Origin of the sequence: Microbacterium sp. APC 3901, from assembly GCF_030407765.1 — a bacterium.
Lineage (GTDB): Bacteria > Actinomycetota > Actinomycetes > Actinomycetales > Microbacteriaceae > Microbacterium.
The window spans coordinates 87833-143506 of sequence record NZ_JASDCU010000007.1; the positions used below are offsets into that span (position 1 = coordinate 87833).

The following is a 55674-nucleotide window of genomic DNA, read 5'->3' on the forward strand; positions in this document are numbered from 1 at the left end:
GATCTGTGCCGGCCGCCAACGGCGCTCCGACGCGCTGCGCGATCCGGCGCGCGGTCATCTTGTCGCCGAGCGCGTCGATGCTGTCGGGCGAGGGTCCGATCCAGACGAGACCGGCGCCCTCGACGGCTCGCGCGAACTCCGCGCTCTCCGACAGGAATCCGTAGCCGGGGTGCACGGCATCCGCGCCGCTCTTCCGCGCCGCGTCGAGCAGCGCATCGATGGAGAGATAGGTGGTGGCAGCCGTGTCTCCGCGCAGGCCCAGCGCCTCGTCGGCGAGTCGCACGTGCAGGGCGTCGGCATCCTGGTCGGCGTAGACCGCGATCGACGTGTATCCGGCTTCGGCGCAGGCGCGGATGACGCGCACGGCGATCTCTCCGCGGTTCGCGATCAACACCTTGGTCATGAGGTCTCCTTGACGATGAAACGAACTCGCGCGCCGGGCGGCAGCTGGCCGGCGAGGTCGAGGCTGCGATCGGTGAGCGCACCGATGATCGGGTATCCGCCGGTGAGAGGGTGATCGGGCAGGAACAGCACGGGCTGACCGTCCGGTGGCACCTGGATGGCGCCGGTCACGGCCCCTTCGCTCGGCAGCTCTCCGCCGATCGACCGCTCCAGGGGCTCGGGCCCCTCGAGTCGGATGCCCACCCGATCGGAGCGCGGCGTGACCGTCCACTCCTGGCGGGTGAGGGTCGCGAGGGCTGCGGCCGTGAACCAGTCGTCACGCGGACCGAGAGTGACCTCGAGCTCGACGAGGTCGCCGGCAGCAGGGAGCGACCTCGGCACGGTGTCGGGCTCGACGGGGTGCGGTGCCGAGTCGCCCACACGGAGCACGTCGCCCGCGGCCAGCGGCGCAGGTCCGAGCCCGGCGAGGGTGTCGCTCGCGCGGCTGTCCAGCGCCGCGTCCACGGCCACACCGCCGCGGACGGCGATGACGGAGCGCAGCCCGCTGGTGGGGTGTCCGAGGGTGAGCTCGTCGCCGTCCACGGTGGCGAAGGGCGCGCCGTGGGCGATCCGACGGGCCACACCCGCCGCATCGATCAGTTCGAGAGAGCCGACAGCACCCGCGACAGCGGCGACCCCCGCACCGCGGAAGCGCAGCACCGCACCCCCGACGCTCTCGAGCACGGCAGCCCCGGGGGCATTGCCCACCGCACGGTTCGCGTCGCGCATCGCACGACGATCGGCCGCTCCTGACGCCGAGACGCCGAGCGCCGCGAAGCCGGGGCGACCGGCATCCTGCACGAGCATCTGCAGCGACGGGCGCACGATCTCGATCGCGCCGGACCTCGGAAGCCCCGGATCCGGCGCGCCTTCAGCCGCGTGTCGATCGGTGACACGCCGCGCGTCGACGCGATCGTCTGCGTTCTCCGACGTCACGACCTGCTCACGCACCTGCTCGAACCGCACGGTCGTACCCGGCGACAGCAGAGCCGGCGGGTCGCGATCGATGTCCCACATCAGCGCATCCGTGCGTCCGATGAGCTGCCACCCGCCCGGACTCTCGCGCGGGTAGACCCCGGTGAACTGTCCGGCGAGCGCCACCGATCCCGCAGGCACTCGGGTGCGGGGCGACGAGCGGCGCGGCACGTCGAACAGGGGATCGCTGCTCACCACGTAGCCGAAACCGGGAGCGAAGCCCGAGAAGGCGACCTTCCAGTCTGCGGCGAGGTGTCGGTTCACGAGCTCTGCCGCCGACACTCCCAGCAACGACGCCGCCTCGCCGAGGTCCTCGCCGTCGTACCGCACCGGCACCGTGACCTCTCCGGTGGCGGGCAGATGGGCGGTGTCGATCTCGGTCGCCGCGAGCACGTCGGCCAGGTCGGCGGCAGAGATGACGAGCGGATCGAAGCGGACGAGCACGGTGCGAGCGCCGGGGATGCGCTCGACGACGCCACGCACGCCGTCCCAGGCGAGGTTCAGACGCATGGCCTCATCGAGGTCGGCCGCCTCGACGAGAAGCGCGTGATCGGATGCCGTGAGGATGCGCATCAGACGAGGTACTCCGCATCCGGCACGTCGGTGATGAACATGTAACCCGGCGCGTGCGTGATCGCGAACGGCGGCTTCGAGGCCATGATCGCGGCCTGCGGGGTGACGCCGCAGGCCCAGAACACCGGCACTTCGCCGTCGCGCATCTCAGGGGCGTCTCCGAAGTCGGGCCGGGCCAGGTCGAGGATTCCGAGCGATGCGGGGTCGCCGATGTGCACCGGAGCACCGTGCACGGCGGGCGTTCGGCCCGAGATCTGCACGGCATCCGCCACTCGATCCGCGGCGATCGGACGCATCGACACGACCATCTCGCCGCTCAGGCGACCCGCCGGCGCACAGGGCACCGCAGTGCGGTACATCGGCACGTTGCGCCCGAGCTCCTGATGACGGATCGGGATGCCCGCCTGCACGAGTCCGGATTCGAATGTGAAGCTGCATCCGATGAGGAACGACACGAGGTCCGGATGATCCGCCCAGGCTGCCGTCGCGTCGGTGACCTCTTCGGCCAGTTCGCCGTCGCGCCAGATGCGGTACCGACCGATGTCCGTGCGGATGTCGCTGCCCGGCGCGAGCCGTGACTCGACCACGCCCTGCTCGATGACCTCGAGCACCGGGCACGGCTTCGGGTTGCGCTGTGCGAAGAGCAGGGTCTCGAAGGCCCAGTCCGCGGGCACGGAGATGAGGTTCGCCTGTGTCAGTCCGACCGCGACCCCGCTGGTCGGCTCGGAGCGCCCGGACCGGATGGCGACGCGAGCCGCACGCGCATCGGCGAGCTGGTCGGCGGTCGGAAGAACTGTCATGTCAGACGCCCGCGAACGGCGCGATCGTGATGCCCGCCTCCTGCAGCATCCGCTTGGTCTCGGCCGCCATCGCCACCGAACCAGGGCTGTCTCCGTGCACGCAGATCGACTGCGCACTGACCGGGACGTCTGTGCCGTCGACCGCGCGGATCACTCCCTCGCCGGCGAGGCGCACCATGCGCTCGGCGACGACGGCGGGGTCGTGCAGCACAGACCCGGGCTCGGTGCGCGAGACGAGCTGTCCGTCGGGCTGATAGGCCCGATCGGCGAACGCCTCTGCCGCTGTCCGGAGACCCGCCCGTTCGGCGACCTCGAGCACGACGCCACCGGCCAGCCCCAGCAGCACGAGGCTCGGATCGATCGCGCGGACGGCCGCCACCACGTCCTTCGACTGCCGCTCGTCACGCGCGATCGTGTTGTACAGCGCTCCGTGCGGCTTGACGTAGGCGACCTCTCCGCCGACCGCAGCGGCGAGACCGATCAGCGCTCCGAGCTGGTACTCGACGTGGGCCTGCAGCGTGGCCGAGTCGATATCGACCTTCGTGCGACCGAAGTTCTCGTAGTCGCGGTATCCGGGGTGCGCGCCGATGACGACGCCTCCGGCCACCGCGCTCGCGAGGGTCTCACGGATGCCCTCGGGGCTTCCCGCATGGAACCCGCACGCCACATTCGCGCTCGTCACGAGGCGGAGCATGCTCTCATCGTCGCTGACGATGCGATCGGGGACGTTCTCGCCGAGGTCGGAGTTCAGGTCGATGGATGCCAAGGGGTCACGCTCCTGTTCCGAGGAAGGCGAAGATGGGGCCGACTGAGACGATGCCCATGTACCAGGTGAGCAGCGTGACGACCGTGCCGGCGATGAGCAGCCACAGCGGGTACTTCTTCGAGCCGAGCAGATCACGACGGAACCAGCCGATGTACATGAACACCGTGAGGCCGATGGGCAGGATGAGTCCGTTGAAACCGCCGACGAAGACGAGGATCGCCGCAGGCGCCGTGCCGATCGACAGGTAGACGATCAGTGACACGACGATGAAGGCGACAGTGGCCAGCTGCAGAGGCCAGCCGCCCCTGAGCTTCTTCGTGAAGGTCGAGAGGAAGGTCGCCGACGTGTACGCCGCGCCGATGACCGAGCTGATCGCCGCGGCCCAGAAGATCGCACCGAAGATGCGCAGTCCCGCGTCGCCGAGCACGGCGCCGAAGGCCTGCCCTGCGGGGTTCGCGGCCTGGCTCGACAGGTCGAGCGAGACGCCCGAGGCGACCACACCGAGGATCGCGAGGAACAGCACGTAGCGCATGATGCCGGTGACGAGGATGCCGTTCGCTGCCGCGCGCATCACGGGCCCGGCGTGCTCCGGGCCGGTGTGACCGGAGTCGAGGTAGCGGTGGGCGCCCGAGTAGGTGATGTATCCGCCCACGGTTCCGCCGACGATCGTCGTGATGGTGGCGAAGTTGAGCTCGTCGGGCACGAACGTCTGCCGCAGGGCCTCGCCGATCGGCGGCTGGGCGATCACGGCGACGATCACGGTCATCACGATCATGCCGACGCCGAGGACCACGAGCACGATGTCCATCACCGGGCCCGCCTTCTTGATGAGGAAGATGATGATCGCGAGTGCCGCGGTGAGTGCGCCGCCGAGCTTGGGATCGATGCCGAGCAGGGCGTTCAGGCCCAGTCCGCCGCCCGCGATGTTGCCGATGTTGAAGGCCAGACCGCCGATGACGACGAGCACGGCGATCAGGTGGCCCGAGAAGGGGATGGCGCTGTTCGCGAGCTCTCCGGCGCGCTTGCCCGAAGAGGTGATCATGCGCCACACGTTCAACTGCACCGCGATGTCGACGAGGATCGAGACGAGGATCGCGAACGCGAAGGCGGCCCCCATCGTCGCGGTGAACGTGGCCGTCTGGGTGATGAATCCGGGGCCGATGGCGCTGGTGGCCATCAGGAAGATCGCGCCGATCACGGCGCTGCGCCCTGCGCGTCTCTTGGCTCCGGCGAGGCGGACTTCGTCTTCTGCGGACAGCGGGGGTGCGGTGTTCTCTGACATTGCGGGGGATTTCCCATCGTCGTTGGTGGGTGTCGAGTGACACCCAGTGTAGAACGGAACGGAGATTATTGTTCAACAACTTTGTTTCGGTCGCGCTACGAGCGGGTTGCATTCGCATGTTGCCATGGCTTCCTCCTCGAACAATCCGCCGGGCGGGCCGCCTACGATGAAGGCATGAACCAGCAGGGCATGCTCGCCGATGCGCTCCGTCAGCAGATCATCGACGGAGCGTTCGCCCCGGGTTCACGGCTGTCGGAGTCCGCCATCGCCGAGCACTTCGGCGTCGCGCGGAACACGCTGCGCGAGGCGTTCCGCGCCCTCTCCGAGCAGGGGCTGCTCGAGCACGTGCCGCACCGCGGGGTCTCCGTGGCGTCGCCCTCGATAGCCGACGTCATCGACATCTACCGCGCCCGTCGGGTCATCGAATGCACCGCGCTCCTGCACTCCGAGCCCGAGCACCCCTCGGTGCAGCGGATGCAGCAGGCGGTGCTCGCCGCAGAGGCGGCCGCCCGGGACGCGCTCCTCGACGACAGCGAGACCTGGCATGCGGTGGGCAGCGCGAACATGGCGTTCCACGTCGCCCTGGTCGATCTCGCCGACAGCCCGCGACTCGCCCGCACCTATCGCGACCTCGCCGCCGAGCTGAGACTGGCGTTCCTGAAGATCGACGATCCCCGAGCGCTCCACGAGCCGTTCGTGCGCAAGAACCGCGCCGTGCTCGACACCTTCCTCGCGCGCGGTGCGCAGGAAGGTGCGGCCGAGCTGGAGCGCTACCTCGTGCAGTCGGAGCGCGTCGTGCTCGGAGCGTTCGCTCGGATGCAGCTGGGGTGACACGACCGGCGGTCGACGGCCGACCGCGGCGCGATCATTCCTCGTCGCGCAGGGCCCCGGAAGCTCTCGTCCTCGCGTCAGGATCGCGCGGGGCGAGTGTCAGCGGAAGCGGTGCCTCAGGCTCGGGCAGGCCGTAGAGGCGGCGCACCCAGCGTCGCGCGTCTTCGAGCGGATAGGTGTCGCCATAGACGGCGTACTTCATGAAGACGCCCTCGAGGGTGGTGCGCAGCATGATCTCCTCGAGCGGAGGATCCGCAGCCCCCCTCTCGCCGAAGATCGCGCGCACGGCGTTCTCCGACGCGATCGCCTGCTCGATGAACCGTGTCTCCGCCTCGGCGAACATGCGGTGCGTGCCGGGTTGCTGCTGCATCGCGAAGACCGCTCGCTGCAGCGGCAGTGCGAAGCCGGCGGCCGCGAGCGCACCGTCGATGATCCCCGCGAGACGGAGATCAGCAGGACCCTCGACCTGAGGGATAGCGAAGAGCGCCTCGTACCAACGATCGATCACCGCCGCGACGAGCTGCTCCTTGCCGCCGAAGTGATAACTGACGAGCCCCTGGGCGACCCCGGCATGCCGCGTGATCTCGGCGATGCTCGCCCCCGGGACCCCGCGCTCGGCGAACAGCTCGATCGCTGCCCGCAGGATGGCTTCGCGGGATCGTTCTCGCGCGGCCCGGTTGTGTTCGAGTGAACGTGCCATTCGTGTCCCGCTCCCCAGCATCGGACGACTTCGATTTCTCCCCCCGGACCCTATATATTAGCGATTGAATAGTTGTTCAAGCTATGAGTGCCCCCAGCCCTCACCCTCAGGAGTGTGATGAGCACCACAGGACGGTTCGCGCGGCCCCAGAGGCTTGCGGCCTCCGAGCTCTTCTCCACCACCGACACCGAGGCGACGGAGATCGCGCTGGGCCTCCTGCAGATCACCAGCCTGCCGTCGGGCCCGTGGAACGATCCGACGGCCCCCGGCCTCGGAGACGACGAGAAGGCGCTGCTCGCCGAGCAGTGGGGCATCCACGATCGCGGGGACTGGCTCGGCACGATCGACCACCTCACCACGGTGCGACGACGACGGCATGTCTGGATGCTCCATCTCTCCGTCCGCAACGACCTGCACATGGCCCTCGGGCGGGTGCCGACGGCGAACGAATGGCTCGACACGATCGCGGCCGAGGGTGGAGACGAGCGCGACGCGCGGCCGTTCGCCCGCGGCATCGAGCACATCGAGCAGGAGGTGCGCAAGCGAGTCGGCAAGGAGGTCGTGACGCCCGACCTGTTCGTCCGCACCCTCGACGCGTACGCACTCGGCCAGGCCGTGGCGATGACGACCTGGGGTGTGGCGCTCGGGTACGCCGACGTCGCCGAGGCGCGTCGGATCATCCACCGGATCAGCGTCGAGACGAGGCCGTCGTTCGTGTCGTGGACCGACTTCGGCCTGAGCTACATCGCGGGATGCGTCATGCGCTGGAGCGACGGCACCCTCGACGAGGACTCGTTCGAGAAGTACGGCGACGTCTGCGGCGAGTTCGCGGCAGCAGCGAGCGCCAAGCGTCACGGCCCGTGGGCGACACTGCCGTGGCCTGCACCCATCGATCAGCGATCCCTGCGCCAGCACCAGTATCGGATCGGCTGAGGGCCCGAAGACCCACGGATGCGGACCGACCTGGAGGGGCGTATGGTCCGCATCCGTGTTCGACCGTCGCGACCGCCGAGCCGTCGCTCAGGCGTCTACGACGAGGCGCGCACCACCAGCTCGGTCGGCAGGATCGTCGTGTGCGCGGGGTCGCGACCGGCGAGACGCGAGAGCAGCACTCCGGCCATCGCCTCGCCCTGCGCGTACATGGGCTGCCGCATCGTGGTGAGCGGCGGGTCGGTGCTCAGAGCGACGGACGAGTCGTCGAACCCGACGAGCGCGACGTCTTCGGGAACACGGATCCCGGCTGAGCGGAGCGCGGTGAGCGCACCGCGGGCCATGAGGTCACTGGCGACGAAGATGGCGTCGGGGCGCCCCTCGGCCAGGATGCGGCGTGCGGCATCCGCTCCACTGACCTCGCTGTAGTCACCTGCCTCTTCGGCGAACGGCGAGAGACCCGCGTCAGCCAGCGCGCTGCGGAAGCCCTGCACGCGGTCGACGGACGAGACCATCGTCATGGGCCCCGAGATCGTCGCGATGCGCGTGCGGCCGGTCTCGATCAGATGCCGGGTGGCCGCGCGGGCTCCGGAGACGTTGTCTACGTCGACCACGTAGTCGCCCTCACGGATCCGCACCGGTCGTCCACCCCAGACCACCGGCACGGCGTCGGCGACGCGGTCGATGAACGCATCGCTGGTGTGATGCGACACGATGAGTGCGCCGTCGACACCGCCGTTGCGCACGAAGCTCGTCATCTTGTCGCCGGGGTCGTCGCTGGCGATGAGCAGGTTGAGCAGGTAGTCGGATCCTCGGAGCGCACCCGTGATGCCCGCGACGATCGCCGCGAAGAACGGGTCGCCGAAGAAGCGCGTGGTGTCTTCGGGCACGATCAGGGCTATCGCATGAGTCTGCCTCGACGCGAGCGACCGCGCCGCTCGGTTGGGCACGTAGCTCAGCCGCTCGATGGCGCGCTTCACCGACTCGAGGGCTTCAGGACTGACCGCCGTCGAGCCGTTGACGACGCGCGACACCGTCGACCGTGAGACTCCTGCGGCCGATGCCACCTCTTCGATGGTCGCTCGTGATGACACGACTCTCCCTCCGTCCGGCGGCGAAGCCGGATGCTCCCTGTTGCCGCCGCCCGGCGTCAGAGAGCGCGAGCGGCGATGATGCGAGCGTACTCCCGACCGGAGTCCTTCAGACTCCGCTCCTGGGTGTCGTAGTCGACGCGCACGATGCCGAAGCGCTTGTCGTAGCCCCACGCCCATTCGAAGTTGTCGAGCATCGACCAGTAGAAGAAGCCGCGGACATCGACTCCGGCATCCGCCGCGTCGAGCACGGCAGCGAGATGCAGACGCAGGAATTCGGTGCGGTCGGCATCGTGAACGCGCGTCTCGCCGTCTTCGACGACCGCGACGTCGTCGTATGCGGCGCCGTTCTCGGTCATGTAGAGCACGGTTCCCGCGGGCTGGGCGTACTCGGTCCAGACGCGCTGCAGCAGGCGGGTCAGCCCCTCGGGCTGCACCTCCCAGTTCTGGGCGGAGCGCGGCAGGCCGCGCTCGACAGCGTAGATGTCGTGGCTCGACGGGTAGGGACTGCGGGCGGCCCGCCCGGTCGCGGGCCCTCCGCTGACGGGCATCTCCGCCGGCGCCGTGCCGGACACGAAGTCGCCGTGATAGTAGTTGACGCCCTGCGTGTCGATGCGTTGCGAGATCGTCTCGAGGTCGCCGTCGTGCACGGCGTCGACGAAACGCGCCACAGCGTCAGCATCCACTGCCCTGATGTCCCTGATGATGTCGTCCGGGTACACCCCGCGGTAGATCGGGTCGAGGAACCAGCGGTTGAACTGGCCGTCGACTCGGCGAGCAGCGTCGACGTCTGCCGGGTTCGTCGGGTCTGCGGGGTCTGCGACCGTGTGGTTCAGGGTGATGCCGAGGTTCAGGCTCGCATCCCGGCCACGCAGCTCACGCACCGTCTCTCCGTGGGCGAGCAGCAGGTGGTGCGCCGAGAGCAGCCCCTCGGCGACGCTCGTGTGACCCGGGGCGTGCTCGCCGCCGGTGTAAGAGAGGAACGACGAGCACCACGGCTCGTTCAGAGTGGTCCACACGTTCACGCGGTCGCCCAGCGCGTCATGCATCGTGCCCGCGTACTCGAGGAAGCGACCGACCGTGTCGCGGTTGGTCCAGCCGCCGGTCTCCTGCAGCGCCTGCGGCATGTCCCAGTGATACAGGGTCAGCCACGGCAGGATGTCGTTCGCGAGCAGCTCGTCGACCAGGCGCTCGTAGAAGTCGACGCCCTTCGCGTTGACCGCACCGCCGTCGGGACGCACCCGCGACCACGAGGTCGAGAAGCGGTATGTCTGCAGACCGAGCTCCTTCATGAGCGCGACGTCCTGCGGGTAGCGGTGATAGTGGTCGCATGCCACGTCGCCGTTGTCGCCGCCGATCACTGCACCGGGCTCGCGGCTGAAGGCGTCCCAGATCGACGCGGTGCGCCCGTCTTCGAAAGCGGCCCCCTCGATCTGGTACGCCGCTGTCGCGGCGCCGAACAGGAAGTTCTCGGGGAAGGCACGGGTCATAGGGGTCATCCTTTCACCGCGCCCGCCATGATGCCACTGACCAGCTGACGTCCTGCGACGACGAAGAGGATGAGCAGGGGGAGGGTCGCGAGCACCGCGCCGGCGAGCACGATGGAGTAGTCGATGTAGTAACCGGACTGCAGCTGGCTGAGCGCCGTCTGCAGAGTCGGGTTCTGCGGGGAGAGCACGATCAGCGGCCACAGGTAGTCGGTCCACGCCGTCATGAAGGTGAACAGGCCGAGGATCGCCATGGCGGGCCGCGCCGCCGGGAGGCCGACGGTGAGGAACGTGCGGAACTGGTTCGCACCGTCCATGCGCGCGGCCTCGATCAGTTCATCGGGGATCACGTCGACCAGATACTGGCGCATGAAGAAGACGCCGAAGGCGGTGACCAGGGTCGGCACGATGACCGCACCGATCGAGCCCGTCCAGCCGAGCTCGCGCATGAGCATGAAGAGGGGGATGATGCCGAGCTGCGTCGGGATCGCCATGGTCGCGATCACGAAGATCATCAGCCCGTCGCGGCCCTTGAAGCGCAGCTTGGCGAACGCGTACCCGGCGAGGGTCGAGAACGTCACGACCGAGATCGTGATGATGCCCGAGATGAGGAACGAGTTCCCCAGCGCCAGCCAGAACGGGATCGCATCGAACACCTTGGCGGCGTTGGTGAAGAAGTTGCCACCGGGGATCAGCGGCAGTGTCTCGCCGCGCGTCGAGTTCGTGCCGCTCGCCACGACGACCGACCACCACAGCGGGTAGACGCTGCCGATGATGAATGCGGCGAGCAGGCCGTAGGTGAGGAAGCCGGGACGGCTGCCGATTCCGGCATTCCCTCCGACGGCGCCACGGCGCCTGCGGATCTTCTCGGGGACGCTCAGCGCCTGGGTGGCGGTCATCGCGCGTTCTCCTCAGTCGTGGTGGCGATCGTCGTGCCGGCGGCTGCGGCCGACGCGGCGGCGGTCGCGGCGGTGCGTTCGCGCCGGCGCGCAGCGCGGTTCTTGGGGGCATCCCCTGTCGAGATCCGCCTCGAGATCAGGAAGTTGATCACACCGATGCCCACGATGAGCAGGAACAGCAGGATCGCCACAGCGGATGCTTCGCCGAGGTCTCGCCGGAAGAAGGCGAGCTCCCAGAGGAACAGCACGGTCGTCTGGAACTGCCGGTCGCTTCCGCCGATGCCGCCGGCGGTCGAGACGTCGAACAGACGGGGCTCGGCGAAGATCTGCAGACCGCCGATCGTGGCCGTGATGATCACGAAGATCAGCGTCGGGCGGATGGTGGGGATCGTGATCGAGAAGAAGCGACGGGCCGCTCCAGCGCCGTCGAGCGCGGCGGACTCGTAGAGGTCTCGCGGCACCGCCTGCATGGCGGCGAGCAGGATGAGGGCGTTGTAGCCGGTCCAGCGGAAGTTCACCATCACCGCGATCGCCAGGTGCGACAGCGCGGTGTCGTGCTTCCACTCCTGATCGGCGATGCCGATCAGGTTCAACAGGTTGTTGGCGAGACCGTCGGCCTCGTTGAAGATGCTCGAGAAGATGATGGCGACCGCGACCGGTGTGACGACGAACGGGATGAGGATGCTCATCCGCCAGAAGGTCGGGGCTCGGAGGCCGCGGTCGAGCAGGTAGGCGATCACCAGGGCCACCGCGAGCTGCGGGATGGCGGACAGCAGGAAGATGCTCAGGGTGTTGACGATCGAGTTCCAGAACATCGCGTCGCCGAGGATCTCGACGAAGTTCCCGGCGCCGATGAACTCGCCCTGCCCCTTGAGCAGGTCCCACTCGTGCACGGCCACCCACACCGTGTAGAGCAGCGGGAAGAACCCGACCAACCCGAACAGCAGGAAGAACGGCGAGATGTAGAAGTACGGGGAGGCGTTCTGGTCGAACCGCGAGAGGCGGTGCCGCCAGGGACGCCGGCCGCCGGCATTCGTCTTCGGGGTCTTCGCGTTCTTCGACGACGCGGTCGTCGTCTCTGAGCGCTCATGCGTGAGGGTCATGGCTCTTCCTTGGTCCTGGTCCGGGCGTCCGAGGTGCTCCGGTCGCAGCCCGTGCCGCCCCCGTGAGGGCTGCGCGGCACGAACTGCGACCGGAGCGGATGCGGTGGAAGGGTCAGTCGACCAGCTCGTTCAGGAGCTTGACCGCGGCATCCCAGGCGCCCTGCGTGTCGGTGTCGCCGCGGTCGAGGCCGCTGAGGGCCGGACCGAAGACGTTCTCCTGGATCACCGAGTCATCGGCGCCCTTGAACTGCGCCACGACGCCCTTCGCACGCTCGGCGAGGATGGCGCCGGTAGGCGCGTCGTTGAAGAACGCGTTCGGCGTCGCCTCTGCAGAGAGCGTCTCCTGCGCCTCGACGGTGGAGGGGAAGTTGCCCGCGGCGGCGGACTGCTTGACCTGCTGCTCGGGCTGCGTCAGCCAGTCGGCCAGGTCGGCCGCGGCTTCCTTGTGCTGCGAGCTCTCGGGGATCGACAGGAAGGCGCCACCCCAGTTGGCTGCTCCTCCGGGGAACACGTCGGCGAAGTCCCAGCCGGTCGCAGCATCGCCGCCGCCGGCCTCGACCTGTCCCTGCACGACTCCGAGCATCCATCCGGGGCAGACGAACGTGGCGAAGGTGCCGTCGACGAACGACTTGCCGCCGTTCCAGTCCCACGCGGTCTGGGCGGCGGACTGGCCGCCCTCGGTCGCGGCGCCGAGCAGTTCGAAGCGCTCCTTGAGCTCGGCGTTGTCCTCGACGTTCAGCTCGCCGTCGGAGGTGTAGTACCCCTCGTCGAGCTGGTTCACCATGGCGTTCCAGACGAAGCCGGAGTGGTCGTACCAGGCCTTGCCGGTCTTCGCCGTGTACTCGGCGCCCACCGCGAAGTAGTTCTCCCAGTCACCGTTGAGCAGCTCTGCGACCGACTCGCGATCGCTGGGCAGACCCGCAGCCTCGAAGGCGGCGCCGTTGTAGCAGATGCCGCTCGGACCGATGTCGGTGCCGTAGCCGATCACGCGGCCCTCGGCATCCGTCGCCTGTCCGTACTTCCAGTCGACCCAGTCGGCCTTGCGGTCTTCGATGCCGTAGTCGCGCAGGTCGACGAAGGTGTCGGAGACGTCCATGATGGCGCCGAGCCAGCCCTCTTCGATCGCGACGACGTCGCTGAGACCCGAGCCTGCGGCGATCTTCGTGAACGCGTCGGTGCGGGCGTTTCCGCCGGTGTCGATGTTGGTCGCCTCGATCGTGACGTTCGGGTTCGCCTTCTCGTACTCGTCGTAGAGGTCGTCGTATCCGAAGGTGCCGAACGTGGTGACGGTCAGCGTGACCTTCTCGTCGCCGGTGGCGCTGTCTCCGGAGTCGGAAGAGGCGCAGCCGGCGAGCGCCAGGGCGGAGACGGATGCGACGGCTGCTGTCGTCAGGATCCGCTTGCGGGCACGTGTGTTCACAGTTCACTCCTTTGTGGTGGGTGGTGCTGGTGGTGTTCGGGGCGATGCACGGGGCTCTCGTGGGAGCGCTCCCATGCATTGATGAGAGACTCTATGGGAGCGCTCCCATGAAGTCAAGCCCCCGGCGTTGACGTACCCTTGACCGGTGCCAGACACCGAACTCTCCCCCGCCCTCGTCCGCGCCGAATCGCTGATCCGCAGCATCCCGGACTACCCGGAAGAGGGGATCATCTTCCGGGACATCACCCCGCTGCTCGCCGACGCCGAGGCCCTCCAGGCCACGACCGACGCGATCATCGCGCCGTTCGCGGGGCAGTTCGACGTGGTCGCGGGCATCGAGGCGCGAGGGTTCATCCTCGCCGGGGCCGCCGCGATCGCCGCAGGCGTGGGCCTCATCCCGATCCGCAAGGCCGGCAAGCTGCCCCGCCCCGCGGCATCCGTCGATTACGCCCTCGAATACGGCACCGCGACGATCGAGATGCACGACGACCTGCCCGCAGGGTCGCGCGTGCTGCTGATCGATGACGTGCTCGCCACGGGTGGCACGCTCGCCGCCGGGCGCGAGCTCGTGGAGCGCCTCGGCAGCCACGTCATCGGCATCTCGGTGCTGTTCGAGATCGACGGGCTGGGCGGCCGCGAGGCCATCGGCGACCTGCACACCGTCTTCCACGCCTGAGCCTCGTCACCACGCGAATCGAGCGAGTCTCGAGCCGGTAGACTGGTGGCGCCCGTCCGCCCGCGACTTCCGGAGCCGTTCATGCCCACCATCGTCGTCGACGTCATGCCCAAGCCCGAACTGCTCGACCCGCAGGGGAAGGCCGTCTCCGGCGCATTCTCCCGTCTGGGCGTCGAGGGCTTCACCGATGTCCGCATCGGCAAGCGCTTCGAGCTCACCGTCGAGGGCGAGGTCACCGACGAGATCCTCGCCGAGGCCCGTCGCCTCGCCGACGAGGTGCTCTCCAACTCCGTGATCGAAGACGTCGTGGGCATCGAGGTCGCCGAGTGACCACGCGTATCGGGGTCATCACCTTCCCCGGCTCGCTCGACGACCGCGACGCGCAGCGCGCCGTCCGCATCGCCGGCGCCGAGCCCGTCGCCCTCTGGCACGGCTCGCACGACCTCGAAGGCGTCGATGCTCTCGTGCTGCCGGGTGGCTTCAGCTATGGCGACTATCTGCGCGCCGGAGCGATCGCCGCGCTGTCGCCGATCATGAGCGAAGTCAAGGACGCGGCCGCCAAGGGCATGCCGATCCTCGGCATCTGCAACGGCTTCCAGATGCTCGTCGAAGCACATCTGCTGCCCGGCGGTCTGATCCGTAACGACCACCAGCACTTCGTGCGTCGTGATCAGAAGCTCATCGTCGAGAACTCCGACACCGCGTGGACCAACCGCTTCCGCACGGGCCAGGAGATCACGATCCCGCTGAAGAACGCCGACGGCGGCTACATCGCCGACGAAGAGACGCTCGACCGCCTCGAGGGCGAGGGTCTCGTGGCGTTCCGCTATGCAGGCGTCAACCCCAACGGCTCGCTGCGCGACATCGCCGGACTCACCAACGAGGCGGGCAACGTCGTGGGGCTCATGCCGCACCCCGAGCACGCCACCGAGGCCGGCTTCGGTCCCGACACCTCGGCCGCCATGCGCTCAGGCCTCGACGGACTCGACTTCTTCACGAGCGCGGTCGCCGCGGTCGCCCGCGTCGCCGCATAAGCACCGCGCCCGGCGCACCCCGCACGCAGCCGGGGTCACTTCCGCACGCCCGCACGCAGCCGGGGTCAGTTTCGCACCCGAATCGCCCGAATCGGATGCGTTATTGACCCCGCATCGAGCCGAGGACGCGTTTCGGCCACGCAACCGAGCCGACGGAAGTCCGTGCCTGCGGTCAGTCGACGGGAAGGCTGAAGGGGTTGTTCCCGGCGGCCGCGAGCAGGTACCACGCCGTCGCGCCGGTGTGCAGGCTGGCGTAGTAGAGATCGCCGAAGCCCGAGTCGAGACCGTCGGTCGACGTCGCGACGATCCCCTTGCCATCGCCGTTCGGGGCATCGCGCTGGGCAAGACGGATGCTGCTCAGCAGCGACTCCACCCGGTCGGCGTCGCCGACGGCGTCGCGCAGCGTGAGCGCGAGCGCCAGGTGGCCCGACCCCTCGAACCACACCTTCGACACATCGGCATCGCTGATCGATGCCCCCTGGTACTGCCCGTCGGTGGCGATCAGATTGGCGAGCGTCCAGTCCAGCGAGACGTCGTACCGCGGGTCACCGGTGGCGATCGAGCTCCAGGTCTGCGCGTCGAGCGGGATCGGGCGGGTGTTGACCGTCGAACCGTCCAGCAGCGTGCCCGTGTCGACACGACCGTCAGCGCTCTGCATCGCCGTCACGAAGGTCGCGGCGATGGCGGCCCGGTCGGCCCACACCGAGTCACCCGTGAGCTGGGAGAGCTGGGTGAAGAAGCCCGCGATGTCGGTGTTGTGCTCGGTCGACTTCCATTCCAGCGACGAGCCGTTCTCGAGCTGGCCACCGGTGTAGCCGTATGGCGCACGCTCCATGTCGGCGGTGTTCGTCTGGATCCATTCGGCGATCCGGAGCGCTCCGTCGAGATACTTCTGCTCGCCGGTGGCGTGGAACAACCGGGCGAGGGCCATGCCCGTCCATGCCTGATTGCCGGTGAAGGTGCCGGGCCCGGTGATCTCGATGCGCCCCTGACGGATGCCGTGCGGCTCGTACGACGTGCGAACCCGACCGTCGCCGATCGGATCACCGGCCTGCACGAAGAGCAGCGTGTCGCCGACGGCCTGCGCACGGCGGATGTCGTCAGGAAGCCCGCGCGCGGTGTACGCGATCACGACGAGAGCATCGTCGTACACGAAGGACGGGGTGAAGTCCCACGTCGGGAGGTCGGTGAAGAAGCCGCCCTGGTAGCTGCGAGGAAGGCAGTGCCCGGCGCCGTCGCAGAACTCGTCGACGCGCGCGTCGAGGAACTCGTAGGCGAGGGAGACCGAGAGGCTGGGGTCCGGCGCGGCCGTGGGGTCTTCGGCGGGGCCATCACCGGAGGCTGCGGTCGTCGCGCCCGCGACCAGCGCCGCGGCGACGAGCGCGGCGGCGACCACCCATGGCGCGGAACGGCGCGGCGAACCCGACATCACGACCCCCTCGGTCAGAACCGCGGCCCGAGAGATCGGTCCGCCGGCGACCAGAAGGTCACAACCAAAATGCTGGCATACCAGCAAGTCCACCCGGAAGGCCCGAAGGTCTAGTCTTTCGCCCTGGCCGGCGTGTCGGCCCGGGATGCGCGCGGGGCACCCGCGACGCCATCCGACGCCCCGGCACGCCCGCCGAGAACCTCCGAGACCCGCGACGAGCTAGCCGAGCGCCGGCGGCCAGACGCCGATGATCAGCGCCATGACCACGATCGTGACGAGCTCGTGGGCGATGTTCATGACGGTCAGTGAGTTCGGACGCCCCTCGAACGCATCGTGGGTGATGAACCGGGCGGCCGTGAATCCGGCCCACAGCAGCACACCGGTGACGACAGCGGCCCAGAAGAACGAGCCGTCGTAGAAATGCCAGGCGATGGCGGATGCTCCGGCCAGCACCCAGGCCGTCGCGAAGCTCACGAACACGGTGGTGATGATCGCCATCGTCGCACTCGAGCCCGGCCGGTCCATGTCGACGTTCGCGAGCTTCGACCAGCGCGTTCCGAACACCTTCGGGGAGTACCAGATCGTGCCGACGATCATGCTCGACGCGGTCGCGAGCAGGACGGCCCAGTAGTTGATCTCGGGAACCATGACAGCCTCCAGTCGTCAGTTGCCCGAAGCATACTCTTGGGCTGCAAGTCGCCGTGGACCGCCGCGGAATACTGCTCTCTCGAATCGATTCGATCGCAATGGTGGCAGACCTGCAAGCGTTTGCACTAATCTGATGCCATGGCACAGCTTGAGCAGATCGCAGCCCCCGGTTCCGAGTGGTGGCGCACCGCCGTCATCTACCAGATCTACCCCCGTTCGTTCGCCGACGCCTCTGGCGACGGCATCGGCGACCTGCCCGGCATCACCAGCCGGCTCGACTCCCTGAAGGAGCTCGGCGTCGACGCGATCTGGCTGAGCCCGTTCATGACGAGCCCGCAGCGCGACGCAGGGTATGACGTGGCCGACTACCGAGACGTCGACCCGCTCTTCGGCACGCTCGATGACTTCGACACCATGCTCGACGCGGCGCACACGCGCGGCATCCGCGTGGTCGTCGACCTCGTCCCGAACCACTCGTCCGCGCAGCACGCCTGGTTCCAGGAGGCGCTGAAGGCAGCCCCCGGCAGCCCCGAACGCGCGCGCTACATCTTCCGCGACGGCAAGGGCGAGAACGGCGAACTCCCCCCGAACAACTGGGAGTCCGTCTTCGGCGGCGGCATGTGGGAGCGCGTCACGGAGGCCGACGGCACGCCGGGCCAGTGGTACCTGCACATCTTCGACCCGACGCAGCCCGACTTCGACTGGAACAACGAAGAGGTGCGCGAGGAGTTCCGCTCGATCCTGCGCTTCTGGCTCGACCGTGGCGTCGACGGGTTCCGCGTCGACGTGGCTCACGGCATGATCAAGGCCGAGGGGCTCCCCGACTACACCCCGCCGGCCGACGCCGACTCGATGGGCGGCGGCGAGGCGAACGTGCCGTACTGGGGCCAGGACGGCGTGCACGACATCTACCGCGACTGGCACAAGGTGCTCGCCGAATACGACGGCGACCGCGCACTGTGCGGCGAGGCATGGATGCCGACGCTGAAGCAGACCGCGCTGTGGGTGCGCCCCGACGAGATGCACCAGACGTTCAACTTCCCGTACCTGATGACCGAGTGGGACGCGAAGGCTCTGGGAGATGTCATCCGCGAGTCGCTCGACGCGTTCGGCGCAGTGGGTGCCCCGAGCACCTGGGTGCTGTCGAACCACGATGTCGTGCGCCACGCCTCGCGCCTCGCGCTCACCGCCGAGAACCCGCAGGGTGAGGGCATCGGCCCGAACACCCCGCACAAGCCCGACACCGCCATCGGGCTCGCCCGCGCCCGCGCGGCGACGACCGTGATGCTCGCGCTGCCCGGGTCGGCGTACCTGTACCAGGGTGAGGAACTCGGCCTGCCGGAGGCGATGGAGATCCCCGACGCCTTCCGCCAGGACCCGACCTGGTTCCGCACGAACGGCGAGCGCTACGGACGGGACGGATGCCGCGTGCCGCTGCCCTGGGAGGCGGATGCCCCGGCCTTCGGCTTCAACGACACCGGCGCGTCGTGGCTGCCGCAGCCGGCTGACTGGGCCTCGTACTCGCGTGACGTCGAAGAGGTCGACCCCGCCTCGACGCTCGCGCTCTACAAGCGACTGCTCGCCGGACGCCGCGAGTACGGCTTCGGCAGCGGCTCACTCGTGTGGGAGGACGCAGGAGCCGATGCGGTGGCATTCCGCCGCGGCGATGTGCACGTGCTCGCGAACCTGGGCACCGAGCCGATCCCGCTGCCGGCCGGCGCTTTCGTGATCCTGCAGAGCCAGCTGTTCGACGGCGGCGCAGTTCCGGTCGACACGGCGGTCTGGTACACCACGACCGCAGCGTGACTTCGCATCACGTTCCGGTCGCAGTTCGCGCCGCCCACGGCACCAGCCGGCGGCACGAACTGCGACCGGAACGGCTCAGAGAGGAACTCCATGGCGAGCATCGATGAAGTCGCCCGGCTCGCCGGCGTCTCGACCGCGACGGTCTCGCGCGCTCTGAGCGGCCGTGGCCACGTGTCGGAGTCGGCCCGCCAGCGCGTGCAGGAGGCGGCGTCGGCACTCGGCTACGTGGTGTCGTCCCGCGCCTCGAGCCTGGCGTCGGGTCGCACCCGCAACATCGGCGTGGTGGTGCCGTTTCTCGACCGCTGGTTCTTCAGCACGGTGCTGTCGGGGGTGTCGTCCGCCCTGATGCGCGAGGGCTACGACATCACTCTCTACAACATCACCGCCGACAAGGATGTGCGCCGCCACGTGTTCGACACGTTCCTGCGGCGGCAGCGGGTCGACGCCGTGATCGCGGTGTCGATCGAGCTCGACGCCGACGAGACGCAGCAACTGCTCGACCTCGGCCTGCCGGTGATCGCGATCGGCGGCCCGAACCCCAAGCTCGACACGCTCACCGTCGATGACGTCGCCGTCGCGCAGCTCGCCACGGAGCATCTGATCGGCCTGGGGCACCACGACATCGCCCACATCGGGGCGAACCCCGAGTTCGACATCGACTTCCACATCCCGACGAACCGTCGCCTGGGGTTCGAGAAGGCACTGGCGAAGGCCGGCATCCCCTTGAATCCCGCGTTCCTCGAACCCGCTGACTTCACCGTGGAGGGCGGATACCGCGCGGCCAAGCAGCTGCTCGGGCGCCCGGGGCCCCGGCCCACCGCCGTCTTCGCGGCATCGGATGAGATGGCGATCGGCGCGATCCTCGCCGCCCGCGACCTCGGCTTCGCCGTGCCGGACGACCTCTCCATCGTCGGCATCGACGGCCATGAGCTCGGAGAGTTCTTCCGACTCAGCACCGTCGACCAGTTCCCTCTCGGCCAGGGTGAGCGCGCGGCGGATGCCGTGCTCGCCAGACTCGCCGACGGAGAGGCGACCGGAATACCCGCAGAGCTCCCCTACGAGCTGAACGTCCGCGGAACGACCGCGCGACTCGTCTAGAACCGAAATACCACGGCGCCCTCCGGCATCCCGCCATACTGTTCCAATGGACGCGCTCAACGACTTCGTGCTCTCCGCCGGCGACGGACTCTGGACGTGGGTGGTGCTGCCGATCCTCGTGGTCCTCGGCCTCTACTTCACGGCGCGGTCGGGTGTCGTGCAGTTCCGGATGATCCCCGAGATGTTTCGCACTCTCACCGATCGCACCCCGCGCAAGGAGAACGGCGAGCCGCAGTCCGTCTCGGCGTTCCAGGCGTTCACCATCTCGGCGGCGTCTCGCGTCGGCGTCGGCAACATCGCAGGCGTCGGCACCGCGATCGCCATCGGCGGCCCGGGCGCGATCTTCTGGATGTGGACCATGGCGTTCATCGGCGGGGCCTCGAGCTTCATCGAGTCCACGCTCGGCCAGGCATTCAAGGTGCGCGACAAGGACGGCTTCCGCGGCGGTCCCGCGTACTACATGCAGCACGGCCTCAAGGCCCGGTGGATGGGCATCCTGTTCGCGGTGATCCTGATCATCTGCTTCCCGTTCGCGTTCAGCTCCCTGCAGGCGAACACGATCAGCGCGACGATCTCGTCGAGCTTCGGCGGCGAGATCGGATGGATCCCGTGGGTCATCGGCGCCGTGCTCGCGGTGCTGACCGCCCTCGTCGTCTTCGGCGGCATCCGCCGCATCGCCAGCGTCACGCAGGCCGTCGTGCCGGCGATGGCACTGGGCTACCTGCTGCTCGGCCTCGTGATCGTCGGCATGAACTTCGAGCGTCTCCCCGAGGTCTTCGCCTCGATCTACACCCAGGCGTTCGGATTCAACGAGGTGGTCGGCGCCGCGCTCGGAACCATCATCATGACGGGTGTCAAGCGCGGCATGTTCTCGAATGAGGCCGGGCTCGGTTCCGCCCCGAACGCAGGGGCCAGCGCGGCCGTGACGCACCCGGTGAAGCAGGGACTCGTGCAGACGCTCGGCGTCTACTTCGACACGTTCCTCGTGTGCTCGATCACCGCGTTCATCATCCTCGTCTCCACGCCGGACCTCGCGAACGCGACCCGGGGAATCGGCCTCACTCAGAACGCGATCGTCGGCAACCTCGGCGAGTGGTCGAACGTGCTCCTGAGCATCATCATCTTCCTGCTGGCGTTCAGTTCGATCCTCGGCAACTACTACTACGGCGAGTCGAACATCGAGTTCATCAGCAGCAAGCCCTCGGTCCTCACCGCCTACCGCGTGCTCGTCGTCGTCATCATCTTCCTCGGCTCGATCGCCTCGGCGGACATCATCTGGAACACGGCCGACGGCATCATGGGGCTGATGGCGGTCGTCAACCTCGTCGCCATCGCACTGCTGTCGGGCATCGCGTTCAAGCTGCTGCGCGACTACTCCGATCAGCGCCGCGCGGGACTCGACCCCGTCTTCACCAGGGCGCGCATGCCCGAGGTCACCGGCATCCAGTGCTGGGAGGACGAGCTGAGCGTCACCGGCCCGATCCCGGTGCAGGGCGAGCAGCGCTCGCGCCGCGGCTGAACGGATTCAGAGGCCGGCAGGCAATGCCGGACACCGATCTCGCAGGGGCTCGCGACTCATCTGTCGCGAGCCCCTGTCTGATCAGACTTCGAGTCGCGTCCGTCGTGCCACGGCATTCCGCTGCGCGAGGATGCCGCCGCCGATGACCGCCGCGATGAGCGACCCGAGCAGGACGCCGATCTTGACGTGCTCGTCGGCGACCGAGCTCGACCCGTAGGCGAGCTCGCCGACGAGCAGCGAGACGGTGAACCCGATTCCTGCGAGGAAGGACATGCCCGCCAGGTCGGGCCAGCGCAGCGTCTCGTCGAGACGCAGCGCCGGAACGCGACTGAGCAGGAAGGTGGTCGCGAGGATCCCGATCGGCTTGCCGAGGACGAGTCCGACGATGATCCCGATCGCGATCGGATCGGTGAGTGCCGATCGCAGTCCCTCGACGCCGCCGATGGTGACTCCGGCCGCGAAGAACGCGAAGACCGGCACCGCGAACAGCGTCGCCACGACGCCCCACCGATCGGCGAAGTGAGGGGCCAGGCCGTCGTACACCGGCTCGCCGTCGGCATCCTCGCCTCGGTGCACGCGTGCGCGCTCGGTGGGCACCACGGGCACGACGAAGCCCAGCAGCACGCCGGCGACGGTCGCGTGGATGCCGGCAGCGTGGATGCAGACCCAGACCGCCACGGCGAGGGGCAGCAGGATCCACCACGCACGGACGCCCTTCTGCACGAGGAAGGCGAATCCGGCGAGCGGAAGCAGCGCGAGCGTGAGCCACGGGAAGCTGATCGTGTCGGTGTAGAACGTGGCGATGATGGTGATCGCGATCAGATCGTCGATGATCGCGAGCGTCAGCAGGAACACGCGCAGAGCGGGCGGCAGGAACTTGCCGACCACGGCGATCACGGCGACGGCGAAGGCGATGTCCGTCGCGGTCGGGATGGCCCAGCCGCGCAGGGCGTCGCCGTCGCCGGCGTTGATCACGGCGAAGATGACGGCCGGGACGGTCACCCCGCCGACGGCCGCGGCGATCGGCAGCGCTGCCTGACGCGGGTCGCGCAGGCGGCCGGTGACGAACTCCTCCTTCAGCTCGAGACCGACGACGAAGAAGAAGATCGCCAGCAGGCCGTCGGCCGCCCAGGCGCCGACGCTGAGGTCGAGGTGCAGTTCGGGGATGCCGAAGGTGAAGTCGCGCACGGACTCGTACCACGACACCGCGGACGTGTTGGCGAGGATCAGCGCAGCGACGGTGGCGGCGAGCAGGAGCGAACCGCCGAGGACGTCGCTGCGGGCGTTGTTTCGGATGCCGCGCCACAGCTCATGCGGAGCCAGGCGGAGACGGGGACGGGTGGAAGAAGCGGACACGAAGAGACCTCACGCGAGAGAAGGGGTGAACGGCGCGGAAGACCACACCCCATCGAGGCGTGATCTAGTCGCGTGGCGGCGGGCAGCCCGCGATCTCACCGTGCGAGAGTGTGCCCCAGACGCTGGTCCACCCGTTCGTGCCCGGGTGCATCACGACCCGCATCGACGTGCGCATCGGGGTCGCCGAACGCAGCTCATGCGGAGCGCGCGTCGAAGCAGCGATGAGTGTTGCGGGCACTGTTCGAGCCTACCCGCAGGCGGTGCTCACACCCAGCGGGATTCCGCCTTCGCACCGTCTTGCCAGGTGCGGTATCCGCCGTCCAGATTGCGCACCTCGAATCCGTGCTGCAGGAGCAGTCTCGTCGCGACATGCCCGCGCTGACCGACCTGGCAATGCACGACGAGCGGACCCGGCGGCAACTCGTGCAGGCGGTCCCTCAGCTCGTCGAGCGGGATGTTGATCGCTCCCGGGATGCCCCCGGCCGCGAACTCCGCGGACGACCGCACATCGACGAGCGCAGCCCCCTGCCGCACAGCCTCGGCGAGTTCGTGCCACTGCAACGACGGGGTCGTGCCGTTCCTGCTGTTCTCGGCCACGTACCCGACGATGTTGACGGCGTCCTTGGCCGACCCGAACTGCGGCGCGTACGCCAGTTCGAGGTGGGCGAGTTCAGCGGCGGGGAGACCCGCGTGCATGGCCGTGGCGATCACGTCGATGCGCTTGTCGACGCCGTCGCGACCGGTGATCTGCGCGCCGAGGATGCGGTCGGATGCCGGATCGGCGAGCAGTTTGATCGACAGCGTCTCGGCGCCCGGGTAGTAGCCGGCGTGCGAGCCGGGGTGCACATGCACCACACGGACGTCTCGTCCTGCGGCACGCAGCTGCTTCTCGCTCCATCCGGTCTTCGCGACGACCAGCCCGAACACCTCCACGATGCCCGTGCCGAGAGCGCCGCGCGCCGACTCACTGCGACCGGCGATGATGTCGGCGACCATGCGCCCGTGCCTGTTGGCCAGACCGGCCATCGTGATGAGGGCCGGGTCGGCTCCGATCAGCTCCGCCTTCTCCGCCCCGTCGCCGACGGCGAAGACATACGGGTCACTCGTGCGACAGGACGCATCGACACGGATGCCTCCGGTCTCGCCGAGCGCGATGCCGGCATCCGCGGCGAGACGTGCCTCGGGGACCACGCCCGACGCGTCGACGATGAGCTCAGCGGCCACGCTCGTGCCGTCGTCGAGCTCGACGAGGCCGTCGCCCACGGCGGCCACCTCGACTCCGAGCCGCACGTCGACGCCACGCGCACGCACCGCGTCGAGCACGGGCTCGGCCATCTCGGCATCGAGCGGTGACAGCAGCTGACGCCCGCGCTGCACCAGAGTGACCGCTGCCTCGCGCGCGACGAGGTTCTCGACCGCCTCCAGGCCCGTGTATCCGCCGCCGACGACGACGACCGGCACCCCGGGCCGCGAGAGTGCGGCGTCGATCACGACCGCGTCCTCGACGGTGCGGAGGCTGCGAACGAGGACGCCGCCTGTCGGCTCGTCACGGCGTGGGCGGGCCCCGGCAGCGAGGATCAGCCGGTCGTACGTCTCGGTCGTCCTCTCACCGGTCTGCAGATCGATGACCTCGATCTCGCGCCCGGCCGTGTCTATGCGCACGACCTCGTGTCGCACCCGCACATCGAGCCGGAACCGACGGTGCAGCGACTCGGGTGTCTGCAGCAGCAGCGATTCACGATCCGCGATCACTCCGCCGACGAAGTACGGCAGCCCGCAGTTGGCGTACGAGACCTCGGGTCCGCGCTCGAACACGACGATGTGCGCGTGCTCGTCGAGCCGACGCAGTCGCGTGGCGGCCGACATCCCTCCGGCGACCCCGCCCACGATGACGACCTTCAGCGCCTCAGTCACGATCATCGCCGGAACAGACTCGAGAAGAAGCCGCTCTTGCTCTCTGTCTTCTCGTGGCCCGAGCACCACTGCGAGGCGGGAACCGTGCGCCGCACGGAGTCCACGTGCTGACCGCACCCGGCCCAGGTCGTCTTTCCGCAGGTTCTGCAGGTCACCGAACGGCACATGATCCCTCTCCTCCGGATACCCCGGTGGGTATCTCGATTAATACCCTAGGGGGTATAGTGGAGACTGTCCAGTCGAGCGGAAGGCGCCCCATGACGACCACAGATCCCGATGTGCAGCGGAAGATCCTCAACCGACTCAAGCGCGCCCAGGGGCAGCTCGCCGCAGTGATCAGCGCGGTCGAACGCGAGGACGACTGCCGAACGGTCGTCACTCAGCTCTCCGCCGTGAGCTCAGCCCTCGATCGGGCCGGCTTCCAGATCATCGCGACGGCCATGAAGGACTGCCTGGCCGAACCCGGTGAGTCGACCGACGGCACGCAGGGCGAGGTCTCGATGTCGGAGCTCGAGAAGCTCTTCCTCTCGTTGGCCTAGCTCAGCCGGAGCGCTGCAGCCGCGGCATCCATGGCGTCGCGATCGAGAGCGAAGTACGCCCACTTGCCGCGCTGCTCCCGCGTCACGAGACCAGCGTCGGCGAGCAGCTTCATGTGATGCGACACCGTGCCCTGCGAGAGGCCGACCGGCTCGGTCAGATCGCAGATGCACGCCTCCCCGCCCTCGCCGGCGGCGATGAGCGACAGCAGGCGCACACGCGTGGGATCGCCGAGGGCCTTGAACACGCGGGCGACCCGCTCGGCGTCATCGACGGTCAACGACGATGTGACGCGCGGCACGCAGCACGCGCTCGCTTCAATGGGGGTCGGCAGGCTCACCGCTTCAGTCTGCCACGTATTGACATTCATCGATAGATGAACGACAGTCTTCATATCGAAGATTGTCGATCTGAGGAGATGCGATGTCTGAACTGCCCGTCGTCGTGATCGGTGCGGGGCCACAGGGCCTCGCCGCAGCGGCGCAACTGGTCGAACGCGGAGAAGACGTCGTGGTCGTCGAACGGGGACGAGAGCCTGCGAGCGCCGTCTCCGAGTGGGGCCACGTGCGCCTGTTCTCGGCATGGCCCGAGCTGACGGATGCTGCCGCGCGCCGCTTGCTCGAACCCTCGGGCTGGAGCGCACCCGCATCGGGATACCCGACCGGGGCGGAGTGGGTGAGCGACTACCTGGCACCGCTCGCGGGTGCCCTGGGCGAGCGGATGCGCTACGAGACGACCGTCACGGGAGTCGCCCGCCAGGGGCGCGACAAGGTCGTCGACGCAGGACGCAGGAGTCAGCCATTCGCCGTGCACACCGTCGACGCCGACGGAATCGAGTCCCGCATCCTCGCCCGTGCCGTCGTCGATGCGAGCGGTACGTGGGGCATGCCGAATCCGGCAGGCGCCGACGGCTTTCCCGCAGTCGGCGAACGGGCGGCATCCGACCTCATCTCATACCGCATCCCGGACGACGTGTCAGCGCTCGCGGGCGAGCACGTCGTCGTCGTGGGCGCCGGCCATTCGGCCACCCACGCGGTGCTGCGCCTGAGCGAGCTGGCTCGCCGGGCGCCGGGAACCCGCGTGACCTGGCTGCTGCGCCGCGGCAGCGCCGCGAACGTCTTCGGGGGCGGCGACGGCGACGAGCTCCCGGAGCGCGCCGCACTGGGCTCTCGCGCACGCAAGGTCATCGACGCGGGGGTGGTCGAGCTGGTCACGGGATTCCGCGTCGCGGAGTTCCGCGCCGGCGGCGACGGCATGACGATCGTCGCCGAAGACGGACGCGAGGTGCCGGCCGTCGGACGGGTGTTCGCACTCACCGGGTTCCGTCCGGACACCGGCATCCTGCGGGAGCTGCGCATCGACCTCGACGCATCCCTCGAGGCCGTCGCCGGCATCGCCGCAGAGATCGACCCCAACATCCACTCGTGCGGCTCGGTGTCGGCGACCGGCGCACGCGAGCTCGCACAGCCGGAGCTCGGGCTCTTCATCATCGGCGCGAAGTCGTACGGCCGCGCGCCGACGTTCCTCGCGCTGACGGGGTACGAGCAGGCACGCAGCGTCGCCGCACACCTGGCCGGCGACCACGAGGCCGCGGCACGCAGAGAACTCGCCCTCCCCGACACCGGCGTCTGCGGAGGATCCGGCGACTTCGGCGAGGCGGACGCCGGAAGCTGCTGCGCCGCACCGACCGTGATCCAGATCGGCAGGATTCCGTCGACGTCGCCCGACACCGCGCGCTCACTTACCCTGGAGACATCATGACGACCACCACCAAGCCCTCCGTCCTCTTCGTGTGCGTGCACAACGCCGGACGATCGCAGATGGCCGCGGGCTTCCTCCGCGAGTTCGCCGGCGACTGCATCGAGGTGCGCTCCGCCGGCTCCATGCCCGCCGACCAGATCAACCCGATCGCGGTCGAGGCGATGGGCGAGCTGGGCATCGACATCACCGCCGAGCAGCCCAAGGTGCTCACGACCGAGGCCGTGCAGGCATCCGATGTCGTCATCACGATGGGATGCGGCGACGCCTGCCCGTTCTTCCCCGGCAAGCGGTATGAGGACTGGAAGCTCGACGACCCGGCCGGCCAGGGCATCGACTCCGTGCGTCCGATCCGCGATGACATCCGTCGCCGCATCGAGGCGCTCGCGGGCGAGCTGCTCGCCTGATCTCGACCTCTCTGGCGGAGAACTGCGCCTCGGGAGGACAGCGCCTCGGGAGGAGAACTGCGCCTCGGGAGGACGGATGCCGTGACATCCTCCTCCCGAGTGGTGATCTCCTCCCGAGGGAACCCGCGAAGACGGGTCGCGCAGAGGGCGCACGCGACTCAGCGGGCGACGATGAGACCCTGCGTCTTCTGCTGCACGGCCTGGAACCGACGCTGCACGTCGGACCAGTTGACGAGCTCCCAGAACGCCTTGACGTAGTCGGCGCGCACGTTGAGGTAGTCGAGGTAGTAGGCGTGCTCCCAGACGTCGAGCTGCAGCAGCGGGGTGACGCCGAGCGGCGCGTTGCCCTGCTGGTCGAACAGCTGGAAGATGACAGGACGAGCGCCGACGCTGTCCCACGCGAGCACTGCCCAACCCGAGCCCTGCACGCCGAGAGCGGTCGCCGTGAAGTGCGCGCGGAAGGCGTCGATCGAGCCGAACGCGTCGGTCAGTGCCGCCTCGAGCTCGCCCTCGGGGTTGCCGCCACCGTCGGGCGACAGGTTCTCCCAGAACACCGAGTGGTTGATGTGTCCGCCGAGGTTGAACGCGAGGTCCTTCTCGAGCTTGTTCACCGCGGCGAAGTCACCCGAGTCGCGGGCCGCAGCCAGCTGCTCGAGGGCGGTGTTGGCGCCGGTCACGTAGGCCTGGTGGTGCTTCGAGTGGTGCAGCTCCATGATCTTGCCCGAGATGTGCGGGGCGAGAGCCGAGTAGTCGTACGGCAGCTCGGGAAGGGTGTATGCAGAGGTCATGCTGTTCCTTTCGATGGGGTGTCAGTGCTGGTCGTTCGGCAGCGAGTGGAATCGGCGATCGAGATACACGAGCGGGCGGCCGGGCTGGCCGAGAAGCACCTCGTCGACCTCGGCGATCACGACGGTCGAGGAGCCGACGGCGACGGTCGTCATCGGGTGGCAGCGCATCGCCACGCGGGCTTCGCGCAGATACGGCTCGCCCGTGGGCAGCGAGCTCCACCCCTGCTCGGGGGTGAAGCGGTCAGCACCGCTCACGGCGAAGCTCTGCGCCAGCGCGGAGTGCTCGTCGTCGATCAGGTGCACGACGAAGGTGTCGGCCGAGAGGATCGACCCTGCGCTGCCTGTCGCCCGCGTGACCGAGAACACGATCGCGGCGGGGTCGACCGCGACGGACGCGACGCTGGATGCCGTGAGCCCGACCGGGCCGGCGGGCGTCATCGCCGTGATGATCGCGACTCCCGCCGGATGCGCGCGAAAAGCGGCCTTGAGTCCTTCACCGACCTCCGAGGGGACCGGTGCTGCGGGATGCTGCTGACTGCTCATTCGGGTGCCTCCTGGGGCGGAAGTGCGGAGATGATCGGGTGGTCGCGCTCGATGATGCCGAGCTTCGCAGCGCCACCAGGGGATCCCATCTCGTCGAAGAACTCGACGTTGGCCTTGTAGTAGTCCTGCCATTCTTCCGGCAAGTCGTCTTCGTAGTAGATCGCCTCGACGGGGCAGACGGGTTCGCATGCACCGCAGTCGACGCATTCGTCCGGGTGGATGTACAGCGAGCGCTCGCCCTCATAGATGCAGTCAACAGGGCACTCGTCGATGCACGCACGGTCCTTGACATCGACGCAGGGAAGGGCGATCACATAGGTCATGGGGTGGCGTTCTCCTTTCGGGTCACGGTTGCAACCGTATGACCTCAAGTACACTTGAGGTCAAATCGAGGAGGTCGGGATGAGCGCAGCCAGCGACACGGACCGCAGCGTGCATGGGCCTGACGAGCCGTTGACGATCGGCGAGATGAGCAGGCGGACCGGGGTCGCCCCCTCGGCCCTGCACTTCTACGAGAGTCTCGGCCTCATCGCCTCGACCCGCACCGCCGGCAACCAGCGCCGCTACGCCCGGCACATGCTGCGACGGGTCTCGCTCATCACCGTGGCGAAGCGCCTCGGCATCCCCCTCGCCGACGTGCAGCACGCATTCGCCGACGTGCCACTGACCCAGACGCCGAGCCACGAGGACTGGCAACGCGCGTCGCGACGGTGGAAGCGGGAACTCGAGAAGCGTCGCGAAGGCATCGAGCGCCTCGAACGCGAGCTCACCGGATGCATCGGCTGCGGCTGCCTGTCGATGAAGGCGTGCGGCCTGCTCAACCCGGACGACGCCCTCAGCAGCCAGGGCGCGGGCCCGCAGCGCCTGCGCGACGAGGACTGACGCGCAGGCGCTGCAGACCCGCATCTCCGCGTGAGACCCACATCTCCGCATGAGACCCACCTCTCCGTGCGAGACCCACCTCTCTGCGTGAGACCCACATCTCCGTGTGAGACCCGTGTGCAGAACGCGGGTCTCACACGAGCAGTGCGGTCTCGGTGTCGGCGGAGCGCGGCGCCCGGGGCTCAGACGACGGTGAACGGCGTCGCCAGCAGCACCTCGTCGCGCGAGCTCGGGCCCACGAGCAGTTCGAACGCGCCGGGCTCCACGAGTCGGTTGCCGGCGGCATCCACGATCGAGCACTCCGCGACCGCCAGCTCGAGGCGCACTCGCGCCGACTCCCCCGGCGCGAGTTCGATCTGGCGGTAGGCCTTGAGCTCCCGGTCGGCCCAGCTCACACTCGTGACGGAGTCGCGCACATAGACCTGCACGGTCTCGCGCACCGGCCGCGCTCCGGCGTTCGTCACCGTCACCTCGGCGACGATCGTCTCATCGCGACCCAGCGTCGTCGATGCGAGCGACAGGTCGCCGTACGACACCGTCGAGTACGAGAGCCCCTCACCGAACGCCCAGGCCGGAGACTGCGTGAGGTCGGCATAGCGGTCGCCGTGCTGCCCGCGGATCTGGTTGTAGTAGGTGGGCTGCTGACCGACGTGGCGCGCGAACGAGATCGGCAGGCGGCCTGAGGGCTCGACCGCACCCGAGATGATCTCGGCGAGCGCGCGGCCGCCCTGCATGCCAGGGTTCGCCGCCCAGACGACGGCCGCGGCCTGCGACACGGATGCGGGCAGCACGAGCGGCTTCGAGGCGAGCAGCACGACCACCACGGGCGTGCCCGTCGCGATCAGCGCGTCGAGCAGGGCATTCTGTCCGCCGATCAGTTCGAGCGTCGCTGTCGAGCGGCCCTCACCGACGAGCTCGATGCGGTCGCCGACGACGGCGACGACGACATCGGATGCCGCGGCGGCAGCGACGGCTTCGGAGATGAGCACGTCGTCAGCCGGCGCCGGCACCACGACCGCGGGGCGGGGCTGCCCGTCGGGGAACTTCGCGCCCCGAGGGTCGTCCTCGAGCGTGAGGATGTCGGCGCCGCGTGCATGCGTGACCGCCCATCCGTCGACGCCCGCGAGGCCGTCGAGCACCGTCGTGATCATCTCGCGCGGCTGCCCGTCGAGCCACCCGGCCTGACCTGAGCCGCCCGCCCAGTCGCCCAGCTGCGTCTGCGCGTCATCGGCGAGCGGTCCGATCACGGCGACGTTCAGGGGTGCTGCGGCGTCGAGCGGCAGAGTCCCGTCGTTCTCGAGCAGCACGATCGAGCGACGCGCGGTCTCGAGGTTGAGCTCGGTGTGCGCGGCGCTGCCGACCACAGCATCCAGGTCGTCCTGCGGCAGCCGCGGGTCTTCGAACAGTCCGAGCTCGAACTTCAGGGTGAGGATGCGGGCGACGGCGTCGTCGAAGGCGTCCTCCGCGAGCAGCCCGTTCGACACCGCCTCGAGCGCCCCCTCGAAGAAGCCCGGGGTGTTCATGACCATGTCGTTGCCGGCGCTGACGGCAGCGGCCGAGGCGTGCGCGTAGTCGGGCTGCACGTGCTGCTCCCACACCATGCGGCCGACGTTGTCCCAGTCGGTGATGAGGGTGCCGGTATAGCCCCATTCACCGCGCAGCACGTCGCTGAGCAGCCAGTCGTTGACCGTGATCGGCACGCCGTCGGTGGTCTGGTAGCCGAGCATGAACGTGCGGCATCCCTCGCGGGCCACCCGCTCGAACGGCGGCAGGAACCACGAACGCAGCTTGCGTCGAGAGATGTCGGCCTCGCTCGCATCGCGTCCGCCCTGCGTCTCGGAGTAACCGGCGAAGTGCTTCGCCGTCGCGAGAATGGCGGTCGGGTCGTCGAGGCCGTCGCCCTGATAGCCGCGCACCATGGCCGAGGCGAGTTCGCCGATGAGGAAAGGGTCTTCGCCGAACGTCTCGTCGATGCGGCCCCAGCGCAGGTCGCGCGCGATGCACAGCACGGGCGAGAACGTCCAGTGGATGCCGGTCGCAGCGACCTCGACCGCGGTCGCCCTGGCGACCTTCTCGACCAGCTCGGCATCCCACGTCGCAGCCATGCCGAGCTGGGTCGGGTAGATGGTCGCGCCGGGCCAGAACGAGTGACCGTGGATGCAGTCCTCGGCGACGAGCAGCGGGATGCGCAACCGCGTCTGCGAGGTCAGCTCGTTCGCCCGCAGGATGCGCTCGGGCGAGGTGTGCAGGATCGAGCCGACGTGCTTACCGAGGACGTGGTCGTCGAGGTCGTCGCGGGCGTCGAGCTGCAGCATCTGCCCGACCTTCTCCTCGACCGTCATGCGGTCGAGCAAGTCGGCGACGCGCGCGGCGATCGGCAGTTCGGGGTCGAGGTACGGCAGGGATTCGGTCAGGGTCTGAGAGGTCATCACTTCGTGTTCTGTGTCTTCGTGTCGTGTGTCTGGGTCGTCTTGGCATCCGCGGCGTTCTGCACGGTACCCGAGTCGGTCATCGGAACGCTGCGCACCGCCGTCACCGGGTCGTTCACATTGAGGCCCTTCTTCTTCATCGCGCGGGCGCGCTCACCCGCCGACCGCAGCCTCGGGTTGACGTACTCGTCGATGCCGAAGTTGATGAGCGACAGGGCCACGCCGATGATCGCGATGCAGAGGCCCGCCGGCACGTACCACCACCACAGCCGAGGGAAGGCGCCGTTCTGCTGCGCCCAGAACAGGATCGTTCCCCAGTTGAGGTTGCTCACCGGGATCACCCCGATGAAGGCGAGGGTCGTGAGGCCGAGGATGGCCGCTGTGACCGTGCCGACGAAGCTCGACGCGATCAGCGCCATGAGGTTCGGCAGCATCTCGACCGTGATGATGCGGTGCAGCGGTTCGCCGTTGGCGCGGGCGGCCTGGATGAAGTCGCGGTTGCGCAGCGACATGGTCTGCGCGCGCAGGACGCGCGCACCCCACGCCCACCCCGTGAGCCCGAGCACCGCGGCGATCACGATGAGCGGCGGGTTCTCGAACTGCGAGGCGACGATGATGATCAGCGGGATTCCGGGGATCACCAGGAACACGTTGGTGAGCGCCGAGAGCGACTCGCTCTTCCAACCGCGCACGTATCCGGCGATGACGCCGATCGTGATGGCGATGATCGTGGCGATGATGGCCGAGAGGAAGCCGACCACGACCACGCCGCGCGTGCCGAAGATGAGCTGGCTGAGCACGTCCTCGCCCATGTGGGTGGTGCCGAGCCAGTGATCGAGCGACGGCGGCTGACGCAGTGCCGTGCGGTCCTTCTGCGTGGGGCCGTAGGGTGCGAGCAATGGAGCGAAGATCGCGATCAGCACGAACACCCCGAGGATGATCAGGCCCGTGATCGACTTGGGGTTGCGGAACATCGCGAAGGACTGCGCGAGCTGCGACCAGAAGGTCTTGCGCGGGGGCGTCGCACCGCTTGCAGTGCGGAACGTCGCGGTCTCGGGCATTCCGGTGGGGATCGTGCTGCCGTCCGGGGCCGCGGTGTCGGTCGAGGTGGGAACGCTCATGTCAGGCCTCCGTCTGGCGCGTGCGCGGGTCGAGGTATGCGTAGACGATGTCGGCGAGGATGTTGGCGACCAGCACCGACAGTGTGATCACCAGGAACACACCCTGCATGAGGGCGAAGTCCTTCGCATTGGTGGCGTCGAGCAGCAGCTTGCCGACGCCCGGGTAGCTGAAGACCATCTCCATGACGATCGTGCCGCCCACGATGAACCCGATCGACAGCGCGAAGCTCTGGATCTGCGGCAGCACGGCATTGCGGGCGGCGTACGCCCACAGAACGCGCTTGTTCGGCATGCCCTTCGCCTGCGCGACCGTGATGTAGTCCTCGTCGAGCACCGTGAGCATCATGTTGCGCATGCCCAGCATCCATCCGCCGAGCGACGCGATGATGATCGTGACCGCCGGCAGGGTGCCGTGCATGATCACCTGGCCGATGAAGTCGAGGCTCCACTCGGGTGACTGGCCCTTGTCGTAGGCGTGCGACGACGGGAACCACTTGAGCGTCGACGAGAAGATCGCGATCGCGATGAGTCCCAGCCAGAAGTACGGGATGGTGTTGAAGAACGTCGTGATCGGGATGAGCGCGTCGAGCTTGCTGCCGCGCTTCCAGCCGACGATCGCGCCGCCCACCGTGCCGAGCGCGAACGAGATGATCGTCGCGATCCCGACCAGGCCGAGCGTCCACGGGAGGGCGGATGCCAGCACCTCGGTCACGGGTCGCAGACCGTGCAGCGTGGAGATGCCGAGATCGCCGCGGAACAGCATCGCCCAGTAGTCGAGATACTGCTGCCACATCGACTTGTCGGTGTCGATGCCGAGCAGGACGCGCAGCGAGTCCGCCGCCTCGGGGCTGACGTTGCGATTGCGCGCGAGGTACGAGCTGACCGCGTCGCCCTTCATGAACCGGGGCAGGAAGAAGTTGATCGTGATGGCCGCCCACAGGGTGAACAGGTAGAACCCGGCGCGTCCGGCGAAGAACCGCCAGGGCACGAGCTTCCTCCCCTTCTGCGCGGTGGTCGCGGTGGTGCCGACCTCGAGTGCATCACGGTCGTCGTCCTCGGCGAGCGGGAGCTGGGGGGATGCGGTGGTCACAGTGCACCTCCGTGCGAGCCGGTCGTCGCGAAGTGCTTGTCGGGGTCGGGAGACGCCGCCCGCAGCTCGCGCGTGTAAGGGTCCTGCGGGTTGAGGATGACGTCGTCGGCATCGCCGTACTCGACGACGCGACCCTGGTTGAGCACCATGATCTTGTCGCTGAAGTGCCGCGCGGTCGCGAGGTCGTGGGTGATGTAGAGCACTCCGAGGCCCTCTTCCCGCTGCAGATCGGCGAGCAGGTTCAGCACCCCGAGGCGGATCGACACGTCGAGCATCGACACGGGCTCGTCGGCGACGAGCAGGGACGGCCGGGACGCGAGCGCGCGGGCGATGGCCACGCGCTGACGCTGACCGCCCGACAGCTCGTGCGGGCGGCGGTCGATCACGGCATCCGCGTCGAGGCGCACTCGCTCGAGCAGCCGGCGCACCTCGGCCTCGGTCTCGTTCTTGGGCACCACGTCGTCGAGCCGGATCGGCCGCTCGAGGTGGTATCTGATCGAGTGGTACGGGTTGAGCGAGGCGAACGGATCCTGGAAGACCATGCGCAGCTGCTGGCGGTACTTCCGCAGGCCCTTGCCGCGCCGGGGAATGGGCGCCCCGTCGAGCCGCACCTCGCCCGATGTCGGCGTCTCGAGCTGGGTGAGGATCTTCGCGATGGTCGATTTGCCGCTGCCCGACTGCCCGACGAGACCGATGGTCTGGCCGGAGTTCAGCGTGAAGCTGACGTTGTCGAGAGCCTTGAGCTGACCGGCTCCTCTGACGTTGTAGACCTTGGTGACATCGGCGAACTCCAGAGTGGTCATCGGGTCAGCACTCCTCTCGCACCGGTGAGACGGGGGAACGACGACAGCAGGGTCTTCGTGTAGTCGTTCTGCGGGTTCGTCCAGATCTGCTCGGCGGAGGCGAGCTCGACGATCTCGCCCTCGCGCATGATCGCGATGCGGTCGCTGATCTCGAGCAGCAGCGGCAGATCGTGCGTGATGAAGATGACCGAGAAGCCGAACTCGTGTCGCAGCTGCGAGATCTGCTTGAGGATCTCGCGCTGCACCAGTACGTCGAGCGCCGTGGTCGGCTCGTCCATCACCATCAGCTGCGGGCGCAGCGCCAGGGCCATCGCGATCATGACGCGCTGACGCATGCCGCCGGACAGCTCGTGCGGGAACGAGCGCGTGCGCTGACGGCCGACCTTGACGATCTCGAGCAGCTCCTCGGCCTCGGCCCGGCGCTGCTTGCGATTCATGCCGGGGCGGTGGATCTCGAACACGTCCTCGAGCTGCGAGCCGATCGTCGCCACCGGATTGAGTGCGTTCATCGCGCCCTGGAACACCATCGACACCTTGTCCCAGCGGAACTTCTGCATGGCATCGACGTCGAGCGCGTTGATGTCGACATCGACGCCGGATGCATCGTGGAACGTCACGCTGCCGCCCGCGATCACGGCCGGCGCTCGCAGCAGGCGCTGCACGCCGTACGCGAGGGTGGTCTTGCCGCATCCGCTCTCTCCCGCGAGACCGAGGATCTCTCCTCGCTGCAGTTCGAGCGTCACGTTCTTCACCGCCTCGACGGGTGGGTCGACGTCGTACACGACGGAGAAGTCGCGCACGGTGAGCAGGGGTTCTGACATGAGGTGTCCTTCGTCGGTCGGGTGGTCGGTGGGAAGGGCGGATGCTGCCGCATCCGCCCTTCCGCGGACTGCTTACTCGGCCGGCGTCAGCTTCGTGAGGATCTGCACGATGTTCTGCTGCGTCGGGTCGCCCGAGGCGTACGGGTCCTCCTCCGAAGGCCACCCGACGTAGTTGCGGGTGTTGTACTGGCCGAGCAGCGGGTGCGCGCCGAGCGGGATCGCCGGGACCTGCTCGACGAAGATCTGCTCGAGCGTCGTGATGGCCGTGGTGCGCTCCTCATCCGACGAGGCGTTGGCATAGGTGTTCAGCGCCTCGGTCGCCGCGGGGTCTTCGAAGCGTCCGAAGTTGAAACCGGCGATGCCTTCGGGCGAGATCCAGCGCGGGTCCATCGTCGACGTGTAGAGGCCGTAGGCCGTGCCGCTGTCTTCGAGCCAGTGGATGATGGCCGAGAACGAGCCGTCGTCGCGGGGTCCTGCCCAGCCGCCCCAGTCGGGCATGTCGATCTTGACCTCGGCGCCGATCGACTCGGAGATGTCCTCGGCGATGAGCTCCTGCGCGGTGTTCCAGTCGCTCCAGCCCGAGGGCACCGAGAGCGTGAACGAGACGGGCGTGCCGTCGGGGTCCATCAGCGCGTCGTCCTTCCAGGTGTAGCCGGCGCTCTCGAGCAGGTCGCGTGCCTTCTCGGCATCCACCGAGTACTCCTGGCCCTGGAACTCGGGCTGGATCTCGTCGTCGAGGATCGATGAGAGTCCGGTGACCGACCAGACCGGCTCGCTCGCACCCTCGCGGGCGATGTCGACGTACGCGTCGCGATCGATGACCCAGGCGAGCGCCTGGCGGAACGCGACATCGTCGAACGGCTTCTGCTGCAGGTTCATGAACAGCGTCGCAGAGCCTGTGGTCGGCGCGACGAAGTACTTGTTGTGCTCGGGGTCGGCGTCGAGGAACTGCTCCTGGATCTGCGGGATGAACGCCTGCGCCCAGTCGGCCTCACCCTGAGCGAGTGCGGTGGTGAGAGCGGTGTTGTCGCCGTAGGAGACGTAGTGCAGCTCGGGAACAGCGAGGTCGCCTGCCCAGTAGTCGTCTCGTGCCTCGAGGGTGACCGACTCGGTCGACCAGTTCGAGAGCGCGTAGGGGCCGGTGCCGACCAGGTCATCGCCCTTGACGGGGTCGGTGGCCGGCTCGTCGAGGTTCTCCCAGATGTGCTTGGGCACGATCGGCACGTGCAGCACACGGGCCTGGTTCACGTACTTCGATTCCCCGAAGTTCAGGGTCACGGCGTCGCCGTCGACGGTCGCGCCCTCGAACTTGAGGCCCGCGGTGTCGAGTGCCGGGGTCGAGACGAGCTCGTAGGTGAAGACGATGTCGTCGGCGGTGAAGGGCTCGCCGTCGCTCCAGGTGACGTCCTTGCGGGGCACGACGGTGAGGGCCGTGTAGTCGTCGTTCCATTCGATGCTCTCGGCGAGCCAGGGCGTGACCTCGCGGTCGCCGGTCTGGTTGACGAGGCCGAGGGTCTCGAAGATGACCTTGCCGTAGCCGTACTTCGAGGCCGACGAGTCGCCGACGTAGGGGTTGTTCGACTCGGTGGTGATCGCACCGTCGGGCTTGGCGATCGTCAGGGCCGCACCACCGGCGCCGCTGTCTCCATCGTTCGATCCGCCGGCTGCGCAGCCGGCGAGGGCCGAGACGCCGAGTGCGGAGATCGCCGCGACGGCGATCATGGACTTTCTGAGCTTCATTGCTTCTCCTTGGGCACGGGTCGTTGTGCTGTGTGGCTGTGTCGGTGCGCGGGCATCCGACCTCATTCGCTTACTGGCGAGAAAGTAAGCTGGTGCGAGGTTACCCGCCAGTAAGTAGAGTTGGCAAGTACGATCCAGTGCAGGATTCGGTGCAGAAGAGGATGGACCATGTCGAAGGATGCTGTCGCCCACACGTCCGTCCGGCCTGCCACCCGCGAGAAGCGCGAGCAGATCCTCAAAGCCGCCGTCGAGATCTTCGGCAACAAGGGGTCGACGAACGGCACCCTCGCCGACGTCGCCGAGCAGGTGGGCATCACCCACGCCGGCGTGCTGCACCACTTCGGCTCGAAGCAGAAGCTGCTGCTCGAGGTGCTCGCCTACCGTGACCAGGCAGATGTCGCAGAGCTCGCGGAGAAGCACATCCCCGGCGGGCCGGAGCTCTTCCTGCACCTGGTGCGCACGGCAGTCGCGAACGAGCTCCGCCCCGGCATCGTGCAGGCCTACACCGTGCTGTCGTCGGAATCGGTGACCGACAACCACCCCGGCCGCGAGTACTTCGAAGAGCGCTACACGACCCTGCGGCGCGAGGTGACCGACGCCTTCCACCTGCTGTGCGCCCAGGAGGGTGTGACAGAGCCCGACACCGTGGCCGCCGCCGCGGCCGGCATCCTCGCCGTGATGGACGGGCTGCAGCTGCAGTGGCTGCTGCACCGGGATGTCGTCGACCTGGGCGAGGCCAGCGAGTTCGCGATCCGCTCGATCGTCAACGGCGTTCTGCACCCCGGTCCCACACTGGAGTCGTACCACCGCGACTAGGCTCGGGGCCATGACGATCGACCTCGAAGCGCTCTACACAGACCTGCACCAGCACCCTGAACTGTCGTTCCAGGAGACGCGCACCGCCGGCATCGCCGCCGGTCACCTGCGGGATCTCGGCCTCGAGGTGCACGAGGGCATCGGCGTCACCGGCGTGGTCGGCATCCTGCGCAACGGCGAGGGTCCGGTCGTCTGGGCACGCGCCGACATGGATGCCCTGCCCGTGGGCGAGGAGACGGGCCTCGCCTACGCCAGCACCGCGACCGGCGTCGATCCCGCCGGCAACACCGTGCCCGTGATGCACGCCTGCGGTCACGACATGCACGTCACCGCCATGATCGGCGCCGTCGAGAAGCTCGTCGCCGAGAAGGCCGACTGGTCGGGGACCGTCGTCGTGCTGATCCAGCCCGCCGAGGAGTACGGCGCCGGATCCCGCGCCATGCTCGACGCCGGCCTCCGCGACCTCGTGCCGCACCCCGACGTCGTGCTCGGTCAGCACGTCACTCCCCTGCCCGCGGGCACGATCGGCGTGCGCCCCGGCACGCAGATGGCGGCGTCCGACGGCCTGACCGTCGTGCTGCACGGACGCGGCGGACACGGCTCGCGCCCGCACTCGACCATCGACCCCGTGGTCATGGCGGCGGCGACCGTCATGCGGCTGCAGACCATCACCTCGCGCGAGGTCGACCCCCGCGACGTCGCCGTCGTGACGGTGGGCTCGATCCATGCAGGACTCAAGAACAACATCATCCCGGCCGAGGCGAAGCTCGAGCTCAGCCTGCGCTACCCGAACGACGAGATGCGCGACAAGGTGCTCGCGAGCGTCGAGCGCATCGTGCGCGCCGAGGCCGCCGCATCAGGAGCCGAGCGCGAGCCCGAGATCCGCACCGACCACACCCTGCCGCCGACGATCAACGATGCGGATGCCACGGCACGCGTCACGTCGGCGCTGCAGCGCGCGCTCGGTGAGAGTGCGGTCATCGATCCCGGAATGTTCACCGGCAGCGAGGACGTCTCGTGGTTCGCCCGCGACACCGGCGCGCCCCTGGTGTTCTGGTTCTGGGGCGGGATCGACTCCGCGAAGTTCGCGGAGTCCGCGGCGGCCGGGACGCTCGACAAGGACATCCCCACGAACCACTCGCCGTTCTTCGCACCCGTGATCCATCCGACCATCGAGGTCGGCGTCACAGCGCTGTCGGCGGCGGCGCGCGAGTTCCTCGGCTGAGGCGGCGTCCTCGCCGTTCACAATTCCGCATGAACATCCGGAACTGCGCCGGATCCGCGCTCTGGACGCGCGGAACGCACGTTCTCTGCTGAATTGTGAACGCGAAGCGGCGCTGGCTCAGCCGCCGATCGCGTTCATGCCTCGGGCGGGCTGCAGGAATGACGGGTCGTTGATCGCGTGCCCCGGCAGCTTGCCGTGCACACATGAGCGCAGCATGTCGGCGATCCCGCTGGCACGCCGATCGGACTCGGATGCTCCGTCGCCGCGCAGCACCCCGATCAGGTCGTATTCGGCATTGGAGAACAGGCAGTTGCGCAGCTGCCCGTCGGCCGTCAGGCGCAGCCGGTCGCACGCGCCGCAGAAGGGTGCGGTGACCGAGGCGATCACACCGACCTCGTGCGGGCCGCCGTCGATGCGCCACTTCTCGGCCGGTGCTCCGCCGCGTCCGGGAACGGGCTCGAGGGTCCACCGCGCGCCGAGCTTCTCGAGGATCTCCTCGCGCGTGACCATCGAGTCGCGATCCCACGTGTGCCCGGCGTCGAGCGGCATCTGCTCGATGAAGCGCAGCTGCGCACCGACCTCCATCGCGAACGCCACCAGCTCGGGAAGCTCATCGTCGTTCACACCGCGCATCGCGACGGTGTTGAGCTTGAGCGGACGCAGCTCGGATGCCGCCGCTGCCGCGATGCCCTCGAACACGTCGTCGATGCGGTCGCGCCGAGTGAGGTCGGCGAAACGCTGTCGATCGACCGTGTCGATGCTGATGTTCAGGCGCGTGAGTCCGGCGTCGATCAGCGCAGGCAGGTGCTTCGCGAGCGTGATGCCGTTCGTGGTCATCGCGACCTCGACAGGGCCGTCCTCGCCCTCGATCGCAGCAACGCGGCGCACCACGTCGACGATGTCGGCACGCAGCAGCGGCTCGCCGCCCGTGAGACGGAAGGTGCGGATGCCGAGGGACGCGGCGACCTGCGCCACCTCGACGATCTCGTCGGTCGACAGGATGCTGGTGCGCGCGAGCCATTCGTTGCCCTGCTCGGGCATGCAGTACGTGCAGCGCAGCGAGCAGCGATCGGTCAGCGAGATGCGCAGATCGCGGTGCACGCGTCCGTGAGTGTCGACGAGGCCCCGCGATGCGGGCGCGGTACCAGCTGCGATCACGGGATTCGGCGAGCGCACGCCGATCACGACCGGCACGGCCGTCATCGCAGCTTCCCTCTCCCCGACATGTTCCGAGACTACCCGCGCGTTCGGTGTCGGGGCCCGTCTGGCGCGACGACCGGCATATTGCCAGGTCGCGGGGCGGCGCCAGACGGTGCTGACTTCTCGACGCCCGCCACCGGCAACTCACTTAGGCACCCTCTACCGGAATGTCTTGCGAACACCCCATCTGAGACGCCAACCACTGCGTGATGAGCTCGTGAGACGGGCCGAGGGAAGCGTTTCACGAACCGATCCCCTTACGAACAGCCTCGACGCGAGACACGGTGATCATGATCCTTCCGATGCCCGATCGCCGCGGTGATCGCCGGCGCCGGCCCCGATCAGCCGACACTGTTCGACTGGCCGTCGCAGCGAAGCAGTGGCTGGGAGACGACACTCGTCGCCTCCCAGTCACTGCTAGCCGCGTCACTCCAAAGTGTGCGGATGAGTCGAGTCCTCCGCCCCCTTTCGGATCTGACGCACAAGAAGAATGGTTGCCGCGATCGCGCCATTGATCGCGATGACGGTCTCGCAGAATAGACGGTTGCTGTCGAGAACGACTGCAACGAGGTTCGGTTCGTACATGAACCCTCCAGGTGTCGTGACCGCTTCCCGCGGGACTGTCCATCCCGTTTCGGCGTTCAACACACCACCCCTGCGGCAAGTTCGAGCAGCTACTTCTCTGCGCCTCCCTCCCCCGCTCAACCGATGGGCCAGGGGGTAATCGCGCTACTGTGAGATTCATGAGCGACCTCGTCCCAGACGACTACGCGGCACCCTCGAGGAGTTGAAGCGTCACGTTCATGCGGCTCGCCTTCGAGTCCAGCGGAAGGCCAACAGCGAGCTCCTGCGACTGTGGTGGCAGATAGGTCGCACGATCCTTGATCGCCAGGAAGACGCTTCCTGGGGCGACGGCGTCCTCACTCGGCTCGCAGCCGACCTCCGCCGGGAGTTCCCGGGGATGACAGGCTTCTCGATCACCAACCTCAAGTACATGCGGCGCTTTGCCGCCGCATGGACGGTGCCGGATCCAATTGGTCAACGACCCGTTGACCAATTGCCCTGGGGGCAGGTCATTGACCTAATCACGAAACTCGACGATCAGGAGCTTCGCGACTGGTACGCGGGCAAGTCCGCCTTCCATGGGTGGAGCCGTCCGGTGCTCGCTCACCAGATCAGCACACGACTTCACGAACGGGAAGCCGCAGCGCCGAGCAACTTCGCCGGCGCTCTCGACCAAGGAGATTCGGACCAAGCGCAAGAGATCACGAAGGATCCGTATGCGCTGCAGTTCCTCGCGATCGACGGCGACGCCACGGAGCGCGAGCTCGAGCAACGCATGGTCGACCGAATCCTCGACACCATGCACGAGCTCGGCCCCGGATTCGCCTTCGTCGGTCGCCAGGTACATCTGGACATCGACGGCGACGACTTCTACATCGACCTGCTCTTCTTCCACATCGAGCATCTCCGGTATGTCGTCATCGAACTGAAGACCACGAAGTTTGATCCGCGTGATGCCGGCCAACTTGGTTTCTACGTCGCGGCCGTCGATGACCGATTCCGCATTGCGGAGAAGCATCAGCCGACAGTCGGCATCTTGCTCGTCGCAGGAAAGAACGACACCGTCGTCCGATACGCCCTCGCATCAACGACGCAGCCGGTTGCAGTGAGTCGATACGAACTGACCGAGGAAGCCCAAAAAGCTCTCCCCGACGAGAGCGCAATCACTCGGGCCTTCGCTGACGAGCTCACTCGAGGCGAGAATCGATAGTTAGGTCAACGACTCGTTGACCTAATCACGCGAACTCAGTCGCTCAGCAGCACTCCGTCGAGTGCAGGAGGATCCCCGCCACGCCTAGTGCTCACGAGTTGATCCGATAGCCGCCCAATTTGCGCCACACTGGTGGCGTGCGGGATATCGAGGGAAGCGCGGTGCGGGCGGTCCAACACCTCCTCGATTCGTGTTCTCAGCTCCGAGGGGAGATCAAAGAAGGGGATCGGACTCCGATCACCGATGGTTTCATCGACCGTTATCGTGTCGCGGGAAGCTCCAAGAGGTCAGACATCATCGGGCGCGTGGCCGTGCAGGTCAAGGGCAAATCTCACCAGAACAAGAAGCGATTCGCCGCGAAGAGCATCCCGTATCCGATCGAGACTGAGGTCCTGCAGTTCTTTCGTGATAACGGGGGCGGGGTCTACTTCTGCGTGCTGGTGCATCCCGAAACAGGGCAGGAACGAGTGTTCGCACGGACGCTCATCCCGTACGTCCTGAACCGGATGATCAACAAGATGTCACCGGGTCAGAAGTCCCTCAGCGTCAAGCTCGACGTCTGTGAAGATCCCGCGCGGTTGGACCGAATGGTGGCATTCGCGTTCGAGACGAGCAAGCAGGACGTCCGTCAGGGGTTTGACCCGTCTCTCCTGCACGGCGACGCGGAGATTGAGATCATGTCGATCGACGGGCTCGATCTGTCACGTCCCGCCACGCTCTCTCTCGACACGCAGGACTATGCCGTGATCATCCGGTCAGGAGATCTCCGGGTCCATGCAGACATCGATCTCTCAATCGTGCCCGCCAGCTACGTCGAACACGAGGCAGGCTTCGCCGTCTCATGCGGAGACGTCCGATACGACACGGTCTACGCGAGAAAGATAGATGACACGACCGTCCAGATCCGACTCGGCGAACACATCATGCTCACGATTGAGAACGGAAAGCGTCTGTCGTCGGAGTTGGACCTCGCGACCAGCGATACACTCCCGGAACTCATCAAGGCAATGCACTTCTTTACTGCCCTCGCCAACCGCGAGAAGCTCTGGTTCGGCACCGAGCAACTCCGGCCGGAGAGCGCGGAGAGCTCCTTCCTAGACGGACTCTCCGACCTGCTCGAGCGCTACACGTCACTTGCCGAACTCTTCGCACTACTCGAGGTCGACGCCCACCTCATCTACCCCACCAAGATCACCCCCGCCCAGATGAACCGCTTGGGACTCGCGTACCGGGCGATCGTGCGCGGCGAGGAACTCAGCACCGCCACCGGTGGCGGCATAGCTGGGACTTGCCAGCAAAGCGATTCCCAGCATTGCGGCTGCTGGCACCGCAAGCGCTGCCATCTTCTTGTTCATGAGATCTCCGTTGATTCATATGGGTGGATCCACGCCCGCACCTCGAGCGCGCTTGCAGGCGCCGTACTCAGCGCCGATGTCCAGTGTTTGACGATGCCGACGACGCGGTAGTCACCATTCGGACTCATCGCCTCTCCTGCCAGAAGGAGGTTGTTGCCCCGGCCCTCGTTGGCGAGAATCTCGTCCGCGCGTCGGAGCATGGCCGGGGTGTTCTGCGAGTGGACAGCGAATAGGTAAGGGCCCAGAAGCGGCCTCAGCTCAGCCTCAACGCGCTCGACATCAGTGGCCGCGACAACGACTGCGAAATGCTCGGCGTCGTCCACCACGACGAAATGCAGTGCTGCTTCTTTCTCGACCAGCTCTCCAGCGACCGACCGAGCGAGGTGGAAATCGATCCCAGCCCGGCTGCCAGCAGCAGAGGGTAAAGAGAGAAGAGCCCGCGTACCCAACGACGGCGGCGGCGCAAGGACTGCGGCATCCTCAGCTACCGGAACGATGTCCCGGACCGCGACAGCTCCCTCGCTTACCCACACTCCTCGCGCCTCGACGTAGCCGTTGGCGAAGCGATCGAGATCTGAAGGTGCTTCCAGGAGAATCCTGGCATCTTCCATAGGAAGGCGGGTCCCAGGTGATAGCGAGACCACCGGAATCAACCACGAGTCGTGTTCGTCTTGTCGGACGAGTCCGCGGGCTGCAATGGTGTCCCCCACTGTCGCCTCTCCCGAAATGTCTGACATCGTCACCATCTCCTTTCCTCGCACCAACGCTGGTGCAAGACCTTCCCAAAGTCCCACCGCTACCGTTCGGAGACGAGTTCTGGTCTTATTGACCGCGGCCGAATGAAACGCTGACGGCAACGGGACTTCATCCTCCACACCCACCGCGAGATCGTCTGTAGGCCATTTGGGGGACAGTAGTCTCGCGAGCCAGCCTCATCGGCTCGTGCGCCACTGAACACATCAGTACAGTCCCTCGATGGAGGCGAACCACCCGACGACGTATACCGGTATGTAGCGCCGCAGGCAGAGATTTCGGTGCTCGAGCACGAGACTAAGCAGGTGCATCGGGCTTCGGTTCCCCTGACCCGAAATGAGGAATCGGACAGTCCTGCGGAGCGCCTTTCAGAGCACGGCTGCAGCTCAGAGCACCGAGACGAACCTCACCAGCGCCGGGTCGATGCGCAGCCGCAGCCTGTCACCGACCGCCACGCCCCCGACAGCTTCCAGCGACAGGTCGACCGCTCCGGAATCGGTGTGCACGCGCACGCCTCCGAGTGTGGGCTCGATGCGCGTCACGACGGCCTCCCACGACGCCGGGCCGGCCTCGGCGATCCGCACGTCCTCCGGGCGGAAGACCGCGGCGAGCGCAGCTCCGTCGGTCGCAGCGAGCGCACGCGACGCGGGGTCGGCGCTGGTCAGCCGCACCGCGCCGCGCCCCCACGATCCCCCGCGTGCGACGCCGACCAGACGATTGACTCCCGCGATCGAGGCGACGAAACCGGATGCCGGGGCGGCGAGCACATCGCGCACCGGCCCTGACTGGGTGACGCGGCCCGACTCGACGACGATCAACCGGTCGGCGAGTGCGACGGCATCCGCCGCGTCGTGAGTCACGGCGACGGTCGTGGTCGTGGCGAGCTGGTCGCGCAGCATCCGTCTGATGTCGCCGGCGGTCTCGGGGTCGAGGGCGACGAGCGGCTCGTCGAGCAGCACGACCCTGGGCGATGCGGCGAGCGCCCGAGCGACGGCGACCCGCTGCTGCTCGCCGCCGGACAGCTCGTGCGGCATGCGCCCTCCGGAGCCGGGGAGCCCGACGCGGTCGAGCAGGTCATCGGCGCCCGCCCCCGCCGCACGCGCATCGACGCCGGCCGCACGCGGACCGAAGGCGACGTTCTCGCGCGCCGACAGATGCGGGAACAGCCTCGGCTTCTGCCCCAGCAGCACGACACCTCGGCGCATCGGCTCAGTCCGCACCCGAGGCTTGGCGACGCGATCGACGACGCGTCCCTCGACGCTGATCTCTCCGGCATCGAGCGGTTGGAGTCCGGCGATCGCCTGCAGCAGCGTCGACTTTCCCGCGCCGCTCGGCCCCATCACGGCCACGGTCGCACCGACGGACACCTGCAGCGAGACGTCGACGACGAAGTGCTCTCGATGCACGACGACGTGGGCCCGAAGTCCCTCTGTGCCGCTCATCGCGCCGCCCCGGGCCGCCAGCCGCGCACGAGCAGCAGCACGAGAATCGCGGTGGCGAGCAGCAGCAGCGCCAGCGCGACTGCGGCCCCCTGGGTCACTCCTGCGCCGTTGAAGGCGGTGTAGATCGCCAGCGGCATGGTCTGCGTGACCCCGGGGCGGTTGCCGGCGAACAGCGCCGTGGCCCCGAACTCGCCGATCGCGCGGGCGAAGCACAGCACCACCCCTGCGACGATTCCGGGGGCCGCGAGCGGCAGGGTGATGCGGCGCAGGATCGTCCAGCGTCCGGCGCCCAGAGCCGCCGCCGTGCGCTCGTACTCGACCCCGGAGGTGCGCACGGCACCCTCGACGGCCAGCACCAGGAACGGCAGCGCCACGAAGGTCTGCGCGAGCACGACAGCCGGAGTGCTGAACGACAGGCCGAGACCGCCGAACCACCCCGCTCGTCCGAACAGGTAGAGCAGAGCGACGCCGCCGACCATCGGCGGCAGCACGAGCGGCACCGTCACGGCGGCGCGCAGCACGGCGGCGAGACGCGGGCCCGAGCGGGCGATCGTCAGCGCCAGTGGCACGCCGATCACGATGCACAGCGCTGTGGCGATGAGACCTGTGCCGAGCGAGAGGAGCAGCGCGGAGCGTGCGGACTCCGACGTCACATCGGCGATGAAGGTCGACCACTCGACACGTGAGACGAGAGTCGCGAGCGGCAGGATGAGGAAGGCGAGACCGATCAGAGCCGGGATCGCCAGGGTGCGCGGCGCGTATCCGTGCGAGACAGCGGCACTCACGGCGCCCCGAAACCGTGGTCGGTGAGGATCCGTCGACCCTCGTCGGAGAGCACGAACGTGACGAACGCCTCAGCCCCGGCCGAGTTCGACGCCTCAGACAGCGCGGCGATCGGATAGTGGTTGACGACGTCGTCGGCTCCGTCGGGCACGATCGCCTCGACATCGTCGCGGCCTACCACGTCGGTCGCATAGACGAGTCCGGCATCCGCCTCACCGGTCGCGACCTTGGTGAGCACAGCGGTGACGTTCTGCTCGAGGCTCGCCGCATCGACATCGGCTCCGGCAGATGACAGCAGCGCCGCGGATGCCGCACCGCAGGGCACCTCGGGGGCGCAGAGCACCGTCGTGATGTCGGCCAGGTCGTCGAGGGTCTCGATGCCGCCGGGGTTGCCCGCAGGAACCGCGATCACGAGGGTGTTCGAGGCGAAAAGAGCAGGGTCGACCGCGGCACCCTGCAGCTTGCGCATGGTGGCCTCGTCGGCGGAGGCGAACACGTCGGCGGGAGCGCCCTCGAGCAGCTGCGTGACGAGGGTCGACGATCCGTCGTACACGGCGGTGACTCGGACGTCGGGGTTCTCGTGCTCGAACGCGTCGCCGATCTCGTCGAAGGCGCCCGACAGCGACGCGGCCGCATAGACGGTGAGCTCGCCGCTCACGGCTCCCCCGGCCGCGCCATCAGTGCCGGCGGGTGTCGGCGACTCGACCGCGCACCCGGTCAGCGCCAGGACGGCGGCGGCCAGCGCGATCGCGATGGTTCGGCGCGGCGTGCGGCGCATGTCAGGCCTTCGGCACGTCTACGACGACCTGCGTCGCCTTGACGGATGCCGTGGCCAGCGACCCCACCTCGAGGTGCAGGTCTCGTGCGGCCTCGGCCGACATCAGCGACACGACGCGGTGCGGGCCGGACTGCAGATCGACCTGCGCCATCACTCCGTCGATCTGCACACGGGTCACGATGCCGACGAAGCGGTTGCGGGCGCTCGACAGCGACTCGTTCGACGCCGAGGCCTCATCGGCCAGCTCGACCGCCCGCGCGGCGAGGGCATCACCCGGGATCTCGGCAGGCACGGCATCCGTCGTCGGAAGCAGCCCCTGATCGACCCAGCGCCGCACGGTGTCGTCGCTCACACCGAGCAGCTGCGCGGCACGGGCGATCCGATAGGTATGCATAGCACGAGACTACCGCAGATGCGGATGAATTCGTCATTATCATCCCGCATACGCGTGGATCTCAAGCGGTCGCCCGGATCGCCGCCCCCGACTGCGCGAGAACACCGCGAGAACCGGATGCCCTTCTGTCCTATCCTTGCCGCGTACGTCCCTCGAGAAGGAGAGCCCGTGGCCGAAGCCGTCGTCCTCGTGTCCGGCGGTGCCGCTGTGACTCCGTTCACCGATCCCGATCGGGCTGCCGGCTCCGGTCTCGCTGCCGGCAACACCCTCACCGCTCTCCGCGCGCACCTCCTCGACCGCGGCGCGAGGGTCTTCACCGCTCCCGCCCGCCTCGGCGTCGGCGAGGTACGGGAGGACGCCGGTTGGCAGGGTTTCGGGGACGTCCCCCTCGTACTGCCCGCCGAAGTGACCGTGAACGCGGTCGGCACGATCGATGACGGCGGTTCCCGCCTGGCCGCGTTCCTGCGATGGCTCGGCGTGGAGTACGGCATCACCGACGTCGACCTCGTGGCGCACTCGATGGGAGGCCTGTTCTCTCGCGCCGCGATCCGCGAGCTGCACGGCGCCGGTCCGGCGGTCCGTCGCCTGGTCACTCTGGGTACACCCTGGGACGGGTCGCTGCTCGGCGATGTGCTCTCCGCGGACATCTCGATCGACGACGCCCACGGCGATCCGGCGACCACGCAGATCCTGGAGCGTTCGCGCAGCTACGCGGCCGAGAACTCGCAGGGTGCGGCCGACCAGGTGTCTCATCGCTTCCTGAAGGGCTGGAACGCCACACAGGCAGGGGTGCTCGACACGGTGGCGGTCACCGCCGTGGGCGCGGGTCGCTTCCGCGCGGCGTCAGAACCGGGCCTGCTCTGGCCGCATGACGGTCTCGTCGGGCAGCGGAGCGCGCGCGCCGATGAAGTGCCACCGGCAGTGCTGCCGCGCGTCGTGCGCCACAGCGCCGACGACGATGTGCACAGCATCTTCTTCGCCGACGCGTTCGAACTGCCGTGGGAGCGCGCACTCACCTGGGACCCCGAGGTGTTCGCGATCGTCGACGACGCCCTCCGGGCCTGAACCGCGCGCCGAGACGCCCCGCCGCATCCTCACCGCTCTCCACGACTGCAGGGTTTCCGGGCATACCCTGAACGCATGCATCCTCTCGTCGCACCGGCTCCGACCCTGGACCCCGCCGAACTCGTCCGCACCGCCCGGCACGCAGTGCTCGCGGGCATCGGCGAAGAGGGACAGCGCCGACTCGCGGCCGCCCACGTCACGGTCGTCGGGGCGGGTGGCATCGGCTCCCCCGTGCTGCTCGCGCTGGCAGCGGCCGGCATCGGCACCATCACCGTGATCGACGACGACGTGGTGGAGCTCACGAATCTGCAGCGGCAGCTCGCGCACCGGGTCGAGGACATCGGTCGACCCAAGACCGCCTCGGCAGAGCGCGCGATCACCGCGCTGTCGCCCGGGGCCGAGGTGCTGACGGCCGCCGAGCGTCTCGACTCCGAGAACGCCGAGCGCCTGTTCGCCGGCGCCGACATCGTGGTCGACACGAGCGACTCCTTCGCCACCCGCCGCGACGTGGCCGCCGCGACCGAGGCCCTCGGCATCCCGCTCGTCTGGGGAGCCGTGCAGGAGTGGCACGCCCAGGCCACCGTGTTCTGGTCGAACCCGCCCGAGCACGGTCCGGTCGTGCTGACCGACCTCTTCCCGCTCGGCACCGAGGGCGAGCCGCCCAGTTGCGCCCAGGTCGGCGTGCTCGGCGCGCTGTGCGTGCAGGTCGGAGGGATGCTGGCTGGCGAGGTCGTCAAACTCGTCACCGGCGCGGGTGAGCCGCTGCTCGGACGCCTCGCCATGATCGACGCCCTCACCTCGAGACAGCACGAGATCGCGATCCGTTCGGCGGTGTCGGCATGAGCGCCGCAAGCGGCAGCCGCCGGTCGGTCGAGGAGCAGCTCGCCCGCGTGCTCGACGCCGTGCGCCCGCTGCCCGCCGAGACACGGGCGGTCCGGGACGCCGCGCATCGCACCCTCGCGGCCGCCGCGACGGCAGCCCACGACATCCCCCTCTTCGACAACTCCGCGATGGACGGCTTCGCGGTGCGAGCGGCAGATGTCGCCTCGGCATCCGCAGAGAACCCCGTCGAGCTGCGCGTCGTCGCAGACCTGCCTGCCGGGGTGTCGGACGACCCGCCACTCGCGGCAGGCGAGGCCGCGCGCATCATGACCGGCTCCCCTGCACCGACCGCGGCGGATGCGATCGTGCCCTTCGAAGACACTGCGGGCGGCCTCGCCGACTCCCTGGGCGACGTGCGAGTGCTGCGCGCACCGGCCAGTGCCGGAGCCTTCATCCGTCGCCGCGGTGCCGACCTGAGAGCCGGGGATGCCGTGGTGCACGCCGGTGAGCGTCTGGGCGCCTTCCAACTCTCGGCAGCCGTGGCAGCCGGGGTCGACGACGTGACCGTGACCCGAGCGCCGCGGGTGGCAGTGATCTCGACCGGCAGCGAACTGCTCGCACCTGGCGAGGCTGCGACCCGCGGCCGCATCCCCGATTCCAACGGTCCCCTGCTCGAGCTGCTCGTCGCGGATGCCGACGCCGAGGTCGTGCTCGCCGCCCGCGTGGCCGACGACGCCGAGGCCGTGCGCACCGTCACTGCGACGGCGGTCGAGCGCGGTGCCGACGTCATCGTCTTCACGGGCGGTGTGAGCGCCGGCGCCTACGAGCCCGTCCGCGGGGCGTTCGACGGCCGTGGCCAGGTCGAGTTCGCGAGCGTCGCGATGCAGCCGGGCAAGCCGCAGGCGTTCGGTGTGCTCGACTCCAGCACCCTCGTGTTCGGCCTGCCGGGCAACCCCGTGAGCGTCGCGGTGTCGTTCGAGGTCTTCGTGCGGCCGGCGCTGCTCGCACTGCAGGGTCGCACCGAGATCCATCGCCCTCGTGCCTCCTTCACCGCCGATGCCGCCTGGACCACCCCTCCCGGGCGGCGTCAGTACCTTCCCGCCGTCGTCGACCTCGCGAACAGGACGGTGCGCCCGGCGACCGCCGGCGGCTCGGGCTCGCACCTCGCCGGCGGCCTCGCCAGAGCGCACGCGTTCGCGATCGTGCCCGCAGAGGTCGAGGCCGTCGCCGTGGGCGATGCGATCGATGTCATGCTGGTCGAATGAGCTTCACGCATCTCGACTCGGCCGGCCACGCTCACATGGTCGACGTGACCGCCAAGCAGCCGACCGTCCGCACCGCCACCGCCCGCGGCTTCGTGCGCTGCAGCGCCGAGGTGATCGCGGCGCTGCGCGACGGCACCGCCCCCAAGGGCGACGTGCTGGCGGTCGCCCGGATCGCCGGCATCCAGGCCGCGAAGTCGACCCCGACCCTGCTGCCGCTCGCGCACGTGATCGGCGTGCACCGGGCCAACGTCGAGCTCGACATCGTCGACGACGGCGTGCACGTCGAGGCGACCGTCGGCACCGCCGACCGCACGGGCGTCGAGATGGAGGCGCTCACCGCCGTCTCGGTCAGCGCACTTGCGATCGTCGACATGATCAAGGGCCTCGACCGGTCTGTCGTCATCGAAGACGTGCGCATCGTCGCGAAGTCAGGCGGACGCTCGGGCGACTGGGTGCGCGAAGGAGAATCGCGATGACCCGGGTGCGCTACTTCGCCGCGGCTGCTGAGGCTGCGGGCGTCGACGCTGAGGAACGCGGCGAGACGTCGCTCGAAGCCCTGCGCGCCGCGGTCGTCGCTGAGCATCCGGCTCTCACCGACATCCTGCCGCGGTGCGCGGTCATGGTCGACGGCGTGCGCAGCGACGACGACCGCGCGCTCGACGACGCGCAGCTGATCGACGTGCTGCCGCCCTTCGCCGGGGGCTGAGACGGGCGCCATGGTGACGCGGCCTCGGCTCAGCCGCCGATGCCCTTCCACGACGTCGACCCGTCGCACTCGACCTGACGCTTCCACACGGGCAGCGACGTCTTGATGTCCTCGATCACCGCACGGCACACCTCGAAGGCCTCCGCCCGGTGCTCAGCCGCCACGGCGATGACCACGGCCGCGTCGCCGACGGCGAGACGGCCGGTGCGGTGGCTCACGGCCACCACCACCCTGGCGTCGCCGACGGCATCCGCTGCCGCCTCCTGCGCGATGCGTCGCAGCGTCGTCTCGGCATCGGGGTGCGAGCTGTAGTCGAGTCCGACCACCGGGGTGGTCGCGTCGGGGTCGTTGTCGCGCACGCGGCCGATGAAGGTCGTGACACCGCCCAGGGCGGGGTCGTCGACGGCGGCGAGATGCGCGTCGACGTCGAGCTTCTCCTCCGAGATCGCGGCGATCCGCACCTCGTTCACGAGTGGTCACCGCCCTCGACCTGGTCGACCACGTGTCTGGCGACGGTCAATACCACCGGAACACCGGATGCCACGGCCCGCGGCGACCCCGGAAGATTCACCACGAGGGCTCCGGCGGGGTCGACGATGCCGGCCATGCCGCGAGAGAGCAGCGACAGCGGAGTGTCGGCCAGACCGCTGCGGCGCAGCTCTTCGGCGATGCCGGGCACCTCGCGGGTGATCACCCGACGCGTCCCCTCCGGCGTCTCATCGCGCGGGCCCACGCCGGTTCCCCCCGTCGTCACGATCAACCGCACGCCGCGGGCGACCGCCCGGCGCAGCGCGTCGGCGACGGAGGTCGCCCCGTCGGCGATGACCTCGGCATCCGGGCAGTGCCACCCGGCATCCCGCAGCAGGCCGACCGCTATGGGTCCGCCCCGGTCTTCTCGTTCGCCCGCGAACGAGCGGTCGGAGACGGTGATCACACAGGCGGGGAGCGACGTCATGGCTCCCACCCTAGGGCGAGACCCGTCGGGACGCGCCGTCATCACGAGACGCGGATGAGCGACCGCTGCCAGCCCGACGAGCCGTTCGGGGCGATCGGCGCACGCTCTTCGATCTGCATGTCGCCGTTCTTGTTGATCGCCCGCACGGCCACATAGTGCGTTCCGGGAGTGGCATCCCACTCCATGAACCACTGCACCCAGGTGTTCTCGTTGATCGGGGAAGACAGCGTCGCCGGAATCCAGTCACCCTCGTCGATCCGCACCTCGACGCGCTCGATGCCCACGGTCTGCGCCCAGGCGACACCCGCGATCGGGATGCGGCCGGCGTCGACCGCCTGGCCGACCTTCGGGGTGTCGACCCTCGAGGCGAACTTGATCGGCGCCTCGGCGCTGTAGCCGCGCGGAGTCCAGTAAGCCTCGTCCTTGTCGAAGGTCGTGACCTTCAGCTCGGTCAGCCACTTCGTCGCCGACACGTAGCCGTACAGACCGGGCACGACCATGCGGACCGGGAACCCGTGCTCGAGCGGCAGCGGCTCGCCGTTCATGCCCACCGCGAGGATCGCGTCGAGGTTGTCGTCGGTCAGCGCCGACAGCGGCGTGCTCGCCGTATAGCCGTCGACGCTCTTCGAGAGCACCATGTCGGCGCCCGACTTAACGCCGGCCTTCTTGAGCACGTCGCGCAGCGGCACGCCGAGCCACTTCGCGTTGCCGACGAGGTCGCCACCCACCTCGTTCGAGACGCAGGTGAGGGTGATCGCGTACTCGTCGAGGCCCATGTCGAGGATGTCCTGGAAGCTCATCTCGACCCGCTGGTCGACCATGCCGTCGATCACGAGGCGCCAGGTGCTGGGGTCGATCGTGGGCACGGTCAGCGCGGTGTCGACGCGGTAGAAGTCCTTGTTCGGGGTGAACAGCTTGCTGAGGCCGGGGATGTCGAGCTCGGCTCCCTTCGGCACGGTCACGGTCGAGTTCGGCGACGGCAGCGTGAGCGCCTCGCGGATCGTCGCCACGGACGCCACGGTCATGCTCACTGCACGTGAGGCGATGCCGACCACGACGGCGGAAGCGCTGGCGATGCCCGCGAGGATGAAGAACTGACGGCGCCCCATCGCCTTCGCCGGCTGCTCGGCATCCGGGTCCGTCATGTCGGAGCGATCCGTGCCGAGGCCCTCGCCCTTGCGGTCGACCATCGCGGCGGGAACCACGGATGCCTTCCACGTCTTCAGGCGGCGGATCAGGAGCACGATCAGGATCGAGCCCGCGATGGTCCCGAGAACGGGCGGCAGGAATGCGAGGGGCGTGGCACCTGCCCTGGTCACGATCGCCGCGGTCGACAGCGCGCCCGCGACCACCAGGGCGATCACGCCGAGCGGTGGACGGAGCAGTTGAAGGATGCCGGCGATCGCCGACGCGATCACCACCGCGAGACCGAGTCCGGCCAGGAGCGCGATCTTGTCGTACTCGCCGAAGGTCGCGATCGCGAACTCCTTGAACGGCTGCGGCACGATGTCGATCACGAACCCGCCGACCGCGAGGATCGGACTCGCCGAGCGCGCGAAGATCAGCGCGAAGAGCTCGGCGGTCGCGAGGAAGACGGCTCCGCTGATCACACCCGAGAGTGCTGCCCAGAAGATGAATCGTCTGCCCTTGCTGCGCTGAGGGTCCTTGCGCTGGGTGTCTTTGCTGCGCTGTGCCATGGTCTGCTCCTTCGCACCGCCGACGGTGTGGTCAGCGGTTGTTCGGAGCGGAGACGCTAACGGATGGTCGGTGCTGCGGACGCGCAGGAGCTGCCTCTAGAGGCGGCGTGCGGTGATGGTGTCGCGGTCCTGCAGCTGACGCAGGGTGCGCAGGCATCGGGAACACAGGATCTCGACGCGACGAGGGTGGTTCTCGCCGCAGACGCAGTCGACCGTCACGCGCCACTTGGCCTTGCGTCCGCAGGCGGCATACGCCTCGTCGTCTCCGTGATCGCATTCGCAGAGCTGACGTCCGCGATCGTCGAGACCGGGGAGCTCCCCGAGGATCTGCTCGACGTCGGACACCGGGGGCTGCTGCGTTTTCACCACCTGACCATGTTCCCAGGGGTGCGCGACTGCGGGCAACACCGCTGTCCTCGCGGGCGGCGCGTGCACAATTCAGCACGAACGGCGCGAGAACAGCCAGAGCACCCCAGAACCGACCCATTCGATGCGCTCATGCTGAATTGTGAACGCATCGCCGACGCGCCGGGACCGCGGGCGGCGCGTCAGACCTGCACGACGTGCGGCGGTGGCGGCGGCGCGAGCTGGCGCTGCGGCACCCCGTGGGCCTCGCGGTGCAGCCGCTCCATGCGGCTGTCGAGCTCGGCGGCGGCCTCGGCCGCATCGGTCAGGCTCTCCACGAGGTGCGAGGGCACCTGGTTCGAGAACTTGTAATAGATCTTGTGCTCGAGGCTCGCCCAGAAGTCCATGGCGATCGTGCGGAACTGCACCTCGACCGGCACCGACAGGGCTCCGGTCGACAGGAACACCGGCACCTCGATGATCGCGTGCAGGCTCTTGTACCCGTTGTCCTTCGGCGTCGCGATGTAGTCCTTCACGGTGCGCACCGTGACGTCGTCCTGCGCGGTGAGCAGATCGAACAGGCGGTACACGTCGGCGACGAA

58 protein-coding genes (2 of these 58 only partly in view) are annotated in these 55674 nt (G+C 68.4%); 21 read left to right on the forward strand and 37 right to left on the reverse strand.

The genetic code is table 11. From position 1 onward, the window contains the following. The 5 genes in view from QMA07_RS08090 to QMA07_RS08110 are tightly spaced (at most 4 nt apart) and all read right to left on the reverse strand, a layout consistent with a single transcriptional unit that may run on beyond the window. Window positions 1–403: the start of a biotin carboxylase N-terminal domain-containing protein gene (locus QMA07_RS08090; protein ID WP_290161060.1), read on the reverse strand. It extends 1319 nt beyond the left edge of the window; 403 of the gene's 1722 nt are visible here — the first part of the coding sequence; the start codon lies at window positions 401–403; its stop codon lies off the left edge, out of view. After that, window positions 400–1989, reverse strand: coding sequence for an urea amidolyase family protein (locus QMA07_RS08095; protein ID WP_290161062.1), 1590 nt, complete (start codon window positions 1987–1989; stop codon window positions 400–402). The genes QMA07_RS08090 and QMA07_RS08095 overlap by 4 nt, the downstream gene beginning before the upstream one ends. Next, window positions 1989–2789: a putative hydro-lyase gene (locus QMA07_RS08100; RefSeq protein WP_290161064.1), complete on the reverse strand. Its 801-nt coding sequence runs from the start codon at window positions 2787–2789 to the stop codon at window positions 1989–1991. Before QMA07_RS08100 ends, QMA07_RS08095 begins: the two co-directional genes overlap by 1 nt. Before the next feature lies 1 nt (window position 2790). Then, window positions 2791–3555 carry a 5-oxoprolinase subunit PxpA gene (locus tag QMA07_RS08105; RefSeq protein WP_290161065.1) on the reverse strand — a complete coding sequence of 255 codons (765 nt, stop codon included), beginning with the start codon at window positions 3553–3555 and terminating at the stop codon, window positions 2791–2793. 4 nt (window positions 3556–3559) lie between these two features. Beyond that, on the reverse strand, window positions 3560–4837 hold the full coding sequence (locus tag QMA07_RS08110) for an NRAMP family divalent metal transporter (RefSeq protein ID WP_290161066.1): 1278 nt from the start codon (window positions 4835–4837) through the stop codon (window positions 3560–3562). 174 nt (window positions 4838–5011) lie between these two features. Between QMA07_RS08110 and QMA07_RS08115 the strand changes: the two genes are divergently transcribed. Beyond that, window positions 5012–5668 (forward strand): GntR family transcriptional regulator, encoded by a 657-nt coding sequence (locus QMA07_RS08115; RefSeq protein WP_290161067.1) that lies wholly within the window; start codon window positions 5012–5014, stop codon window positions 5666–5668. A 34-nt stretch (window positions 5669–5702) separates the two neighbouring features. Here the strand turns inward: QMA07_RS08115 and QMA07_RS08120 are convergent, their stop codons facing one another. Next, entirely contained in the window at window positions 5703–6368 is a 666-nt protein-coding gene (locus tag QMA07_RS08120) for a TetR/AcrR family transcriptional regulator (protein WP_290161069.1), read from the reverse strand. 117 nt (window positions 6369–6485) lie between these two features. On the opposite strand from QMA07_RS08120, the gene QMA07_RS08125 reads away from it, so the two are divergent. Continuing rightward, complete coding sequence (locus QMA07_RS08125) at window positions 6486–7301, forward strand: DUF1266 domain-containing protein (RefSeq protein WP_290161070.1); 816 nt, start codon at window positions 6486–6488, stop codon at window positions 7299–7301. 95 nt (window positions 7302–7396) lie between these two features. Here the strand turns inward: QMA07_RS08125 and QMA07_RS08130 are convergent, their stop codons facing one another. The 5 genes from QMA07_RS08130 to QMA07_RS08150 form a co-directional block, all read right to left on the reverse strand. Next, on the reverse strand, window positions 7397–8392 hold the full coding sequence (locus QMA07_RS08130; protein ID WP_290161072.1) for a LacI family DNA-binding transcriptional regulator: 996 nt from the start codon (window positions 8390–8392) through the stop codon (window positions 7397–7399). A 56-nt stretch (window positions 8393–8448) separates the two neighbouring features. Then, window positions 8449–9879 (reverse strand): GH1 family beta-glucosidase, encoded by a 1431-nt coding sequence (locus QMA07_RS08135; RefSeq protein WP_290161073.1) that lies wholly within the window; start codon window positions 9877–9879, stop codon window positions 8449–8451. Window positions 9880–9884: 5 nt separating this feature from the next. Further along, window positions 9885–10775: a carbohydrate ABC transporter permease gene (locus QMA07_RS08140; protein ID WP_290161074.1), complete on the reverse strand. Its 891-nt coding sequence runs from the start codon at window positions 10773–10775 to the stop codon at window positions 9885–9887. Continuing rightward, on the reverse strand, window positions 10772–11878 hold the full coding sequence (locus QMA07_RS08145; RefSeq protein ID WP_290161076.1) for a sugar ABC transporter permease: 1107 nt from the start codon (window positions 11876–11878) through the stop codon (window positions 10772–10774). Before QMA07_RS08145 ends, QMA07_RS08140 begins: the two co-directional genes overlap by 4 nt. 112 nt (window positions 11879–11990) lie before the next feature. After that, window positions 11991–13298 (reverse strand): ABC transporter substrate-binding protein, encoded by a 1308-nt coding sequence (locus tag QMA07_RS08150; protein WP_290161077.1) that lies wholly within the window; start codon window positions 13296–13298, stop codon window positions 11991–11993. A gap of 145 nt (window positions 13299–13443) precedes the next feature. On the opposite strand from QMA07_RS08150, the gene QMA07_RS08155 reads away from it, so the two are divergent. From QMA07_RS08155 to purQ, 3 genes are all read left to right on the forward strand, one after another. Beyond that, complete coding sequence (locus QMA07_RS08155) at window positions 13444–13974, forward strand: adenine phosphoribosyltransferase (protein WP_290161078.1); 531 nt, start codon at window positions 13444–13446, stop codon at window positions 13972–13974. Between the two features lie 81 nt (window positions 13975–14055). Then, a complete protein-coding gene (gene purS / locus QMA07_RS08160; RefSeq protein WP_140035938.1) occupies window positions 14056–14304 on the forward strand; it encodes a phosphoribosylformylglycinamidine synthase subunit PurS in 249 nt (82 codons plus the stop codon). Further along, window positions 14301–15008: a phosphoribosylformylglycinamidine synthase subunit PurQ gene (gene purQ / locus QMA07_RS08165; RefSeq protein ID WP_056375443.1), complete on the forward strand. Its 708-nt coding sequence runs from the start codon at window positions 14301–14303 to the stop codon at window positions 15006–15008. The genes purS and purQ overlap by 4 nt, the downstream gene beginning before the upstream one ends. Before the next feature lie 172 nt (window positions 15009–15180). Here the strand turns inward: purQ and QMA07_RS08170 are convergent, their stop codons facing one another. Further along, window positions 15181–16437, reverse strand: coding sequence for a hypothetical protein (locus tag QMA07_RS08170; protein ID WP_290161082.1), 1257 nt, complete (start codon window positions 16435–16437; stop codon window positions 15181–15183). A 219-nt stretch (window positions 16438–16656) separates the two neighbouring features. Next, the gene (locus tag QMA07_RS08175; RefSeq protein WP_290161083.1) at window positions 16657–17085 is read right to left on the reverse strand and encodes a DUF1761 domain-containing protein; all 429 of its coding nucleotides are present in this window, start codon (window positions 17083–17085) and stop codon (window positions 16657–16659) included. A 138-nt stretch (window positions 17086–17223) separates the two neighbouring features. Between QMA07_RS08175 and QMA07_RS08180 the strand changes: the two genes are divergently transcribed. The 3 genes from QMA07_RS08180 to QMA07_RS08190 all read left to right on the forward strand — a co-directional run bounded on the left by QMA07_RS08180 (window position 17224) and on the right by QMA07_RS08190 (window position 21508). Continuing rightward, complete coding sequence (locus tag QMA07_RS08180; protein WP_290161084.1) at window positions 17224–18891, forward strand: glycoside hydrolase family 13 protein; 1668 nt, start codon at window positions 17224–17226, stop codon at window positions 18889–18891. Between the two features lie 90 nt (window positions 18892–18981). Continuing rightward, entirely contained in the window at window positions 18982–19989 is a 1008-nt protein-coding gene (locus tag QMA07_RS08185; RefSeq protein ID WP_290161085.1) for a LacI family DNA-binding transcriptional regulator, read from the forward strand. Between the two features lie 46 nt (window positions 19990–20035). Next, window positions 20036–21508 carry an alanine/glycine:cation symporter family protein gene (locus QMA07_RS08190; RefSeq protein ID WP_140035933.1) on the forward strand — a complete coding sequence of 491 codons (1473 nt, stop codon included), beginning with the start codon at window positions 20036–20038 and terminating at the stop codon, window positions 21506–21508. Window positions 21509–21589: 81 nt separating this feature from the next. Here the strand turns inward: QMA07_RS08190 and nhaA are convergent, their stop codons facing one another. The 3 genes from nhaA to QMA07_RS08205 all read right to left on the reverse strand — a co-directional run bounded on the left by nhaA (window position 21590) and on the right by QMA07_RS08205 (window position 24784). Beyond that, entirely contained in the window at window positions 21590–22864 is a 1275-nt protein-coding gene (gene nhaA, locus QMA07_RS08195; protein WP_290161086.1) for a Na+/H+ antiporter NhaA, read from the reverse strand. A gap of 64 nt (window positions 22865–22928) precedes the next feature. Continuing rightward, the gene (locus tag QMA07_RS08200; RefSeq protein ID WP_290161087.1) at window positions 22929–23102 is read right to left on the reverse strand and encodes a hypothetical protein; all 174 of its coding nucleotides are present in this window, start codon (window positions 23100–23102) and stop codon (window positions 22929–22931) included. A gap of 26 nt (window positions 23103–23128) precedes the next feature. Further along, complete coding sequence (locus QMA07_RS08205) at window positions 23129–24784, reverse strand: FAD-dependent oxidoreductase (RefSeq protein ID WP_290161088.1); 1656 nt, start codon at window positions 24782–24784, stop codon at window positions 23129–23131. Window positions 24785–25035: 251 nt separating this feature from the next. Between QMA07_RS08205 and QMA07_RS08210 the strand changes: the two genes are divergently transcribed. Beyond that, window positions 25036–25317, forward strand: a complete 282-nt coding sequence (locus QMA07_RS08210; protein ID WP_290161089.1) for a metal-sensitive transcriptional regulator — start codon at window positions 25036–25038, stop codon at window positions 25315–25317. Here QMA07_RS08210 and QMA07_RS08215 read toward each other — a convergent pair. Beyond that, the gene (locus QMA07_RS08215; RefSeq protein ID WP_290161090.1) at window positions 25314–25655 is read right to left on the reverse strand and encodes a metalloregulator ArsR/SmtB family transcription factor; all 342 of its coding nucleotides are present in this window, start codon (window positions 25653–25655) and stop codon (window positions 25314–25316) included. The genes QMA07_RS08210 and QMA07_RS08215 overlap by 4 nt on opposite strands. Window positions 25656–25738: 83 nt before the next feature. Between QMA07_RS08215 and QMA07_RS08220 the strand changes: the two genes are divergently transcribed. Next, complete coding sequence (locus tag QMA07_RS08220) at window positions 25739–27076, forward strand: FAD-dependent oxidoreductase (protein ID WP_290161091.1); 1338 nt, start codon at window positions 25739–25741, stop codon at window positions 27074–27076. Continuing rightward, a complete protein-coding gene (locus QMA07_RS08225; protein WP_290161092.1) occupies window positions 27073–27480 on the forward strand; it encodes an arsenate reductase ArsC in 408 nt (135 codons plus the stop codon). Before QMA07_RS08220 ends, QMA07_RS08225 begins: the two co-directional genes overlap by 4 nt. A gap of 158 nt (window positions 27481–27638) precedes the next feature. On the opposite strand, the gene QMA07_RS08230 is transcribed toward QMA07_RS08225, so the two are convergent. From QMA07_RS08230 to fdxA, 3 genes are read right to left on the reverse strand one after another with little or no spacing between them, the layout of a single operon-like run. Then, a complete protein-coding gene (locus tag QMA07_RS08230; RefSeq protein WP_290161093.1) occupies window positions 27639–28268 on the reverse strand; it encodes a superoxide dismutase in 630 nt (209 codons plus the stop codon). Between the two features lie 21 nt (window positions 28269–28289). Continuing rightward, window positions 28290–28811, reverse strand: a complete 522-nt coding sequence (locus QMA07_RS08235; RefSeq protein WP_056375434.1) for a flavin reductase family protein — start codon at window positions 28809–28811, stop codon at window positions 28290–28292. Beyond that, window positions 28808–29134, reverse strand: a complete 327-nt coding sequence (fdxA, locus tag QMA07_RS08240) for a ferredoxin (protein ID WP_290161094.1) — start codon at window positions 29132–29134, stop codon at window positions 28808–28810. Before fdxA ends, QMA07_RS08235 begins: the two co-directional genes overlap by 4 nt. A 79-nt stretch (window positions 29135–29213) precedes the next feature. On the opposite strand from fdxA, the gene soxR reads away from it, so the two are divergent. Beyond that, window positions 29214–29693: a redox-sensitive transcriptional activator SoxR gene (gene soxR / locus QMA07_RS08245; RefSeq protein WP_290161095.1), complete on the forward strand. Its 480-nt coding sequence runs from the start codon at window positions 29214–29216 to the stop codon at window positions 29691–29693. Window positions 29694–29875: 182 nt separating this feature from the next. On the opposite strand, the gene QMA07_RS08250 is transcribed toward soxR, so the two are convergent. From QMA07_RS08250 to QMA07_RS08275, 6 genes are all read right to left on the reverse strand, one after another. Next, window positions 29876–32122: a glycoside hydrolase family 3 N-terminal domain-containing protein gene (locus tag QMA07_RS08250; RefSeq protein WP_290161096.1), complete on the reverse strand. Its 2247-nt coding sequence runs from the start codon at window positions 32120–32122 to the stop codon at window positions 29876–29878. Next, window positions 32122–33243, reverse strand: coding sequence for an ABC transporter permease (locus QMA07_RS08255; RefSeq protein ID WP_290161097.1), 1122 nt, complete (start codon window positions 33241–33243; stop codon window positions 32122–32124). The genes QMA07_RS08250 and QMA07_RS08255 overlap by 1 nt, the downstream gene beginning before the upstream one ends. Window position 33244: 1 nt before the next feature. After that, window positions 33245–34333 (reverse strand): ABC transporter permease, encoded by a 1089-nt coding sequence (locus tag QMA07_RS08260; RefSeq protein WP_290161098.1) that lies wholly within the window; start codon window positions 34331–34333, stop codon window positions 33245–33247. Then, window positions 34330–35136 (reverse strand): ATP-binding cassette domain-containing protein, encoded by an 807-nt coding sequence (locus tag QMA07_RS08265; RefSeq protein WP_290161099.1) that lies wholly within the window; start codon window positions 35134–35136, stop codon window positions 34330–34332. The genes QMA07_RS08260 and QMA07_RS08265 overlap by 4 nt, the downstream gene beginning before the upstream one ends. Then, window positions 35133–35957, reverse strand: a complete 825-nt coding sequence (locus tag QMA07_RS08270; protein ID WP_140035920.1) for an ABC transporter ATP-binding protein — start codon at window positions 35955–35957, stop codon at window positions 35133–35135. Before QMA07_RS08270 ends, QMA07_RS08265 begins: the two co-directional genes overlap by 4 nt. Before the next feature lie 72 nt (window positions 35958–36029). Further along, complete coding sequence (locus QMA07_RS08275) at window positions 36030–37697, reverse strand: ABC transporter substrate-binding protein (protein ID WP_290161100.1); 1668 nt, start codon at window positions 37695–37697, stop codon at window positions 36030–36032. A gap of 168 nt (window positions 37698–37865) precedes the next feature. Between QMA07_RS08275 and QMA07_RS08280 the strand changes: the two genes are divergently transcribed. After that, on the forward strand, window positions 37866–38513 hold the full coding sequence (locus QMA07_RS08280) for a TetR/AcrR family transcriptional regulator (RefSeq protein ID WP_290161101.1): 648 nt from the start codon (window positions 37866–37868) through the stop codon (window positions 38511–38513). Window positions 38514–38523: 10 nt separating this feature from the next. Further along, the gene (locus tag QMA07_RS08285) at window positions 38524–39738 is read left to right on the forward strand and encodes an amidohydrolase (RefSeq protein ID WP_290161102.1); all 1215 of its coding nucleotides are present in this window, start codon (window positions 38524–38526) and stop codon (window positions 39736–39738) included. 117 nt (window positions 39739–39855) lie between these two features. Here the strand turns inward: QMA07_RS08285 and moaA are convergent, their stop codons facing one another. After that, a complete protein-coding gene (moaA, locus tag QMA07_RS08290) occupies window positions 39856–40941 on the reverse strand; it encodes a GTP 3',8-cyclase MoaA (protein ID WP_290161103.1) in 1086 nt (361 codons plus the stop codon). A 784-nt stretch (window positions 40942–41725) separates the two neighbouring features. Between moaA and QMA07_RS08295 the strand changes: the two genes are divergently transcribed. Further along, the gene (locus QMA07_RS08295; protein WP_290161104.1) at window positions 41726–42712 is read left to right on the forward strand and encodes a PDDEXK nuclease domain-containing protein; all 987 of its coding nucleotides are present in this window, start codon (window positions 41726–41728) and stop codon (window positions 42710–42712) included. A gap of 137 nt (window positions 42713–42849) precedes the next feature. Then, entirely contained in the window at window positions 42850–44178 is a 1329-nt protein-coding gene (locus tag QMA07_RS08300) for a hypothetical protein (protein ID WP_290161105.1), read from the forward strand. On the opposite strand, the gene QMA07_RS08305 is transcribed toward QMA07_RS08300, so the two are convergent. The 5 genes from QMA07_RS08305 to QMA07_RS08325 form a co-directional block, all read right to left on the reverse strand. Next, window positions 44064–44813, reverse strand: a complete 750-nt coding sequence (locus QMA07_RS08305; protein WP_290161106.1) for a hypothetical protein — start codon at window positions 44811–44813, stop codon at window positions 44064–44066. The genes QMA07_RS08300 and QMA07_RS08305 overlap by 115 nt on opposite strands. Window positions 44814–45206: 393 nt before the next feature. After that, entirely contained in the window at window positions 45207–46262 is a 1056-nt protein-coding gene (locus tag QMA07_RS08310) for an ABC transporter ATP-binding protein (protein WP_290161107.1), read from the reverse strand. Then, window positions 46259–47047 (reverse strand): molybdate ABC transporter permease subunit, encoded by a 789-nt coding sequence (modB, locus tag QMA07_RS08315; protein WP_290161108.1) that lies wholly within the window; start codon window positions 47045–47047, stop codon window positions 46259–46261. The genes QMA07_RS08310 and modB overlap by 4 nt, the downstream gene beginning before the upstream one ends. After that, window positions 47044–47823 (reverse strand): molybdate ABC transporter substrate-binding protein, encoded by a 780-nt coding sequence (gene modA / locus QMA07_RS08320; protein ID WP_290161109.1) that lies wholly within the window; start codon window positions 47821–47823, stop codon window positions 47044–47046. The genes modB and modA overlap by 4 nt, the downstream gene beginning before the upstream one ends. Window position 47824: 1 nt before the next feature. Next, on the reverse strand, window positions 47825–48217 hold the full coding sequence (locus tag QMA07_RS08325) for a TOBE domain-containing protein (protein WP_290161110.1): 393 nt from the start codon (window positions 48215–48217) through the stop codon (window positions 47825–47827). Window positions 48218–48385: 168 nt separating this feature from the next. On the opposite strand from QMA07_RS08325, the gene QMA07_RS08330 reads away from it, so the two are divergent. The 5 genes from QMA07_RS08330 to QMA07_RS08350 all read left to right on the forward strand — a co-directional run bounded on the left by QMA07_RS08330 (window position 48386) and on the right by QMA07_RS08350 (window position 52075). Then, window positions 48386–49282: an alpha/beta hydrolase gene (locus tag QMA07_RS08330; RefSeq protein WP_290161111.1), complete on the forward strand. Its 897-nt coding sequence runs from the start codon at window positions 48386–48388 to the stop codon at window positions 49280–49282. Window positions 49283–49357: 75 nt separating this feature from the next. Continuing rightward, complete coding sequence (locus QMA07_RS08335; protein ID WP_290161112.1) at window positions 49358–50125, forward strand: HesA/MoeB/ThiF family protein; 768 nt, start codon at window positions 49358–49360, stop codon at window positions 50123–50125. Then, window positions 50122–51369, forward strand: a complete 1248-nt coding sequence (gene glp, locus QMA07_RS08340; protein WP_290161113.1) for a gephyrin-like molybdotransferase Glp — start codon at window positions 50122–50124, stop codon at window positions 51367–51369. The genes QMA07_RS08335 and glp overlap by 4 nt, the downstream gene beginning before the upstream one ends. Further along, the gene (gene moaC, locus QMA07_RS08345; RefSeq protein WP_290161114.1) at window positions 51366–51845 is read left to right on the forward strand and encodes a cyclic pyranopterin monophosphate synthase MoaC; all 480 of its coding nucleotides are present in this window, start codon (window positions 51366–51368) and stop codon (window positions 51843–51845) included. Before glp ends, moaC begins: the two co-directional genes overlap by 4 nt. Beyond that, window positions 51842–52075 carry a MoaD/ThiS family protein gene (locus tag QMA07_RS08350; RefSeq protein WP_290161115.1) on the forward strand — a complete coding sequence of 78 codons (234 nt, stop codon included), beginning with the start codon at window positions 51842–51844 and terminating at the stop codon, window positions 52073–52075. The genes moaC and QMA07_RS08350 overlap by 4 nt, the downstream gene beginning before the upstream one ends. Before the next feature lie 29 nt (window positions 52076–52104). Here the strand turns inward: QMA07_RS08350 and QMA07_RS08355 are convergent, their stop codons facing one another. From QMA07_RS08355 to QMA07_RS08375, 5 genes are all read right to left on the reverse strand, one after another. Beyond that, window positions 52105–52545 carry a molybdenum cofactor biosynthesis protein MoaE gene (locus QMA07_RS08355; RefSeq protein ID WP_290161116.1) on the reverse strand — a complete coding sequence of 147 codons (441 nt, stop codon included), beginning with the start codon at window positions 52543–52545 and terminating at the stop codon, window positions 52105–52107. Beyond that, window positions 52542–53030 (reverse strand): MogA/MoaB family molybdenum cofactor biosynthesis protein, encoded by a 489-nt coding sequence (locus QMA07_RS08360; RefSeq protein WP_290161117.1) that lies wholly within the window; start codon window positions 53028–53030, stop codon window positions 52542–52544. The genes QMA07_RS08355 and QMA07_RS08360 overlap by 4 nt, the downstream gene beginning before the upstream one ends. Window positions 53031–53071: 41 nt before the next feature. Next, entirely contained in the window at window positions 53072–54727 is a 1656-nt protein-coding gene (locus QMA07_RS08365) for a molybdopterin-dependent oxidoreductase (protein ID WP_290161118.1), read from the reverse strand. A gap of 96 nt (window positions 54728–54823) precedes the next feature. Further along, complete coding sequence (locus QMA07_RS08370; RefSeq protein ID WP_290161119.1) at window positions 54824–55093, reverse strand: hypothetical protein; 270 nt, start codon at window positions 55091–55093, stop codon at window positions 54824–54826. Window positions 55094–55275: 182 nt separating this feature from the next. Continuing rightward, window positions 55276–55674 carry the 3' portion of a GTP pyrophosphokinase family protein gene (locus tag QMA07_RS08375; protein WP_290161120.1) on the reverse strand. Its footprint extends 300 nt past the window's final position, so only the last 399 of its 699 coding nucleotides appear in the window; the start codon falls outside the window, past its right edge; the stop codon is at window positions 55276–55278.

Coding starts and splice junctions, on each gene's coding strand:
- QMA07_RS08360 (WP_290161117.1), bottom strand. CDS start 53,030: ATGACGTCGCTCCCCGCCTGTGTGATCACCGTCTCCGACCGCTCGTTC.
- QMA07_RS08365 (WP_290161118.1), bottom strand. CDS start 54,727: ATGGCACAGCGCAGCAAAGACACCCAGCGCAAGGACCCTCAGCGCAGC.
- modA (WP_290161109.1), bottom strand. CDS start 47,823: ATGCGCCGCACGCCGCGCCGAACCATCGCGATCGCGCTGGCCGCCGCC.
- QMA07_RS08135 (WP_290161073.1), bottom strand. CDS start 9,879: ATGACCCGTGCCTTCCCCGAGAACTTCCTGTTCGGCGCCGCGACAGCG.
- QMA07_RS08115 (WP_290161067.1), top strand. CDS start 5,012: ATGAACCAGCAGGGCATGCTCGCCGATGCGCTCCGTCAGCAGATCATC.
- QMA07_RS08275 (WP_290161100.1), bottom strand. CDS start 37,697: ATGAAGCTCAGAAAGTCCATGATCGCCGTCGCGGCGATCTCCGCACTC.
- QMA07_RS08205 (WP_290161088.1), bottom strand. CDS start 24,784: ATGATCGTGACTGAGGCGCTGAAGGTCGTCATCGTGGGCGGGGTCGCC.
- QMA07_RS08180 (WP_290161084.1), top strand. CDS start 17,224: ATGGCACAGCTTGAGCAGATCGCAGCCCCCGGTTCCGAGTGGTGGCGC.
- QMA07_RS08210 (WP_290161089.1), top strand. CDS start 25,036: ATGACGACCACAGATCCCGATGTGCAGCGGAAGATCCTCAACCGACTC.
- QMA07_RS08325 (WP_290161110.1), bottom strand. CDS start 48,217: ATGCATACCTATCGGATCGCCCGTGCCGCGCAGCTGCTCGGTGTGAGC.
- QMA07_RS08305 (WP_290161106.1), bottom strand. CDS start 44,813: ATGGTGACGATGTCAGACATTTCGGGAGAGGCGACAGTGGGGGACACC.
- QMA07_RS08185 (WP_290161085.1), top strand. CDS start 18,982: ATGGCGAGCATCGATGAAGTCGCCCGGCTCGCCGGCGTCTCGACCGCG.
- QMA07_RS08350 (WP_290161115.1), top strand. CDS start 51,842: ATGACCCGGGTGCGCTACTTCGCCGCGGCTGCTGAGGCTGCGGGCGTC.
- QMA07_RS08145 (WP_290161076.1), bottom strand. CDS start 11,878: ATGACCCTCACGCATGAGCGCTCAGAGACGACGACCGCGTCGTCGAAG.
- QMA07_RS08255 (WP_290161097.1), bottom strand. CDS start 33,243: ATGAGCGTTCCCACCTCGACCGACACCGCGGCCCCGGACGGCAGCACG.
- QMA07_RS08280 (WP_290161101.1), top strand. CDS start 37,866: ATGTCGAAGGATGCTGTCGCCCACACGTCCGTCCGGCCTGCCACCCGC.
- QMA07_RS08310 (WP_290161107.1), bottom strand. CDS start 46,262: ATGAGCGGCACAGAGGGACTTCGGGCCCACGTCGTCGTGCATCGAGAG.
- QMA07_RS08285 (WP_290161102.1), top strand. CDS start 38,524: ATGACGATCGACCTCGAAGCGCTCTACACAGACCTGCACCAGCACCCT.
- QMA07_RS08250 (WP_290161096.1), bottom strand. CDS start 32,122: ATGACCTCTCAGACCCTGACCGAATCCCTGCCGTACCTCGACCCCGAA.
- glp (WP_290161113.1), top strand. CDS start 50,122: ATGAGCGCCGCAAGCGGCAGCCGCCGGTCGGTCGAGGAGCAGCTCGCC.
- purS (WP_140035938.1), top strand. CDS start 14,056: ATGCCCACCATCGTCGTCGACGTCATGCCCAAGCCCGAACTGCTCGAC.
- QMA07_RS08270 (WP_140035920.1), bottom strand. CDS start 35,957: ATGTCAGAACCCCTGCTCACCGTGCGCGACTTCTCCGTCGTGTACGAC.
- fdxA (WP_290161094.1), bottom strand. CDS start 29,134: ATGACCTATGTGATCGCCCTTCCCTGCGTCGATGTCAAGGACCGTGCG.
- QMA07_RS08335 (WP_290161112.1), top strand. CDS start 49,358: ATGCATCCTCTCGTCGCACCGGCTCCGACCCTGGACCCCGCCGAACTC.
- soxR (WP_290161095.1), top strand. CDS start 29,214: ATGAGCGCAGCCAGCGACACGGACCGCAGCGTGCATGGGCCTGACGAG.
- QMA07_RS08190 (WP_140035933.1), top strand. CDS start 20,036: ATGGACGCGCTCAACGACTTCGTGCTCTCCGCCGGCGACGGACTCTGG.
- moaA (WP_290161103.1), bottom strand. CDS start 40,941: ATGACGGCCGTGCCGGTCGTGATCGGCGTGCGCTCGCCGAATCCCGTG.
- QMA07_RS08220 (WP_290161091.1), top strand. CDS start 25,739: ATGTCTGAACTGCCCGTCGTCGTGATCGGTGCGGGGCCACAGGGCCTC.
- QMA07_RS08095 (WP_290161062.1), bottom strand. CDS start 1,989: ATGCGCATCCTCACGGCATCCGATCACGCGCTTCTCGTCGAGGCGGCC.
- QMA07_RS08140 (WP_290161074.1), bottom strand. CDS start 10,775: ATGACCGCCACCCAGGCGCTGAGCGTCCCCGAGAAGATCCGCAGGCGC.
- moaC (WP_290161114.1), top strand. CDS start 51,366: ATGAGCTTCACGCATCTCGACTCGGCCGGCCACGCTCACATGGTCGAC.
- QMA07_RS08265 (WP_290161099.1), bottom strand. CDS start 35,136: ATGACCACTCTGGAGTTCGCCGATGTCACCAAGGTCTACAACGTCAGA.
- QMA07_RS08125 (WP_290161070.1), top strand. CDS start 6,486: ATGAGCACCACAGGACGGTTCGCGCGGCCCCAGAGGCTTGCGGCCTCC.
- QMA07_RS08225 (WP_290161092.1), top strand. CDS start 27,073: ATGACGACCACCACCAAGCCCTCCGTCCTCTTCGTGTGCGTGCACAAC.
- QMA07_RS08110 (WP_290161066.1), bottom strand. CDS start 4,837: ATGTCAGAGAACACCGCACCCCCGCTGTCCGCAGAAGACGAAGTCCGC.
- QMA07_RS08120 (WP_290161069.1), bottom strand. CDS start 6,368: ATGGCACGTTCACTCGAACACAACCGGGCCGCGCGAGAACGATCCCGC.
- QMA07_RS08235 (WP_056375434.1), bottom strand. CDS start 28,811: ATGAGCAGTCAGCAGCATCCCGCAGCACCGGTCCCCTCGGAGGTCGGT.
- QMA07_RS08230 (WP_290161093.1), bottom strand. CDS start 28,268: ATGACCTCTGCATACACCCTTCCCGAGCTGCCGTACGACTACTCGGCT.
- QMA07_RS08170 (WP_290161082.1), bottom strand. CDS start 16,437: ATGTCGGGTTCGCCGCGCCGTTCCGCGCCATGGGTGGTCGCCGCCGCG.
- QMA07_RS08100 (WP_290161064.1), bottom strand. CDS start 2,789: ATGACAGTTCTTCCGACCGCCGACCAGCTCGCCGATGCGCGTGCGGCT.
- QMA07_RS08175 (WP_290161083.1), bottom strand. CDS start 17,085: ATGGTTCCCGAGATCAACTACTGGGCCGTCCTGCTCGCGACCGCGTCG.